This is a genomic window from bacterium (assembly GCA_026129405.1).
Taxonomy (GTDB): domain Bacteria; phylum Desulfobacterota; class Binatia; order DP-6; family DP-6; genus JAHCID01.
In genome coordinates this window covers 170,803-226,553 of record JAHCID010000008.1, presented here as the reverse complement: position 1 = coordinate 226,553, position 55,751 = coordinate 170,803, and the positions used below count along the sequence as shown (strand labels likewise).

Sequence of the window (55,751 nt, the reverse complement as noted above, 5' to 3'; positions counted from 1 at the left end):
GGCTCCAGGCCGGAAGCCGCCTCGACCTGGTCACGCCCACGGGCGTCATGCCGTTCGTCGTCCGCGGGCTGCTCGACGCGCAGGGGCTGGCGGCGACGCTCGGCGGACGTCTCGTCGTGATGGACATCCAGGCGGCCCAGGCGGCGTTCACCGAGCCGGGCCAGGTGACGCAGATCGACCTCCTCGTGCAGCCGGGCCATGAGGAGGCGGTGAAGGCCGCGGTGGCGGCGGCGCTGCCGCCCGGGCTCACGGTGGAGGAGCCGGCGATCCGCAAGGCGGTGATCCGCAAGACGGTCGCCGGCTTCCAGGCGATGCTGACGGCGTTCGCCCTGCTCGCCGTCGTGGCCGGCTTCGTCATCTGCTACAGCCGTCTCGGCGCGATCTTCGAGGCCCGCACCTGGGAGGTCGGGCTCCTGCGCGCCGTCGGGCTGCGGCGTTGGGTGGTCGCGAGTGAGCTCCTGAAGGAGAGCCTCATCCTGGGGCTCCTCGGCACGGCCGTGGGCGTGCCGCTCGGGCTCGCGATCGGCAAGTTCGGCTTTCCGTTGACGGCGAAGCTCGCCGCGCTCCAGTACCGCCTGCCCGTGCCGATCACGCCGCCGGCGATGTACCCGTCGGCCGTCCTGGTCGGCCTCGCCGTCGGCCTCGGTGCGGCGCTGCTGGCCGCACTCGGGCCGGCGCTGCGGCTCGCGAGCAAGCAGCCGGTCGCCGCGCTGACGCTGCGCGGGCGCGACGTCCCGACCGCGCTGCGCCCGCCGCGGCTCGTCCTCTGGCTCGGGATGATCGGGCTCGCCGCCGGCCTGATCCTCTTCCAGCGCCGAACCGAGCAGGCCGAGCTGGGCAACGTGACGACCGCGCTCCTCGCCATCCTCGGCTGCGCCGGCGCGTGGCCGCTCGTGCGCGGCAGCAGCGGCGTCGTGTCGAGCCTCTGGCAGCGGCTGTTCGGGCCGACGGGCCGCCTCGCGGCCGGCCACCTGCGCGAGCAGTCGCGCCGCGCCGCGCTGACGGTGGCGACGCTCGGCGTCGGCCTCGGCGCGATCCTCATGTTCGGCATCGTCGCGTGGAGCTTCGAGCGCACGCTCGAGGCGCAGCTGACGTCGATGTTCAAGGCGGACCTCTACGTCACGTCGGCGTTCGAGAGCGAAGGCTGGATGAGCGCGCCGCTCTCCGAGGGGCTCCTCGCCGACCTCACCGATCTGCCCGGCGTCGAGCTGGTCTCCGGCGAGCAGCGCCAGACGATCGGCTACCGCGGCGGCATGCCCGTGCTGGTCGCGCACGACCCGTCGAGCTTCGTGAACCCGAAGGTCTGCCATTGGCGCCTCGAGGACGGCGCCCTCGCCGGCGCGCTCGACCGCGTCGCCGAGGGCAAGGCGTTGCTCGTGTCGAGCACCTTCGCGCAGCAGTTCAAGACGGCGGTCGGCGACGCGCTGGAGCTGCCCTCCCCGCACGGCCTCCAGAGACTGCCGGTCCTCGGCATCACCGCCACCGAGCCGACGGTCGCCGTCATCATGAGCCGCGAGCTCTTCAAACGCGCCTGGAACGACCCGCAGGTGCGGTGGGCGCGCATCGTCGTCCAGCCCGGCGCCGACCGCGACGGCGTCGCCGCCGAGATCGCCCGCCGCATCGGGCCCGAGTACCGCCTCCAGGTGCGCACGCTGGCCCAGCTCGTCGGCCACTTCACCGGCCAGGTGCGCCAGGCCTTCAGCTTCCTCTACCTGATGGAGGCGGTGACCCTGCTGCTCGTCCTGATCGGCCTGGGCGACACGCTCGCCAGCGGCGTCCTCGAGCGCACGCGCGAGTTCGGGATGATGCGCGCGGTGGGCCTCAGGCGCTCGCGCCTGTTCGCGATGGTCGTGCTGGAGGGGCTGGCGATCGGCCTGCTCGGGCTGCTGCTCGCCGTCGCGGCGGGGATGGCGCTCGGCATCTTCTGGGTGGAGATCCAGTTCCCGGCCTTGCTCGGATGGGACCTTGACCTGCACTTCCCGACCGCGTTCGCGTCGATGGCAGCGGGGCTGACGGTGCTGCTCTGCCTCACCGGGGCGCTGCTGCCGGCCTGGCGCGCGGCGCGGCTGTCGGTACCGGCGGCCCTGCGCAACGAGTGACCGCGGCGTCATCGAACGCACCGCCGCCGTACGATCTCGAACGGCGCGCGGACGCCGGCGTCTCGCGGCCCGTCCGATCGCGCCACGCCGGCGCGTCCCGACGCCGCCGGCACGGGGGCCTGGCTGAGGACAGCCCGGATCATGCGCGGCGCGTGGGGCACGCTTGTTGCTGTCCGCGCTCCACGTGCTTCGCGATTCGCCATGGCGTCGCGCCGCGCAGGCGCTGGGCTGGACCGTCGCCGGCGCGATCTGGCTCGCCGCCGTCGCCTGGGGCACCACGTCCGTCTCTGGGAGCACGCGTTCGTCCCCGGTGCGCCGGCGACGGCGCCCGCCGCCTGGCCGGCCGCATCGCGCCTGACGCGCGATCCGGCCCGCGCCACGCTGGTCCTGCTCGCGCATCCGGGGTGCCCATGTACGCGCACCACGCTCGACGAGCTCGAGGATCTCCTGGCGCGTCTCCCGCGCCCGCCGCACGCGTTCGTAGTCGCGCTCGCGGCGGCGACGCCGCCCGACGGCTGGACGTCGGACGCGCTGCGCGCCCGCGCCGCCACGATCCCGGGCGTCACGGTCGTGCAGGACGTCGACGGCGCCGAGGCGCGGCGCTTCGGCGCGCAGACGTCCGGGCAGGTGCTCGTGTACGACGCAGCCGGCGCGCTGCGCTTCTGCGGCGGCCTCACCCCCGCGCGCGGCCATGCGAGCGACCGTCCCGCCCGCGCGACGCTGGCCGCGCGGCTCGCGTCGCCGACGGCGACGCCGCTGCACGCGCCCGTCTGATGAACGGCATCATCGGCACGACCGAGCTGCTGCTCGACATGGAGCTCGCCGACGGAGCAACGCGACTGCGCGCGCACGATCGCGAGCAGCGCCGACGCGCTGCTCACCGTCATCAACGACATCCTCGACTTCTCGAAGATCGAGGCCGGCAAGATCGCGCTCGAGACCGTCGACTTCGACCTCCGCACCGTCATGGAGGAGGTAGCCGGCCTGCTCGGCGCCGGCGCCGCGCGCAAGGGACTGGAGCTCGCCTGCGACCTTCCCGCGGGGACGTCCATCCACCTGCGCGGCGATCCGGGACGCCTGCGGCAGATTCTCACCAACCTCGGCGGCAACGCGGTCAAGTTCACGCACGAAGGCGAGGTCGTGCTGGCGGCCGAGGTGCTCGAGGAGACGCGGGAGGCGCTGCGCCTGCGGCTCTCGGTGCGCGACACCGGCATCGGCATCCCGCCCGACCGCCAGGCGATGATCTTCGAGAGCTTCACGCAAGCCGACGGCAGCATGACCCGCCGCTACGGCGGCACCGGCCTCGGCCTCATGATCAGCCGTCAGCTCGCCGAGCTGATGGGCGGCACGATGGACGTCACCAGCACGCCCGGCGCCGGCAGCACCTTCCACGTCGAGCTGACGCTCGCGAAAAAGCCGCAGCCGGCGATCGCGCCGCCGCCGCCGGCCGTGGCGCTCGCGGGCCTGCGCGTCCTCGTGGTCGACGACAACGAGACCAACCGCCGTGTGCTCCAGGGCCACTGCCGCGCCTGGGGCGCCCAGGTCGACGCCGTCGACTCGGGCAGCGCCGCGCTGCAGGCGCTGCGCGAGGCCGCCGAGCCCTATGGGCTCGTCCTCCTCGACATGCAGATGCCCGACATCGACGGCGAGCAGACCATGCGCGCGATCCGCTGCGACCCACGCTTCGCCGACCTGCCCGTCGTGCTGCTGGCGTCGATGGGCCAGTGTCTCTCCGCCGAGGCGCGCGCGATGGGCTTCGCCGCGGCGCTGACGAAGCCCGTCCGCCAGCCGCACCTCCTGAAGGCGCTGACGGCCGTCGTCGCGCGGCCCGAGCCGGCGCCGCGCCCGGCCGCCCCGAGCGCCGCCGCCGCGGACGCGGCGACGCCGCTCGGCCTCCGCGTCCTCCTCGCGGAGGACAATCCCGTGAACCAGCAGGTCGCGCTGGCGATGCTGCGGCGCTGGGGCTGCCGCGTCGACGCCGTCGGCAACGGCCGCGAGGCCGTCGAGGCCCTCGGCCGGGCGCCGTACGACGTCGTCCTGATGGACGTGCAGATGCCCGAGGTGGACGGCCTCTCGGCCACCGCCGCGATCCGCGTCCGCGAGCACGCCGGCGGCGGCCACGTCCCGATCGTCGCGCTCACCGCCCACGCGATGCCGGAGGACCGCGAGCGCTGCCTCGGCGCGGGCATGGACCACTACGTCGCCAAGCCGACCAAGTGGAGCGAGCTGCTGGCGATCCTCGTGCCGCTGGCGGCGGCGCGCCGGGACGACGGCTCCGGGCTCGCGGCCGCAGCGTCCTGATCCGCGCCCGGCGCGCGCACTATATGCCCCGCGCATAACAAAATATCCGCCGCCCCCGCCGCAACGTTGACGCAGATATGACTTCCGTGGGAATGCCGAGCATCCCGGCCGAATGCAGAGAGGGGGGCATGCATGGCGACCGATGCGGTGCAGTACGCGGTCCTTGGCCTGATCTCGGCGCGCAGCGACGGCATCCACGGGTATCAGCTGAAGTCCGAGTTCGACGCCCTCTACGGCGAGTTCTGGGAAGCGCCGCGCTTCCCCCTTTTGGGCGTCGGCGCGCCGCCCTGAACCACTCGCATCCCGGCGAGCTGCCGGCCGGGAATGCCGGTCAAGTCCTCGACGAGGAAGACCGCTTCGGGATCCGCGATCCGCCCAGCGCGCCGCCAGCGGTGCCAGGTGGCCTCGCTGATCCCCGTCTTCACGATCGCCTGCGTGATGCCGCCCATCGTCCGGATGGCGAGCGCCACCGCGTTCGGTGATCCAACCTCGTTCATGAATTCGAGGTAGCAGAGCCGACTTGCGATAGCAATTGCACGTCATCGACTGTCACTCTTGACACCCTGCCGTCGCGTGTGTAGTTGTGGCGACCGTGGCGAGCAGCAAGCAGCGTGGCGACGAGGATCCGGAGCGCACGGTGAGCGCGAACTACCGCGTGCCGAGCGGTTTCAACGGACGGCTCCGCAAGCTGCGCGGGCACCTGATGGCCGCCAGCGGCGAAGACGTGCCGGTCGGCACGTTGCTCGACGAACTCGTCCGGGCGCGGCTGGCGCTCTACGAGGTCATCGCCGACGGGAAGGCGGGCGGCCGGTGACGCTACTGCTGCAGCTCGGTCGCGTCTTCCTCGACCCCAACGACGCGGCCGTCGGCGGTCCGAACGCCGCCCGCGAAGACCACCCGGCCCTTCCCGCGGTAACGGTAGACCAGTCGCCACATGTCGGGCCCCGGGTAGAAGGCCGCGGCGGCGAGCTTCCAGTCCGTGTCGGTGTCGACCTGGTCGGGCTGGCCGAGCAGCGCCTGCACGCCGGCCTGGTTCATTCCCTGCTGAACGCGGAGAGCGGCGCCGGGTCGGTGCCCTGCATGTAGGCAGCCGGGATCGGCGTGACGGGCGGGACGCCGCAGCCGACCAGCACGAGCAGCAGAAAGACCGCGCGCATTCAGCCCCGCTCGTCCGGGTCGTCCTCGACGCCGATCACCTCGGGCAGCGTGAAGGGGGCCTGGCTCTTCACGGTGATCCGACCGCGGCCGCGGTAGCGCCACACGGCGCCGGTGTTGTTCATCGGCATCTGGACGGCGGACGGCGGGCCCATGATCCGCTCGACGTCGCGCGTGGTCATGCCGCGCTGCACCTGATCGATCGGGTTGTTGTTGGCATAGACCGCGCGCTCGCGGTCGGCGAGGGGCGGCCCGGGGACGTAGCGCGGGAAGCACCCCGCGAGGAGCAGTACCGCAAGAACGACGACGCCTGCAGCACGGTTCGCGCGTCGGAACGCCCAGATGAAGTATCCGGCGCCCAGAAGGACGCCGCCCACACGAAGCGTGGGAACGGCGAAGTATATCGAGTAGCCGATCCGCACGAGGACGGTGTTCGCGGACGCCGTGAGCCACCTCGCGCTCTCGCCGACCGCCATGAACACCGCGACGATCATCGCCGCGAGCAGCCAGTGGCCGAGCGCTGGGGCGCGCCAGTCGCCCGCCAGGAGGTGCCGCTCCCAGCGCGTGATGCGCTGATCGAGGCGGTTCAGTCCGGGGCTGCCGTCGCTTGGGGCGTGCTCACCCCCGCCGACCAGCCGCTCGACCGCGGTCGGTCCACCCCGCCACTGCGCGGCCTCGAGCGCTGCGATCAGGTGGACAACCCATCCGAGCGTGCCGAGGGTGCCTACCCACACGACCGCAGCCGCAAGGAATGCGACGAACCCGGCGAGGAATCGTCCCTGCGCCAGCTGCCCAAGTCCGGGCAGCAGAAAGCTCGCAATCGCGGCGAGGACGTTTCCGGCAGTGCCGCGCTTCGCGAAGCCGGGGCCCGCGACTCGGCGCATCGGTCGGCCGCACTTCACGCACGCGGCCGCGAGATCCGAGACCTCCGTCCTGCAGTCCGGGCAGGCCACCAGCGCCATGCGAAGGTGGCTACCATGCTCGCCACCCAGCCCGCCACCCCGCCCGTCAAGGAGTTCGCCTGATGGACACCCTCCTCGCCGCCGCCGTGGCGCTCGCCCTCGCGCAGCAGCCGCGGCCCCTCGCCGCGATCGTGGAACAGCCCACGGTCGGCCTGATCGTCACGACCCGACGCGAGACTCGGATCCGGGGCCTGCACATGGCCTTGGCGACGAGCCCCGCCGGCGAGATCGTCGGCGCCCTGGTCGACCGGAAGGGTCGGACGCGCTGCACGTTCGTCGGGTTCGACGACGGCGTGTGCGTCTACATCGACGGCTGCGGCCGCTCGGGACGGAGCTGCCGGTGATCCCGGGCGGGGGATGGTGGGCGGGCCTCGTGGCGCGGGACGGCGCTGCCGTCGTCGGCGTCGCAGTGCCGGTCGTCGCGTGGGTGCCGGGATCGACGCCGGGGACGCAGGACCAGCTCCGGGCGTTCGTCGCACGCGCCGGTACCGGGACTGCCGTTCCGCTCGACTCGATCCTCAAGGAGAGCAGCGCCGGACTCGTCGGCGTCTTCCCCGAGGGTGCGCTGCCGACGTGGGCGCAGATCGAGCAGGTGCGCCGATGAGCGACCTCGAGCTCACCGAGGCGCGCACGACCCTGCGGGACGGGACCCGGGGGGCCGCATGAACCCGCTCGGCCTCCTCGACGCCGTCCAGTACCGGGCCGCGCTGCCGCCGCCGGCGGTGCCCCTGCTCACCACCGCACCCGAGGACCACTCCTGCGTCTGCTGCCAGCGGGACTTCCCCTGCGCCGACCTCGAGTGCCTCGGGCTGACGTTCACCATCTGCCCGCCGTGCCGCAAAGCCCGTGGCCTCGCGGCCTGAAGGAGAATCGCCATGAGTCAGCCCCGGCGCCAGGACCCCGCTACGACGACGACCGAGGCCCGAGTCCCGCACCGACGTCGCCCTCGAGACCATGCCGCGGCCGGTGGTCGCGCGGAGGAAGCCGTGACGGCCGAAGGCGGGCGGCCCGCCGTGCCGGAGATGGTGCAGCCCCAGCTGCCGTCCGTCGATGACATACTCGACGCCGCGACGACGGCGCCGCTCGACCTCGACGGCGTGAGCGTTCGCCTGGAGCAGCTGAAGGAGTTCGTACGGAGGCACCTGCGGTACGGGCTCGGGAAGGACTACGGCCCCCCGTTTCCCGGCTCGAAGGCCATCCAGCTCTACACGGACGGCGCCGACAAGCTGTGCAACTTCTTCCGGGTCTACCCCCGACCGCGCAACATCACGCGCGTCGAGCAGTGGGGCCTCAACGGCGAGAAGGCGTTCCTGCACTTCGAGGACGAGATCGATCTCGTGTCGCTCGCCACCGGGCGCGTGGTCTCCATCGGAATCGGCAGCTGCAACAGCCTCGAAGAGCAGTTCCGCTACCGCAAGGACGAGCGCACCTGCCCCGAGTGCAACGAGCCCGCGATCATACGGAGCAAGTACCCCGACCGCGTGACCGGCGAGAAGGGCTGGTACTGCAACAGGAACAAGGGCGGCTGCGGCGCGCAGTTCGAGGCGACGGACAAGAGTGTCGCGGACCAGGACTGCGGGCGCGTCGAGAACCCGAACATCCCCGAGGAGCACCACAACATCCGGCGCAAATCGGTGAAGCGGGGGAAGGTCCACGCGGTCGTGCAGATGTCGAGCGCGCTCGGGCTCCTCATGGAGGTCGGCGAGGAGACACCGAGGCGCGCGGGCACCGATGGCACGAAGGGCGACGCCCCGCGCGGCGCGGAGGAGCAGCCCACCGGCGCCACGAAGACGTCGTCGCCGCTCGCCGACATCATCAACGCCGACCAGCGCAAGCAGTTCACCCAGGCGTTCACGGCGGCCGGGCACACCGCGACGCAGGTCCGCGCGTGGCTGCTCGAGGCCCATCAGGTCGACATGAGCCGCGGCATCCCGAAGGCGCTCTTCGACACGGTGCTGAAGCGCGCGCGCGACGCGGCACCGCTCAGCGGGGAGCCGTTCTGATGACCGGGCAGCTCCAGGTCCACGGCGTAATCGCCGTGCGCGCCGAAGCGCTCATCACGTCGCACACCACCTTCGGGCCGTACGTGCGCCGCCGTCTCGTCATCGAGACGGCGGACGGCAGCGAGATGACGATCGTGCTCTTCGCGGAGAAGCCGACCAACCCGCTGGCCATCGAAGAGGTCCCCGCGACCGAGTCGCACGACGAGGGGGCGCGCTGATGCCGGTCCGCATCGGCAAGACGGGGGACATCCACCTCACCGAAGGGCCGCGCTTCGAGGACACGAAGCGTTGCGCCTACTGGGTCGCCGACGACGGCCGCGCCCAGGGCGTGCAGCTGTGGTCCGTCGACGGCGACCTCGCGGGCACCACCGTGCCGCACCGGCAGACGACACTCGAGCGCAACGCGCTCGACGACTGGTTCCTCTACCTCGCCGAGACGGCGCCCGTCGTCGTGCTCTACGGGAACCACGACGCGGCCGGCGATCTCGATCGCATCGGGAAGCTGAAGGGGAAGCACCCGATCCACCTCTTCGACCGCCCAGGCAGCGTCGAGCTTGCCGGCGTCCGGGTGCTCGCCTTCCCCTACCCCCACAAGATGGACTGGCTCGCGCTCGCGGGCGCCGCGGGCACGATCGACGAGCAGCTCGCCGCGATCCAGCATGCCATCCGTACGCTCTTCGAGGGCTGGAAGGCGGAGGTCGAGATCGCGCACCGCCGCGGCATGCCGGTCGTGTTCTCCGGACACGCCGCGATCGAGGGCTCGGTGCTCGCTGGCGGCGAGGTCCTGGCACCCGGGGGCGAGATCGAGCTGCCCGTCGCGGTGCTGCAGGCCCTCGGCTGCGACTTCGCATCGACGAACCACATCCACATGGGGCAGGAGTACGCCCCCGGCATCTGGAGCGCCGGCTCGCCGAACCGGTCGAAGTTCGATGAGACCGACGAGAAGGGCTACCTGATCGTCGATGTCGAGGCGGGTATGCCGCCGCTCGTCCATCGCCGCCTCACGCCCGCGCGTCGCTTCGTCACCGTCGACGCGAAGTGGGCGCAGACGCCCGACGGCACCTGGGGTTGGGAGCGCGACGACGTCGATGCCGCCGCGCTCGACGGCGCCGAGGTCCGCGTGCGCGTCGCCATCCCCGAAGAGGCGTGGTCGACCTGCCCCGTCGCGGACCTGGAGGCCGAGTTCGGGGCGCTCGCCGTCGACGTCCAGGTCGATCGCAGCATCGTGCCGACGGTGCGGACGCGCTCCGAAGAGATCCGCACGGCGCGCACCACCGCCGACAAGGTGAACGCCTGGTGGGACAGCCTCGGCGAGACCGGCCCGGCGCCCGAGCAGCGCGAGCGTGCGCTGCGGTGGCTCCCGCGGATCGAGGCGAAGGCCGCGGCATGATGGTCCTCCCGCCCTTCATCCCGCCGCCCTGGCGCCTCACGCGCTCCGGGATCGCCGTCCAGGCCGGCAAGGTGCTCATCACCCAGGACATGGCCGCGCCGCGCGCGGTGCTGGCCGCGAACGCCCACCTGATTCTCGCCGCGCCCTTCATGTTCGGCGCGATCCTCGGCGCCGAAGAGATCATGGCCGCCGACGGGTGGCGTCCCGAGGACGGGCTCGGCGGGGAAGCCGTGATCGCCGTGCAGCAGGCGCTGGCGATCGCACGAGGTGACCGATGATCCTGCACTCGATCCGCTTCCGGGGCATCGCCGCGCCGTGGCGCCAGCTGGAAGCGAGCCTCGACTTCGACCGGCTCGGCGACGGGCTTCACTGCCTCGTCGGTCGCAACGGGAAGGGCAAGACGACCTTCCTCGAGCTGACCGGCCCGGCGTCGACCTTCCTCAAGTTCCCGTCCTACGACGAGGCGTTCATCGACCACATCGCGCCGGGCGTACGGGATGCGTTCTCCGAGCTCGTCTTCGAGGTCGACGGCGTCGTGTATCGGACGCGCGTCCAGGCCGACCCGCAGTTCGACGGCGGCAAGGGGAAGACCGAGGCGTATCTCTGGAGGCTCGACGACGAGACGTGGACGCCGATCGCCGGGCCGCTCGTGAACGACTTCCGCGCTGCCATCAAGGCGATCCTGCCCGACGAGCGCGTCTTCATGGCCAGCGTCTTCGCGTGCCAGGGCGGCGACGGCAGCCTGCTGCGGAAGAAAAAGGCCGACGCCAAGGACACGTTCATGGCGATGCTCGGCACCAGCACGCAGCCGCTGGCCGTGCTCACGGGCAAGACGTCGGACGCGATGCTCCCCGAGCTGGAGCGCGTCCGGACGAAGAAGGCCGACGCGGAACGCCGGCGGGACCGCGCGACGGCGCTCCTCGGCGAGGTCTCCACGATCGAGACGACGCTCGTCGCGCGCGACGCGGCGCTCGGCGAGGCGCGCCGGGAGCACGAGGGCGCCGTCGCGGCCCTGGGCCTCGCGCGCGACACGCTCGCGCGCGTCGATGCGAAGGCCCGGGCGCGGGTCGACGAGCGCCAGCGCTTCGCGCGCACGCGCGACGAAGCGACCGCGCGGGCCACCGCGCTGGACGGCCGCCTCACGACGCTCCGGGCCACGCTGGCCGAAGAGGAGGCGATTCTCTCGGCCGCAGCCGCGCTGCCCGACGTCGAGACGCGCCTCGCGGCGGAGCGCGCGGTCGACGACGTCGCCCCGGTCGCCGAAGAGATCGCGCGCCTCGACGCGCGCCGCACGCAGCTGCTCACCGATCACCAGCGGGTGAAGGGCGAGCTGGAGAAGGCGCGCGCGGCCGCGGCCGCTGCGGCAGGCGTCGACGCGGCGGAGCGGGATCTGGCCGCCAAGCAGGCGGAACTGGCCCGCCTGAAGACCGCGATCGACGAGCACGATGCGCGCACGGCGACGCTGGAAGCGGCCGCCGACGCCGAGCTCGACACGAAGACGAAGCGCCTCCGGCTGGCCGAGCGCCGCGCCGACTTCGCCCCGCGCCGGACGCTGCTCGATCGCATCCCCGGGGTGCCGGAGTGCGCCGCGTGCCCCCTCACCGCTGAGGCGCGCGCCGCCAGCGACACGCTGCAGGCGATCGAGGCCGAGCTCGCGACGCTGCCGCCGGCCGTCGACGGCACGCCGGCCGGAGACGCGCTGCGCGCGCACCGCACGACGCTCTCCGACCTCACGGGGCAGCGCTCGCGGCTGCAAGAGGCGATCGCCACGGCGAGCGCCGATCTCGCGCGACGCCAGGCGCAGCGCGACACCGCGGCGACGGTGGAGCCCCTCACTGCAGCGTTGGCGACGATCGTCGCCGACGGCGCGGCCGTGCGGGACAGCCTGACCGCGCAGCGCGCGAAGCGCGTCGCGCTCGAGGAGCAGGCCCGCACCGCGCGCGAGGCCCTGGAGGCCACGCAGGCGGAGCTCGCCCGCGTGGCCGCACGGCTCCCCGAGGCGACGAGCGCCCGCGCGGTGCTCGCCGAGACCGAGGCGGCGGCCACGGCGGCGCGCATCGACGCGGAGCGCGCGGCAACGGAGCTGGCCGAGCATCCCGTGATCGCCACGACCGCGGAGCAGGCCGCCGCCACCACGGCAGAGCAGCGCGAGCGGGAGGAGGCGGCGGCGCTGCGCCACGCGGAGACCGCGCGGCAGGAGACGACGCAGCAGCTGGCGCGCCTCAGCGGCGAGCGCGAGGGGCTCGGGGACATCGCCGGCGACCTCGCGGCGGCCGTCGAGCGCGAGGCCGCGCTGACGACGGACATCGCCGACCTGACGCTCCTCGAGCGCGCCCTCGGCCGCGACGGCGTGCAGGCCCTGGAGATCGCGAACGCCGGCCCCGCGGTACAGGCGCACGCGAACAATCTGCTGATGGTGGCCGGCTGGGGCCGGTTCCAGCTGTCCATCGAGACGACGGTCCCGACGAAGGACCGGAAGAAGATGAAGGAGGTCTTCGAGATTCGGATTCTCGACGCGGAGGCCGATCGCGCGGGCGGGCGCGGCTCGGGCGGCGAGATGGTCCTGATCGAGGAGGCCCTGCGGCTCGGGATCGCCATCTACAACGCCGAGCGGAGCGGCTACGCGATGCGCACGCTCTGGCGGGACGAGACCGCCGGCGCGCTCTCGCCCGAGAACGCCGACGCCTACATCGCGATGCTCCGGCACGCGATGCGGCTCGGGCAGTTCACCAGGTGCCTCTTCATCGCCCACCAGCCGGAGGTGTGGCGCCAGGCCGACAGTCGCATCTTCATCGAGGGCGGCCAGCTGTCGCTCGAGGACGGCACGGCCCCCGTGGCGCTGCCGGCCTCGCAGGAGGTCGCAGCCTGATGCGGGGCCGGCTCGCACTCTGGCTGGCCCTGCATGTGGGGCACGGCGCGTTCACGGTCACGCCCAGCGGCGCGACCTGCTTCGGCTGTGGGGCTCGCGCGACCGAGGCGGACCGCGATCGCAGCGGCGGCACCGTCGCGACGTCGGATTCCGCGGGGGGCGCGACCCTCGGCCTCGACGTGCCAGACGCCGCCGCGGACATCACCGCGGACGTGATCGCGGCCCAGGTCGTCTGCCGCGTCCACGGGGCCTTCCCCTGGTGGCAGGCGTACCGCAGTCAGCGCGGGAGCCGTCCACGCGAGCAATGCCACCTCTGCGTGCGCAGCAGCCGCAACGCCCGCTATGCCCGCGCCACCGGGCGCGACGCGAGTGCCGCGTGACCGCTCCTCGCACCGACCGCCGGTCCCTTCGCGCGGCGACGCCGCCAGACGCCACCACCTGGACGACGGAGCAGCGTCAGCGGTTCTGGGCCAAGGTCGTGATTCGGAATCGCACCGCCTGCTGGTGCTGGACCGGCGCGCGCGTCAACGGCGGCTACGGCCACGTCCAGGTGGGCGGGCGCAAAGGCCGCAAGCGCATGGCCGCCCACATCGCCTACGAGCTCGAGCGCGGACCGTGGCCGACGGGCATGCGCGCGGTGCTCCTCTGCCGGAATCACGCCTGCGCGAACCCGTGGCACGTCAACCCCTCGACGCACGCCGAGATGGTGCGGACGGGTCGGCGCCGCGTCTGCCGGCGCGGGCACAACCAGACGCCGAAGAACATCTACCAGAACGGGCGCGGGCATCGCCGCTGCCGTCTGTGCGAGCGCGAGCTCGCGCGCGAGCGGCGTCGCCTGGCCCGACGCCACACGCAGGAGGCCGCATGAACGGCTTGATCGAACCGTACGCGAAACTGAGCCCCCGACGCGTCCTGCGCATCGTGATCGACGAATGGCGTCGCGCGTGGGCCCCGCAGCTCTCCACCGACGCCACCGAGCGACTGCTCGATGCGGTCGCCGACGTCGTCGGCAACGACGACACGCTCGGCGACACGCCCCAGTCCTTGAAGCAGGCCATCGAAGCGGCGCGGGGCGAGATCGACGAGGCGCGCTCCGAGATCGAAGACGCCCGGTCGACGATCAGCGATGCGCAGGACACCCTTCATAGCGCCGAGCGCAAGCTGGGCGAGCTGTCGAAGCAGGTGCGAGCGTGAACCCGCTCGCCCCGCTGCCGGCACCCCCGCCCGCGATGCCGAGTGTCGCCGACGGCGACGCGTGGGCCGTCGCGTGGCTGCGGGACGTACTCCGCCGCGACCTCACCCCGCTCGAGACGCAGATCGCCAAATGGGCGCACGCGACCCACGCCGGCGTCTACCACGTCGACGGCGGCGGCCATGCGTGGCGGCGCTGGCTCGGCGACGGCAACGACTACACCCAGCGGATCACGGTGCTCGGGGCGCCGGGCAGTCCCGGCGCCGGTGGCGCGTGGGGCAACCTCGCGCGCTGGCTCGCCGAGGCGGAGCGCGTCGAGCTGAAGTTCTCCCTGGAGCACGCCGGCCCGTACCGGACCGGCGTGCGCTTCTGGCACCGAGACCGCCGCTCATCCCGGTGCATGGAGGTCGCGTGAGCGGAGTATCACCCAACGGTGCCCGGGTTGATGATACCCGGACCGCCCGCGATGCATCCCCACAACGGCCCGACGGTCACGCTGGAGAAGTTCGGACCGGCTGCCCCGGTGTTCTGCCATATCAGCAGACACCGGTTGGACGGGTAGCCAGCGTTCACCGACACCTGAAGCTGCTGCGCCATGGCCAGGGGATTCTGCACGGCCAGATTGAAGAAGCTCGTCGCGTTGGTGGCGAACTGGCCATCGGCACGCAGGAACACCACCGTCTGGTTCAGCCACGCGTGAAGGCAGGCACCCGCCGCCAACGCGTTGCCCGGGTTCTGCGTCGCGCAGTCATTCCAGACGTAGGCCAGCTGGTTCGTGATGGTCGCGTCCAGCGTCAGAACCGTGCTGCCACTGGTTACCTGAAAGAAATACCCGCTTGCTGGTATCCGGCAGCCGACCCCTACGAGAACCAGCCCGGCAAGCAGCGTCGCAAGCCCGATCGCACGGCACGTCCTTCTCATGGCTGTCCTTCCTTTCTTCAGGCTTTCTGACTCCTGGACAGCCTTAGACCGGTCGGCAACATGGGGTCAAGTCATTTTCGCATTCGCGGCCACAGCTCCATAGTAGGGTGGATGCACCACGCCAGCGTAGCTCAGTCGGGAGAGCGCCCGCCTTGTAAGCGCGAGGCCCCGGTTCGATCCCGGGCGCTTGGCTCTCAGGGGGCGTGCTGGCGGCGCCGTGACGGTCGGTTCTGGCGTGTGCCGAAGTTCCCCGACGACGCGACCGCCCCCACGGCGCAGACCCCGGAGGGCTGAAGGGATGGCGACGAGAGAGGAGTGCATCGCGTTCCTGCGCGAGCAGCTCGCCTGCGCCGAGCAGCGCGCGCGTACCCGCGAGGACATGGCGCGGCCGGTTCGGCTGTCTCCGGGCGAGTGGGAAGAGGCAATGAACCTGCACCCGTCGACGCGCGGCACGCCGATGCCGACGATCGCGGAGCAGGAGGCCGAGGAGGCGCTTCAGGCGCGCATCGCCGCGCGGTATCGCCGCGAGGCGGAGCTGTATCGCGCCGCGATCGACCGCCTCACTCAGCGGAGAGTCGAGCCGCCCGGCGCGACCTGCCGGGTTTGCCTCGACGGAACCGTCGTCACCGACACGTGCGACGACTGCGGCGAGCGCCACTGCCCGTCCTGCATGACCTGCGCGACCCCTGACGCGCCGGAGGCGGGCCGATGAGGCGGTTCGTGCCGCAGTGGTACCGCTGCGACGGCTGCCAGCATCGCTGGGTCCTCAGCACGGACGAAGTCTTCAAGCTCATGCGAATGGAGGAGACCGATGGATGACATCACCACCACCGACCGCTGGCGCACCACGATGCGCGCCATCGGCACCTGGACGCGGGTAGTGTCCTAATTTGGATCCGCGGCGTCCCGAAGAGCGTCGAGGTGCTCGCCCGCTGGATGGGGCTCCACCCGAACGGCGGACGTTTCCGAGGGGACCTCCGCGCCGTCACCGCGGCCGGCTACCTCGACGGCGTCGAGCTGACGGACGCTGGACGCCGGCAGGCTCGCACGCCGCCCACCGGACGTGACGCCGCGCTCAGCGTGCTCGACGAGGACGGACAGCGCACGATCATCGAGGCGGTCGAACAGCAGCCGGCGCGATCCGTCGAAGACCTCGCCGCCGCGCTCGGGGTGCACCCGAACGGCGGGCGCTTCCGCGGAAACCTGCGACGGGTCCGCCTGCTCGGGCTGGTCACGTCGACGGGACCGATCGCACCGACGGACGCGCTGTTCCGGTGATCGCGATGATGCACTTGACAGCATATGCGCTCGGATGTATTCTCTCCCCATGGTTGAGGTGGTCGTCACGCGGGAGTTCGAGGGCTGGTACGCCAGCCTCGACGAGACGACGAGCGACGCGGTCCATCGCGTCGTCGATCTGCTCGAAGCCCGCGGGACGAGCCTCGGCTTCCCCTACTCCTCGCAGCTGAAGGGCGCGCAGTACGGGATGCGCGAGCTGCGGGTGCAGGCCGCCGGGCGGCCGATCCGCATCGCCTACGCCTTCGACCCGAAGCGGCAGGCGGTCGTGCTGCTCGGCGCCGACAAGACCGGCGACGACCGCTTCTACCCCCAGTTCATCCGGGACGCCGAACGTCTCATGGAGGAATACCTGAAGACGATGTGACCCCGTGGCCAGGACGGGCCTTATTGAGAACGAGACCGAGACGCTGACACGCCCCGGTCTCGTGTTTGCTGACTGATTGGAGGCTGCTGTATGGCTACCTATAAGCGGTGGCGCGACATCCGCGGGAAGGGCAAGAGCCCCGAGCGGATGGCGCAGATTGCTCGCGACGTGGAGAAGGAGCTGGTGGAGATGGACCTCCGCGAGCTCCGCGAGGTCCTCGGCAAGACCCAGGCTGAGATGGCCGAGGCCCTCAAGATGTCGCAGTCCGAAGTGTCGCGACTCGAGCGACGAGAGGACACCCTGATGTCGACGCTACGCCGGGTCGTCGAGGCCCTCGGCGGGGAGCTGCAGGTCGTGGCGACGTTCGGCGATCGTGCCGTGCGGCTGCGAGCAGCGGGATGATCGCGACGGGGCCCGCGTCACGATAAGCCTGCTCCTCCTCTTCAACCGGCCACTGGTGCAGTCGGCGGACCAGCTTCCGGCGATTGATCGAGGGCGTCGTCCTCGCCCTGGCGCTCGTCGCCGGCGTCGCGTTCCTGTGGATCCGGCGCGACCTGCGCGTGACCGACTACCGGAGGTGACGCAGCGATGGAGTACCGCATCACCATGATGCTGGACGGCGTCGGTACGGCCGACGCCGAGGGCCTGCTCGCTGACCTGCAGCGGATCGCGCCGGAGAACGGCCCGGTGCTCTCCACGTTCACGGATCGACCCCACACGACCGACGTGACGGTGGCGCTCGACGCTGGCGACGCGGCCGTCGCCGTCGTGGAGGCCGCCCAGCTGCTCGCGCGCGCCTGGGGCAACCGGGCCGCCACCATCGTCGGGATCGAGGCTGAGCGCGTCGACGAGGCGTGGGAGGGATGAGCGTCTAGGACTGGCTCGCGCTGCTGGTCGTCTTCGGCGTCGCGTACTCGGCAAGTCGCCGCGTCGACGCACTCGAGCAACGGCTACAGCGGCTCGAAGAGCGCGGGCGCTGAAGAAGGCCTCGACCACGGCGCGGGAAAGCGTCAGTCGGGGGGCCCGAAGGGCCGGGGTACCTGCTGGAGAGGCATCGGCTCGACTTTGGGCAACTAGTTACGCGCGAGGGCTGCCGCACTCGAGGTAAACGGAAGAGCGCTCACGCTGCGACCGAGGTTCAAGAGAGCACCCGCCCGCCTTGACGGCGGCCGCGCATGTGCGTCAAGTAGACGATCGACGAGGCGCCGGGGACCATGACCGAAATCACGTTCCATCAACTCGCGTCCGCCATCGCGGGGCAACCAGAATTTCGTCCGCCGGCGGCTACTGGAGCTTCGACCCGCCAGCTGGTGATCGCTCAGGAGCCCAAACCGTACATCCCCCCTACTCTCTATCTGGAGGGTTCGGAGGGCGACCTGAACGCAGAGGTTCTATTTATTCAGGCTCCTGCGGCCGTCGGCAAGACAGCTCTAGCGAGGTACCTGTCCGCCACCCTTTCGCTCCCCCTGCTCAATCTGGCCAAGGTGCCGGTCTCCACGGGCTCCCTCCAGGCGCTGGTGGCGAATCTCAGTGGTGCCGGGTCTCCGATCGACGCATTCCACGAAGGCCGCCTCCCGGTGATTGTCGATGCGCTGGACGAGGGACGCCTGCTCTCAGGGGAAACCGGATTCGAGAGCTTCCTATCCACTGCAGGGGAATTTCTCCTCAGCGATCGGCGCGTCGTCAACCGCCCAAAGCTGATCTTCCTCGGGCGCTCGGAGTCTACAGATATCGCGCAGATCGGCCTCCTGCTGGAGGGTCACCTCTCGAGCTGCCTAGTCGATGTCGCGTTTTTCAAGGAAGCTGCCGCACGCGAGTTGATCGACCGGTACGCCCGGGCAGCCGCGACAGCCTCCGCGCCGTATCACGTTCATCCCGCGCCCGTGGCTGACGTCATCACGGCGTACTTCAGCGCGATCGAGGCTGCGCTAGGTCTGCGGCCGGGCGATTTGTGGAGCGTCGAGCGTGGACAGGCCTTCGCGGGCTATGCGCCGGTCCTCGCCGCCGTCGGGTCACTCATGGCGGCGATGGAGAACTTCAGCCAGGTAGCGACCCGACTTCGAGAGTCAGGTACGCAGGAGGCGTGGGGGGTCATCGAAAAAGTCCTAGACGAGATACTCGATCGTGAGCGGAAGAAGCTGACCGACCAACTGGCGCCGCAGGTGTCGGTCGCGCTTCCGGCCGAAGCCTACGACGATTTGGAGCAGCTGAGTTTCCTCACCCAGTACGTCCATGGCCAGCGACCTCGCCCCACTGGAAGAGTCACGCTGCCGTCCGCAGATTCCCTGAAGTACGACATGATGGTGAAGCAGTACATTCAGGAGCATCCATTCGTTCATCACGGAGAATTTAGAGATCCGGTTCTTGGAGCGGTGGTGTTGGCGTTCGCTGTCTCAGGCGACCTCATCCCCAGTGGCGAGCGCCGCAAGCTCGTCGAAGCGTCCCGCCAGCCGTTCCTGTGGAGATCGTTACATCGTCCATTGGCCACCGGGACTCAGCTGATCGACGGGAGCTACCTCGGCGCAATCCTGTCGTCTTTTTGGAGCGATCCTCTCACTAAGAAGCAGACGGTCACGATCCGGTCGCCCGACGAGGGCGCCGTCGAGGTCACGATACCCTCTTACTCCAACAGCGAGATCGTGTTCGCGGCAACGGCGCCAATCACGCTTGAGAACCAGGTCCGTGACTGTGACGTCGACATCCTGGGTGCGGTGCGATTGCAGGGGCACGCCCCGCAAGGTTCCGGGCCCACGTTCCACGTTCTCGGAAACACAACGATCCTTTGCGAGCACTTAGAGATCGCTGCCGACACGCTGACCCTCCACGGCAACGTTTGGTTCGAACCCGGCTCCGTGACCGCGACCGATCGACTCGAGGTCCGCCTGAAGAACGGCACCCGAGTTGGCTGGGGTGCGGCACTCGCGAAGCAGTATCCTTGGAATCAAATTCCGACCGCCCTGTCCCCGCCCTATGGCGTCCCAGACGGCGACCCGCTGTTTGCGCTCCTGAAGGAATGCCGGCAGAGGCTGCGCGGCGGCTTCACACTGATGAGTGACTACAGCACCTCTGAAGACGATCCACACACCCGATGGGCGGACCGCGCGTACCCGTCCGAGTTCCCGAAGTTGATGCGCGCTCTCGTGGACAATGGATTGGCCGCAGCTGACATGATGTCGGCATCGGGCGCATCTTCAAAAGTACACGTGCACCTCGCCATCGGATGGCAAGAGCTTGAGGCGCGCCTGCGCAACCCAACGGCCGAGGATCAAGCGCTCGCGAAAAGACTTCGCGAGGCTATCAGTTAGGCCTTCGAGTGCGCCCGCGGGACGTCGCGGGCGCGTCTAGCGATCTCCATCTTCGCCGCCCAGCCCCGCGCCCGCCACCCCACGTCGATCGCGACGCCGATCGTCTGATCGACCGCCGCGACGATCGTTGGACGGTGCTCCTCGAGGAACCCGACCACCGTTGCCGCGCCGTGCGCCGCCTGCAGGGCGGTCGTGATCGCGGTGTCGAGCGCCTTCCGCAGCTCGCCGACGACCTGGTCGTCGAGCTGACCCTTCGTCGCGCCGGCGAAGACGTCGAGCGCATCGAAGGGCGAGCCGCCGTGCTCCAGCGTGTCGAACGCCGCGACCCAGGCCGTGCGGTACTCGAGGGCGGTGCCGATGGCAGAGAAGAAGCGCATCAGCACACCTCGACGATGCCGCCGCGCACGAAGAAGTGCGCGCGGCACCCGCTCGTGAGCAAGACCGAGTCCGAGCCGACGCCGGCGAGCGTCAGGTCGGCGAAGGACGAGCCGCGCAAATGCCAGCGGCGGCCGGGGCCGGGTTGCATGGCTGCCGGAACCTGGGGCGTCCAGCAAAGAATCCCGTGCGTGCCGACCGGGCCGCTGTTCGTCGCGAAGCACACCGGGCAGAGGAAGAAGACGCCCTGTGCGCTGGCGGGGCCGGTCTCCGGTGGCAGCTCCCGCCACGACCGCTCGCCGACGTCGACCTCGCCGAGCCACCGCGGTTCGAGATCTTCGAAGCGCATCACCCGCCACTCGGCTTCGCGAGCCCGATCAGCCCGCCGGCCAGCAGCAGCGCCATCCCGTCGAGCGACGACGTCGCCTTGTTGATGAGGTTCCAGTCCTGCGGCGGCCACCACAGGCACCCGAGCGCCACGCCGACCTGGGACATGATGCAGATGCCGAGGCCGATCGCGATCAGGACCGCGAGCAGCTGCTTGTAGTGCCCGTTCCCATTCGGCGCCGGCGCCGCCTCCGCCAGGATCGCCCGCATGCGCTCCTCGGTGAGCGCGGGGGCTTCGCCCTCGGCCATCGCCTGCTCCTTCCGGGCCTGCTCCTGGGCCCGCGTGTAGAGCCCCGTCCGGGGCCGTCGTCGTTGTTCGATCATCGAAGGTTACCGGGCGGGCCGGCGCCCCACACGCGCGGAGCGCTCCAGCGCACCGCTGGAGCCACGATCCGAGCGGGACCGTAGCGCCGCCCTCGCGGAGGTATCCGGGGAGGCTCAGAACGCCTCCCGTGCGCGCGCGTAGTTGTCGCCCCAGCGGTCGCGGTGCGGCTTCCCCGGCCGACCTTCGGTGAGGGACCGACCGAGGTCCGGGTGCTGCGGGACCTGTCGCTGGTGATTCCGCAGGGACAGTTCTGCTCACTGATGGGCCCGAGCGGGTCGGGGAAGAGCACGCTGCTGCATCTCGTCGCCGGTCTCACGCGGCTGACCGCGGGCGAGATCGAGGTGGGCGAGTATCGCCTGTCGGGGATGGACGATCGCGCGCTCGCGCTGCTGCGTCGCCGCGAGCTCGGATTCGTCTTCCAGTTCTTCCACCTGCTCCCGTACCTCACGGCCGAGGAGAACGTCGCCCTCCCCCTTCTCCTCGACGGGCGCTCCGCCACCCACATCCAGGACCGCACCGATCGCATGCTGACGCTCGTCGGGCTCGACGACCGCCGGCACCACAAGCCCTCGCAGCTCTCGGGCGGCCAAATGCAGCGGGTCGCGATCGCGCGCGCGCTGGTCGCCGGGCCGCGGCTGCTGCTGGCCGACGAGCCCACCGGCAACCTCGACTCGATCGCGGCCGGCGACATCATGTCGCTGCTGCGCGAGTGCAACGCGACCTTCGGGATCACCATCCTGATGGTCACCCACGACCCGGTCTGCGCCTCGCACGGGCAGCGCATCGTGCGCATGCGGGACGGGCAGATCGTCGAAGACATCGACGTCGACGAGACGGAGCGCGGCCCGCTGCGCCCCGGGGCGGAGGCGTCGTGAGGCAGGAGATCGGCTCATGGTGGCACGCCGTCCGCCGCTCACGCTCGCGTTCGAACCCCGGTTCTGCGCGAACCACGTCGTCGACCTGACCGCCGGCTGCACCTTCGGCTGTCTGTACTGCCCGTTCGCCGACGTGCGGGCGCGGGCCACGGGCGTACCGGCGCCGCTCGCCGTCGACATGCAGCCGCTGCCCGGCCTGCCGGCGCCGGCGACGGTCATGCTGAGCCCGGCGAGCGATCCCTTCGCGCCGCAGGCGGCGGCCCGCACGCACGCGCTGCTGGCGCACCTGCTGCCGCGCGGCACCGTGGTCGGGCTGCTCACGAAGGGCACCATCCCGCGGCGCACGCTCGACCTCCTCGCCGCGTACGCGCCGCAGGTGGAGGGCGTGGGCATCGGCCTGACCAGCCTCGACGACGCGCGCAATCGCCGGCTCGAGCCCGGCTGCCCGCCGGCACGCGCCCGGCTCGAAACGCTCGCCCGCGTGGTCCGGCGCGGGCTGCCGTGCGCGCTGCGGCTCGACCCCATCTTCCCCGACCTCGACGACGCCGACGACGCCCTCGCCGCCCTGGTCGACGCCGCGGCCGCGCGCGGCGCCACGGGCGTGACGGCCACCTATCTCTTCGCCTTCGGCCGCGCGCGCCGGCGCCTGCGGCACGAGCCGCTCGCTGCCGCGAGCCTCGCCTGCCTCATCGAACGTGCGCCGATGGAGGGCGGCGTCGCGTTCAGCGTCCCCCTCGCGCGCAAGCTCGCGACCTACGCCCGCCTGGCCGCGCTGTGCGCGGCGCGCGGGATGCGCTTCAGCACCTGCGGGTGCAAGGATCTCCGGGTGCGGGACGCCGGCGATTTCGTCACGCGCTGCCGCAACACCGAGTACCTCGCAGCGGCTACTCGTAACGCAGGCTGTCCAGCACCGGCGCGCGTAACGCCCGTCGCGCCGACAGCTGTCCCGCGATGACGGCCACCGTCCCGGCCAGCGCCATGCACCAGACCGCCGTCAGCGTCGGGAAGTGGAACTCGAGGATGTAGCCGATCAGGATGCGGAAGTTGACGCGCACCCACAGGAGCGAGGTCACGATACCGAGCAGCGTCCCGAGCACCGCCCCGGACAGGCCGATGACGAGCGCCTCCAGGCGGATGGCGCGGGCGATGCGCGGCGCATCGGCGCCGATGGCGCGGAAGATGCCGATCTCCTGCCGCCGCTCGATGATCTGCGTCGTCAGCAGGTCGACGATGCCCGCCAGCGTCACCGCCACGACCAGCAGCTGGATCGCGTAGGTGAAGACGAAGGCGCGATCGACCATGCCCTGGTGGTAGGCCAGCGTCTGCCCCACGGTCAGGACCTTCACGCGAAAGCCGTCGCCGAGCGCGGCGAGGATGCCCGAGCGGACGGCGTCGAGCGACGCGCCGGGCGCGAGGTAGACGTTGAAGTGGCTCACCTGCCGATCGCCCCAGAGCGCCGCGAGACGGTCACGCGAGAGGATCACCGAGCCCTGATCTCCGCTGTAGTCCGCCGACACGATGCCCGTGACACGGAACGGCGTGCTGCCCGCCGGCGCCGGCACGACGATCTCGTCTCCCACCGCGAGGCCGAAGCGATCGGCGAGGTTGTCCGAGACGACGACGCCGTCCTCCCCGCGCACCGCCGCGATCGCAGCCTCGGCATCGCCGGCGACGAACTGGCGCCGAAACTGCGGCGTGTCGATGAACCCGGGCGAGACCGCCACCATCGCGATCCGCCCCTCCCGAAACGCCTGCCCCTGCAGGACGCGATAGCTCTCGACCCGCGCCACGCCGGGGACCGTCGCGATGCGCTCGCCCACGCGCGGACTGAGCGGTGATTCGAGCCACCCGCCTTCGGTCGCCACGGAGGAGACCACGAGGTCTCCCGTCAGGATGAACCAGTTGCGCTCCGACTCGCGAAAGCTGAGCGCGACCGACGACACGGCCAGCGCGACCGTGAGGCTGAGCCCGATGACGGCCGTGGTGACGCCGGTTCGCCCCGGCGAACGCGTGAGGCTCTCGACGGCCATGCGTCCCTCCAGCCCGAAGACCCGCGGCAGCGCGACCGCGAGGACGCGGCACACCCCGCTCATCAGCGGAATCGAGAGGATCACCGCCGCCAGGTACCAGAGCGACGCGCCGACGTTACCCCACACCACGGACCGCGTCGCATGCTCGGCCCAGATGCTGACCAGCGACAGCACCACGATCGCACCGCCGGCGACGAGGAGCAGCCGATTCGGCGCCGTGATCGCGAGCTTCTCGCGGAAGTCGGGCTTCATCAGCTCGAGCGGATCGAGCCGGCTCGCCTTGCGCGCCGGCACCATGGCCGCCGCGACCGCGCTGCCCGTCCCCAGCGCCAGGTACCATCCGAGCGCCGCCCAGGTCACGGTGAAGTCCTCGACCGAGAAGCGCGCCTGGTAGATCACGCCCATCGACTGCGCGACGAGGTGCAGCAGCACGCGGGCCAGCCCGAGCCCGACCCCGATGCCGACGACCGAAGCCACTGCGCCGATCAGCAGGGCCTCCAGCACCACCAGCCCGAAGATCGCCCGGCGCTCGGCGCCGATGGCGAGCAGCACCGCGAGATCGCGCGCCCGCTGCGTCACCGCCGTCGCGCTGGTGTTGTAGACGATGAAGACCCCCGCGAGGAGACAGAGCAGGCTGAGCCCGTCCAGCATGGCCTGGAACGCGCCGATGACGCGCTCGAAGCGCTCGCCGCGCGACGCCGGCCGCATCACCGTGAGCGAGTCCGGCAGCGCATCCGCGAGCCGGGCGCGGACGCCCTCGACCAGCCGATCCGAGCGTACGAGCACGTCGACCTGATCGACCCGCCCCTCCTTCGCGAGCACCCGCTGCGCCGCCGGCAGGTCCATCACCGCGAGGTTGCCGCCGAAGATGGTCGCGAGGCCTTCCGCGCGCAGGAGCCGTCGCACGCGCAACGCCTGCACGCCCGTCGGCCCGGCGAACGCGACGCGATCCCCGACGCGAATGCCGCGCCGGCTGGCGTACTCCTCGGTCAGGAACACGGACGTGGGGTCGTTCAGCAGCTCGAGCTCGTCGACGTCGTCGCCGACGACCGCCACGTCGTACGAGTCGATCGCCTCGGACACCAGGTCGACGCCGAAGAGCTGGAGCACTTCGCCCGTGCCGTCGTCGGCGACGAGCGTTCCCCGCACCAGGCCGAACGCGTGCGAGACGTCGCGATCCCCGGCGACGATCGGGACGAGCGCCTCGTCGAAGCCGATCTCGCCCGTCCCCAGCACGACCTGGAGCGCGGCTTTGCCCGCAGCCCGCTCGAGCGACGCACGGAAGTTCGAGAGGACGCTGGCGTTGATGATCCCGAGGGCGGCGATCAGGGCGACGCCGATCGCGATCCCGCCGATCATCAGCGCCAGCCGCCCGACGGCGGCGCGATAATCGCGCAGACTCACCTGACGGAGCAGGCCGACCATGGCCGCGCATACCCGGCCCGTCGCTCGCGCGGCAAGCGCCACCCTCGTCCGCACCGAACTAGCCCGGCCGCTCCCTGCTCGCACCGGCGCGATGCCCCGCGCAGATACTCCGCCGCGCACTAGCTCCGCTTGATTCTATCTGTCCGTCTAGCATTGACTTCGAATGCGCACTCGCGTATCCACGCGCCGCCGCGGTGCCGCGCGGCACAGAGGGAGGGAACAGGACATGGCATCGGATGGTCTCGGCAGCTTCTCGCAGCTCCACGTCCTCGTCGCCGACGCCGACCCCCGGTCGGCGTCGGCGATCCGCCAGGCGCTGGCGGCCCGGGACGGCGCCCCGCAGCTCGTGCTCGCCACCACGCTGCGCGGCGCGCTCGGCGCGCTTCGCGGCCCGCGCGTCGCCTGCATCGTCACCGACGTGCATCTCCCGGACGCCGCCGGTGAGCCGGTGGTGCGGCGGCTCCGGCAGGCGCGCCCCGACGTGCCCATCCTCGCCTGCGGCGACGACGCGACCGCCGGTCTGGCGGTGGAAGCGCTCAAGCAGGGGGCGGTCGACTTCGTGCGCAAGCCGCTCGACGCGGCCGACGTCGCCCTGCGGCTCGAGGAGACGTTGGGGCGCGCGGTTCTGGCGCAGGTCGACCAGGCCGGCGGCCTCGCGACGCCGGCGGCGTCCGCGAGCGTGAGCGCGCCCGCCGACTTCGTCGCCACCTCGCCCGCCATGCGCCAGGTCCTGCTGCTCGCGGAGCGGGCGGCACGCAGCAACGTCCCCGTGCTCCTCGAAGGTGAGACGGGCACCGGCAAGGAGGTGCTCGCGCGCGCCGTCCACGCGCAGAGCGCCCGCCGCGGGGCCCCGTTCGTCGCCCAGAACTGCGGCGCCCTCAGCGAGACGCTCCTCGAGAGCGAGCTCTTCGGCCACGTCCGCGGCGCCTTCACCGGCGCCGAGCGGGATCGCAACGGGCTGTTCGCCGAGGCCGGCGAGGGCACCGTGTTCCTCGACGAGATCGGCGAGGCGCCGCCCGCCGTCCAGGTGAAGCTGCTGCGCGTCCTCCAGGGCGGCGAGGTGAAGGCCGTCGGGGCGGACCGCGCCTACTCGGTGCGCGCCCGCATCGTGGCGGCGACGAACCGCGCGCTCGGCACCGAAGTCGAGGCCGGCCGCTTCCGCCGCGACCTCTACTACCGGCTCGCCGTCTTCCCGATCCGCGTCCCGCCGCTGCGCCATCGTGCCGCCGAGGTGCCGGAGCTCGCGGCGCGCTTCCTCGCGCGCTGCGAGCGCGAGGAGCGCCGCCAGACCGGCGGCTTCACGCCCGAGGCGCTCGACGCCCTCGTCGCCTACCCGTGGCCGGGCAACGTCCGCGAGCTCGAGCACGAGGTGCATCGGCTCGTCCTCACCGTGCCGAACGACCAGCGTATCCGCCCGCACCATCTGGCCTCCCGCATCCGCGACGCCCGCCACGCGCCGCAGACCGCGGAGCCGCTCGCCCGCCTGATGGCGCGCGTCGAGCTGGCGCTCATCCGCCAGCGCCTCCAGGAGCTGCCGACCAAGGCCGCCGCCGCGCGCAGCCTCGGCATCACGCGCGAGGCGCTCTACGGCAAGCTGCGGCGGCTCGGGCTGCCGACACGCGGGCGTGCATGAGGACGAAGCAGGCCCAGGGAAACATGCGATCCACGTCGCCGGCAGGTGGGATCGGCCTGACGCCACGGTGCGTCGGCAGGCCACGTATCCCCCTAGATTCTCTTCGTGATTCTCTTCGTGCTGGCACCCACCCATGCGTGCCTGAATCGGTCGCAAACCGAGAATCCACGCATAAGTGCGAGATTTAGTTGACTAAATCAGATGTGAACACGATGATGCATCCAGCGCGCATACGTCACTCAGGAGGGGAGACAATCCGGTGGTTGAAGAGGCGGTCGAGCGGCGGGTGGACTGGGGGCTGTGGATGCGCGGGTTGGGCGCGAATGCGCGGCGGCTCCGCGAGCAGGTCGGACTCACGCAGCAGCAGCTCGCCGACATTGCGGGCGTGAGCCAGGGCGCGATCAGCCGGCTCGAGCTCGGCGTCGGACTCGCCACCCCGTTTCTCGTGGTGTTCCGCGTGCACGTGGCGTTGCGCGACCTCTTCGCGCGGCTCGATCCGGCGATCCTCTCGGACGAGGCACGCAAGCTCCTCGACATCGATCTCCGGCTCGGCGACGACGCCGACGGCTCGCGCTTCACCAGCGTCGCGATGTTCGCCGATCCGAGCCTCACCGTGCTGCTCGACGTCTACCGGCGCATCGAGCCCGGCCGTCGCGAGCAGTTCCTGGCCGTCGTCGAGAGCGTCGCCGCCGCGTTCACCAGCGCGTCGAGCGCGGCGCCGGCGCCGTCGGCCGCGCTCGAAGCCCGCTGACGGCGCGGCCGGCGCTCAGTCGCGCCGGCGTGTCCCACCCGCCTTCGCGCCCGCGGCCTCACCGCCGAGCGGGCTACCCGGCTCGAGGCAGATGAGGCGCACGCGCCCGGTCGCCGCGAGGCGGCCGTCGGCGTCGTGGATCTCGGCCTGCCAGAGCTGCGTCTTGCGGCCGCGCGTCAGCGGCGTCGCGGTGACGCGGACCCGGCCCGCGCGCACGGCGCGCAGGAAGCTGGTGTGGTTCTCGACGCCGACCACGAGCAGCCCGCGCGCCATCGCGTCGAGGCCGGCGCCGGTGGAGCACACGCTCTCGACGACGCTGCAGTGCACGCCGCCGTGCACGATGCCGTACGGCTGGTGGTGCGCCGGCGTGACCTCGTACTCGGCGACGACGCGCTCGCGCGTGGCCTCCCGGTAGCGCAGGCCGACGGCGCGGTCCCAGCCGCACGGGTCGGCGTTCAGTGCCGCGGCGGCGTCGGGTGACGGGGTCGTGTCGGGCATGGGCGCGTCGTAGCCGCTGCGGCGCGCCGGCACCAGCACGGCGGGGCGTCACGGCGGATGTCTTGGGTCGCGGCGGGACCGGGTATAAGCGCAAGCCATGCGCGAACCCGCTGCCCCGCCCTCCCCGATGCTCGTCTTCGAGGCCATCACCGCCTATCAGCGCACCGCCGCGATCCGGGCCGCGATCCAGCTCGACGTGTTCACCGCCGTCGGCGAAGGTCCGGCGACGCCGCTCGCGATCGCCGAGCGCTGCGGCGCCGCCGAGCGCGGCATCCGCATCCTGTGCGACCGGCTCGTCGTCGACGGCTTCCTCACCAAGACGGACGGGAGCTACGGCCTCTCGCCCACGGCCGCAGCGTTCCTCGACACCCGCTCGCCGGCCTGCCTGGCGCCGATGGTGGAGTTCCTCACCGGCGAGATGGTGACGACGGCCTACGACCGCCTCACCGACGCCGTCCGCCGCGGCGGCACGGCCCTCGACGGCGCGGGCTCGCTCGACCCCGAGCATCCGACGTGGGTGCAGTTCGCGCGCGCGATGGCGCCGAGCGCCGGCTTCACCGCGAGCCTGCTGCCGGCGCTCCTCGGGCCGATCGAGGGCACCATCCTCGACGTCGCCGCCGGTCACGGGCTCTATGGCATCACGCTGGCGCGCGAGAACGCGAAGGCGCGCGTGGTCGCGCAGGACTGGCGCAGCGTCCTCGCCGTCGCCGAGGAGAACGCCCGCCAGGCCGGCGTCGCCGACCGCTTCACGACCCTGCCCGGCAGCGCGTTCGACGTCGACTTCGGCACCGGTCACGCCGTGGTGCTGCTGACGAACTTCCTCCACCACTTCGCCCCCGAGACCAACGCCGCGCTGCTGCGCAAGGTGCTTGCGGCGCTCGCACCCGGCGGACGCGCGGTCGCGGTCGAGTTCGTGCCCGACGCCGACCGCGTCACGCCGCCCGAAGCGGGCGCGTTCGCGCTCACGATGCTCGCCACGACCCCCACGGGCGACGCGTGGACGCACGCCGAGTACGACGCCATGTTCCGCGCCGCCGGGTTCGCGCAGGGCGCCACCCTGCACGAGCTGGCGCCGACGCCGCAGCGGTGCCTGGTCGCGGTGCGTTGAGGCCTGCGACCAGAGGGAGTCCGACGAAAGGGGGATTCACGCAGTCGCGTCGCGGTGCTATCGCCGGAACGTCCGCCGGCGGACGGGTGACTGCATGGTGGTGGAACCGCTTCGTGTGCGCGTCGTGCGGGCGATGGCCTGCGCTCTCGGTCTCGACGTCGACGATCTCGGCGACGACCTGCGGCTCGCCGACGACCTCGGGCTCGACGAGCTCGCAGTCCTCGAGCTGGTGCAGGCCGTCGAGCAGGCGACCGGCCTCTGCTTCTCCGAAGCCGCGATCGACGCGCTCCACACGTGCGGCGACGTCGTGGCCACCTGCGTGACGCTGACGGCCCCGATCGCCGTGCGGCCGGAGCCCGTCGCCTCGGTGCGCATCACGCACCGGCGCGGCGACGGCGCCATCGTCGGGCGGATGGCGCTCACCCCGTATGCGCTCGAAGACCTGGCGCAGGCGGCGCACGCGGCGCACGTCGAGATATGGGTCGCACCCGAGGACCGCGACACGATCGCGTCCCTGCTGGCGCGGCTCCACGCGCCGATCGTGCTGCGGATCGACACGCGGCCGCCGCCGCTGGCGGAGGCCGACGACGCCGAGGCGCCGGCGCTCGCGGTCGTCGCCGAGCTGGCGACGCGCATCGGCACGCTCCTCCATGAGCTCCAGCAGGAGCGCGGCCTCACCTGCCTCGAGCTCGCCGCGCCCGCGCCCGCGCTGCACCGCGAGCTGACGGTGCAGCGCGAAGCCACCGCCAACGCCGTCGACGCGCTGGGTGACTTCTTCGCCCGCACGGAGACGCAGCTGCCGGACGCGGTGCGCGCGCCGGCCGCGCGTGCGCTCGGCGCGCTCGCGCAGCTCGACGTGGTACGGCGTCTCGCCGACGCCGGCGCCCCGCTCGGCCGCGTGATCCACGCCGCGACCTGGCTCGACGAGCAGCTGGTCGCGGTCGCAGCGTCGCTCGCGTCGGTGACGCCCGACGCCGAATGGGGCCGGATCGCGAAGGGATACCTCGCGCTGCTGCGCGCCCGCGAGAGCACCGCGCTGGAGCGCGCCGAGCTGGCCGGCGCCGCCGCGACGGGCACCCTCGCCCCGGGACAAGATGCGGTGCTGGCAGCGCTGCTCGCCGCGCAGCGCGCTTTCCTCACGCTCTTCGCCGAAAGCGCGGCGGCGAGCGTGGATCTCCCGCTCGATGAGGCGGAGCGCGTGGAGTCGCTCGTGCTCGAGCATCCCGCGCCGCGCACGTTCCCGGTCGATCGCGACACGTGGAACCGTGCCATGGCCGGCAAGCTGGCGTGCCTGCGCGCGCTGGAGGACGTCCAGCTCGCAGCCCTACGCCAGCGCGCCGCGCTCACCGCGGGCCACGCCTGAACCCGACGAAGCTCCGACCGCTCAGCGCTGCGAGCCGGGCACGCTCTGCGAGCCGTGTCCGCCGCCGATGCCCTGCGAGAACGAGTTGGCGGCGGCATCGAGCACCGACAGGAAGCCCTGTCGCTCGCGCTCCGGGAGACTCTGGTAGACGCGGATGATGCGCTCCACTCCCGGATCACGCAGCAGCGGGAACAGGCGTGAGCCCATCTCCTCGACGGGTGGCGACACGAGCGTCGCCGCATCGAGGATGGCGCGCACGTCGTCGGTGAGCAGCTCGGGATCGATCTGTCGCAGCGCTCGCGTGATCACCAGCTGGAGCTTCAGGAAGGTGAGCACCGGCGTGGCCATGCCGCGTCCTGCCTCGACGCGGCTCACCGCACCCTGGCTCACGCCGGCCAGCCGAGCGATCTGCTCCTGCGACAACCCGAGGAACTCACGTGCGCGCCGGACCTGCGTCCCTGCCTGCCGGATCCAGCCTGCCCAATCGGGTCGCTTCGCGTTCGGGTCCATCAATGGAAGCCTGGGGACCTGCACTGTCGATACGTAGTATGCAACTGCTGTGCCCCGCGACGCGGACGCGAATGTCCGCGCTCCGTCTGGATCCGAGCGGTGCATGGAAGGAACCGCGGTTCCCGTTCCTCCAACCGCGCGGCCTTCGGGTTCTCACGGCACCTCACGGAGTAACGCCGCCATGGCGGCGTCGAACGCGGCCGGGTTGGCGAGGTTCACGACGTGGCCAGCGTCGGGAACCACGACGAGTCGCGCGCGCGGTATCCGCGAGGCGAGTGCATGCGAAGGTGCCAGGGAGGCAGCGTCGCCTTTCCCGGCTACGACCAAAGTCGGAGCCGACACCGACGAAAGGGCGGCGATCGTCTCGACCGACGGCTGCCGCGCGATCACGCCGCGCAGCGTGTGTACGAGACCGTGCGGCGGGTGTTCGAGAAAGCCCAGCCGCACGAGGCGCGCGCCGCGCTCGTCGAGCCCCGAGTCGGGCCCCCAGACGAAATGCGCACCCGCCGCCTCGAGGCCGTCGCGCTCGATCGCATCGGCGAAGCGCTCGGCGATCGCCGTGAAGCCCGTCGGCCACGTGGGGCCCGACGGATACGACGCCAGGACGAGCGCCCGCACCCGCGCCGGATACGCGAGCGCGAAGCGCAGGGCCGTCGCCGCGCCCATCGAGAGCCCGCCGACGACGGCGCGATCGACGCCGGCGCCGTCGACCACGGCGCGCAGATCGTCGACGAAGGTCTCGGGCGTGTACGCCGCCGCGTCGTCGGGGGCTTCGCTGCGCGCATGACCGCGTGCGTCGTAGCGGGCCACGTATGCGACGGCGCGGAAGGCGCGTACCTGCGGGTTCCAGTTGCGCGCGCTGCCGCCGAACCCGTGCGCGAGAACGATCGGCGTCCCCGCGCCGTCCGCATCGACGTGGAGCCGCACGCCCATCGGCGTCCGACCTAGCACGCACACCGGGACGCTTCGACGGCGCGCCGGTTGAGCCGCGGGCCGGTCCAGCGATACAGCGGAGGCATGCGTCGCGCCGCCGCCCTCGCCGCCGTCCTCGCCGCCTCCGTTGCGCGAGCGGCGGGACCGGCGATCACGCACGGCGTCACCGTCGGCGAGGTAGGCGCGACCGGCGCGCGGGTCTGGGCGCGGTGCGCGACGCCGGGACGGCTCGTCGTCGCGCGCGACGGCGCGCCCCCGGTGACGGCGGCGGTCGACGCGAGCGGCGATCAGGCCGCGACCGTCACGCTCACGGGCCTGACGGCGGCGACGCCCCACCTGCTGCGCGTCCACTGCGAAGATGCCCGGGGGCGTTCCGGCCGCGTCGTCGTGCGCCCGTTCACGACCGCGCCGGAGGCCACCGCGTCGCAGCGGGTCCGCCTCGCCTGGCTCGGCGACCTCGGCGGGCAGAACGTCTGCGCCGACCGCGCGCGCGGCTATCCGGCGCTGGAGGCGGTGGCGGCCGAGCGTCCCGACGTCGTCGTCGGCCTCGGCGACATGATCTACGCCGACGACGCCTGCCTGGCGCGCGGCCGCTACGGCAACGCGCAGCGCCCGGGTCCGCCGCCGGCGACCGACCTGGACGGCTTCCGCGCGCACTGGCGCTACAACCTGGACGACCCCCACCTCCAGCGCCTGCGCGGCGCCGCCGCCTGGATCGCCGTGCAGGACGACCACGACATCGCCGACGACGCGGACGCCGGGCACCCGCTCCTCGCCGACGCCACGCGCGCCGCCGCGGACTGGAACCCGCAGCCCGCGGACACGCCGTGGCGCAGCGCACGCTGGGGCCGCCACCTCGAGCTGTTCGTCCTCGACCTGCGCTCGCAGCGCGCCCCCAACACGACGCCGCCGCCCGCTTCCATGCTCGGCGCCGCGCAGCGGGCCTGGCTCGCGCGCGCCGTCGCCGCCAGCGACGCCACCTGGAAGGTGGTCGTCTCGAGCGTCCCCATCGCCGTCCCGACCGGGCGCGACGGCGCACGCGACGGCTGGGCCGGCGGCGCGTTCCAGCCCGAGCTGCTGAGCCTGCTCGGCGGCTGGAAGGACGCCCGCGTGCGCAACCTCGTCTGGATCACCACCGACATCCACTTCGCGACGGTCCTGCGCCACCGCCCGTTCGCCGACGACGTCTCCTTCACGGTCCTCGAGCTGGCGAGCGGACCGATCACCGCCGGCATCTTCCCGCGCGACGCGCTCGACGAGACGACCCGTCCCGAGCGCCTCTTCTTCCTCGGCCCGGCGTCGCCCGACGCCGTGCGCTCGTTCGACGAGGCGATGCGCTGGTTCAACTTCGGCATCCTCGACGTCGACGCGGGCGGCCGCCTCGCGGCCGAGATCATCGACGGCACCGGCGCCACGCGCTGGGCCCTCGCGCTCGAGCCGGTGTGCTCGCGCTGCAGCCGCTAGCGCGCTATCGGGAGCCTCGCATGGGCACGACGCTGTTCGAGAACGCGACGCTGCTCGACGTCGAGGCCGGCGTCCTGCGGCCCGGCACGGCCGTCCTCGTCGAGGGCGAGCGCATCCGCGAGGTCTCCGACGTGCCGATCACGGCGTCCGGCGCGCGGCGCATCGACGTGCGCGGCCGCACGCTCATGCCCGGCCTGATCGACGCGCACGTCCACGTCACCCTCACGACGATGGACATCGGCGCCATGGCGCGCCGGCCGCTCATGCTCGTCGCACAGGAAGCGCGCGTCATCCTGGAGAGCATGCTCCGGCGCGGCTTCACGACCGTGCGCGACACCGGCGGCGCCGACCACGGCCTCGTGCGCGCGATCGAGAACGGGCTGATCCGCGGGCCGCGCGTCTTCCACTCCGGCCGCGTCCTCAGCCAGACCGGCGGCCACGGCGACTTCCGCCCGCTCGACGACCATCCGCACCTCTGCGCCTGCGCGATCCATTCGAGCGCCTTCGCGCACGTCGTCGACGGCGCCGACGCCGTCCGCCGCGCGGCGCGCGAGGAGCTGCGCCGCGGCGCACGGCAGCTGAAGCTCATGGCCTCGGGCGGCGTCGCGTCGCCCCACGACCCGATCTGGGTGCTCCAGTTCTCGCCCGAGGAGATGGCCGCGGCGGTGGCCGAGGCGCGGAGCTGGCGAACGTACGTCTGCGCCCATGCCTACACGCCCGAGGCGATCGCGCGCGCCGTGCGCGCCGGCGTGCGCTCGATCGAGCACGGCAACCTGCTCGACGCGGCGACCGCGCGCCTCATGGCCGAGCACGAGGCGTTCCTCGTGCCGACCCTCGTCACCTATCGGAAGATCGTCGAGCTGGGCGCGGCGCTCGGCTTCCCGGCCACCGGGCTCGCGAAGGTGCGCGACGTCGCCGAGCACGGGCTCGGCTCGCTCGAGATCGCGGCGCGCGCCGGCGTGCCGATCGGCTTCGGCACCGATCTCCTCGGCGAGACGCACGCCTTCCAATCGGACGAGCTCGCCATCCGCGCCCAGGTGATGGCGCCGATCGACGTCCTCCGCTCGGCGACCGTGGTGAACGCCGCGCTCCTGCAGCGGCCCGGCACGCTCGGCGTCGTGAAGCCGGGAGCGCTCGCCGACCTCCTCGTCGTCGACGGCGACCCGCTGCGCGACCTCGGCGTCCTCGGCGGCCAGGGCGAGCGCATCGCGCTCGTCATGCGCGGCGGCGACGTCCTCGTGCGGCAGGACGGGTGACGGCGCCGCGCATGCCGCGTCGCACGCCGCTCGGTGCCGCGGCCGCCGCGACCCTCGTCGTCGTGGCCGCGCTCGCGGCCTGCCGGCCCGTGTCGAGCGGCCGTACCGCGGACGGCTGCGCCATCGGCGAGAACGTCGTCGGCGGCATCGCCGAGCCGGCGGCCACGGTCGTCGTCGTGCCGGAGCGCAAGAAGGCCTGGGAGGCGTCGGTCGGCGGCGAGCTGGCGGCGCGGCCACTGGTGCGCGCGCGCCTGCGGGCTGGCCAGCGCGCGGCCGCTGTATGCCGCCGCACGCTGCCCGCGGACGACGCCGGCCTTCGCGCGCCGCGTCGCCGAGGACACCTGGCGCGGCCTCGCGGCGCTCGTCGATCGCGCGCACGGCCTGCCGATCGACCACGTCCATCTCGCGCCGGCGGACGCCGGCGTGCCGCCGGTCGGCGACTACACCAACGTCACCACGGTGGGGCTGTGGATGGTCGCCCTCGTCGGCGCGACCGATCTCGGGCTCGTGACGCCGGACGGCGCGCGGGCGCGGCTGCGCACGCTGCTCTCGACGCTCGAGCGGCTCGAGACCCATGCCGGGCTCTTCTACAACTACTACGACACCACGACGCTCGAGCGCACGAGCAACCTCCTGTCGTTCGTCGACACCGCCTGGCTCACGACCGGCCTGATCCTCGTGCGCCAGGCCTTTCCCGATCTCGCCGCGCGCGCCTCGGCGCTGATCGCGCAGGGAGACTGGCGACGCTTCTACGATCCCGCCACCGGCCTCATGTACCACGGCTGGTGGGTGAGCCCGCCGGGCCCGTCGCGCTACCATTACGGCGTGCTGTACGCCGAGTCGCGGCTCGGCAGCGTGCTCGCGATCGGCAAGGGCGACGCCCCCGAGTCGCACTGGTTCCGCATGACGCGCACCTACCCCGCGGCCTGCACGTGGCAGACGCAGGCGCCGCACGACCGGCGCGAGAAGACGGTACGCGGCACCACGTTCTTCGGCGGCCACTACGAGGACGGCGGCGGCGCCTACGTGCCGTCGTGGGGCGGCAGCATGTTCGAGGCGCTCATGCCGACGCTGGTCCTGGACGAGCCCGCGCTGGCGCCGAAGAGCCTCGGCGCCAACGCGCGCGCGCACGTCGCCGTGCAGCGCCGCAGCCTCCTCGGGCCGCCCGACGCCCGCGTGTGGGGCGCCTCGCCGAGCCTGCGCCCCGACGGCGCGGGCTATGGCGAGTACGGCGTGCGCGCGCTGGGCATGATCGGCTACCAGGGAGGCGTCGTGACGCCGCACGCGCTCGCCCTCGCCACGGCCGTCGAGCCCGCCGCCGCCCTCGCCGCGCTGCGCACGATCGCCACCACCTGGGACGCCTACGGCGACTTCGGCTTCTACGACGCCGTCGATCCCGCGACGGGCGCGGTCGCGAGGAGCTGGCTCGTGCTCGACCAGGCGATGACGTTCATCGCCCTCGCGAACCACCTCTGCGGCGGCTGCGTGCGCGCGCGCTTCGCCGCCGACCCCGTCGTACAGGCCGCGCTCCCCGTCCTCGCCGCCGAGGACTTCTTCGACTGATGGCCCGCGTCGCGCTCGAGCACGTCGACAAGACGTTCCCCGGCGGCACGCGCGCGATCGCCGACGTCTCGCTCGACGTCGGCGACGCCGAGCTGCTGGTGCTGGTCGGTCCGTCGGGCTGCGGCAAGTCGACGATCCTGCGCCTCGTCGCCGGCCTCGAGACGGCGACCGCCGGCACGATCCGCCTCGGCGACCGGGTGGTCGACGACGTACCGCCGCAGGAGCGCAACGTCGCCATGGTGTTCCAGGACTACGCGCTCTATCCGCACATGACGGCGCGCAAGAACCTGGGCTTCCCGCTGCGCATGCGGCGGCTGCCGCACGCCGAGGTGGCGGCGAAGGTCGAGCGCGTCGCGGCGCTGCTCGACATCGGCCCGCTCCTCGACCGCCTGCCGAAGCAGCTCTCGGGCGGCCAGCGCCAGCGCGTCGCCATGGGCCGCGCGCTCGTGCGCGAGCCGGCCGCGTCGCTGTTCGACGAGCCGCTCTCGAACCTCGATCCGCGGCTGCGCAGCGCCGTGCGGGCCGAGATCCAGGAGCTCCAGGCGCGCACGCGCACGACGATGCTCTACGTCACGCACGACCAGGTCGAGGCGATGACGCTCGGCCACCGCGTGGCGGTGATGGACAAGGGCCGCGTCCAGCAGGTGGCGCGGCCGCGCGAGCTCTACACCGCGCCGGCGAACGTCATGGTCGCGGGCTTCATCGGCAACCCGCCCATGAACCTCTTCCCCGCCCGCCTGATGGAGGGCGGCCTGCGCGTCGGCAGCGGACGCCTGCCGCTGGCCGCGGCGCCCCCCGCCGCGGGCGAGGGCTGGACCGCCGGCGTGCGACCGGAGGGGCTGGCGCTCGCGGCGGCGGACGCCCGTGACGCGGTCGCGGGCGAGGTCGCCTACGTCGAGAGCCTCGGTCACGAGACGCTGGTGCACGTGCGCGTCCCCGAGCTCGGGACGCCGCTCGTGGCCCGCCTCGCCGGCATGCCGGCGCTCGCGCCCGGGCAGCGCGTCGGGCTCGCGGCCGCGCCGGAGGCGATCCACCTGTTCGACGCCGACGGTCGCCTCGCGCGCTGATCCGCCGACGCGCGCGCCGTGGCGCCCGACCCTCCCCGAGCGGGCCACCCTCGCACAGGGCACAGACCCGTCGACCTCCTTCCGTGGACGGGCCTGCTCCTGGTATGCGCGCCAGCCATGCAACGAGGCTCCCTCACCATCGCGGTCCCTCGCGAGACCGCCGCGGGCGAACGCCGCGTCGCGTTGACGCCGGACGCCGTCGCCGCTCTCGTGAAGCTCGGGCTCGCCGTCGTGGTGGAGCGCGGCGCCGGCGACGGCGCCGCCCATGCCGACGCGGCGTACGAGAAGGCCGGCGCCACCATCGCCCCCGACGCCGCCGCGACGCTGGCCGGCGCCACGGTGGTGGTGAAGGTCCAGAAGCCGACCGCGGCCGAAGCGGAGCAGCTGCCCGAGGGCTGCGTGCTGATCGCCTTCCTCCAGGCGCTGACCAGCCCCGAGCTGATCCGCACGCTCGCCGCCCGCCGCATCACGAGCTTCGGCATGGAGGCGATCCCGCGCATCAGCCGCGCGCAGAAGATGGACGCGCTGTCGTCGCAGGCGAACCTCGCCGGCTACAAGGCCGTGCTGATCGCCGCCGCCTCGCTGCCGAAGTTCTTCCCCATGCTGATGACGGCGGCGGGCACCGTCTTCGCGGCGCGCGTGCTGGTGCTCGGCGCCGGCGTCGCGGGGCTGCAGGCGATCGCGACGGCGCGCCGGCTCGGCGCCCAGGTCTGGGGCTACGACGTGCGCGCGGCGGCGGCCGAGCAGGTCGAGAGCCTCGGGGCGAAGTTCCTGGCCTTCGACATCGGCGTCGCCGACGCCGAGGACAAGGGCGGCTACGCGACGGCGCTGTCGGCCGACGCCGCGCAGCGCCAGCAGCAGCAGCTGGCCGCGAAGATCGCCGACTTCGACGTCGTGGTGACGACCGCGCTGGTGCCCGGCCGCGCCGCCCCGCGGCTCGTGCCCGCCGCGAGCGTCGCCGCGATGCGCCCCGGCTCGGTCATCGTCGACCTCGCCGCCGAGGCCGGCGGCAACTGCGAGCTCACCGAGGCCGACGAGACGGTCGTCGTCCACGGCGTCACCATCCACGGGCCGACGAATCTGCCCGCGACGATGCCCGTCCATGCGAGCCAGCTCTATGCCCGCAACGTCACCGAGCTGCTGCGCGAGCTGGTGAAGGACGGGGCGCTCGCGCTCGACTTCGAGGACGAGGTCCTCCGGGGCGCCTGCATCACGCACGCCGGCGCGATCACGAACCAGGCGGCAGCCGCCGCGGCGGGGGCGTCGGCATGACGACCGATCTCGAAGTCGGCCTCTACATCTTCATGCTGGCCGGGTTCCTCGGCTACCACATCATCACGCGGGTCCCCCCGCTGCTGCACACGCCGCTCATGTCGGCGACCAACGCGATCGCCGCCATCTCGCTGGTCGGCTCGCTGGTCGTCGCCGGCGGCGACTACAGCGACGTCGAGAACGGCTGGATCTGCACGCTGCTCGGCTTCATCGCCGTCGCCTGCTCGTCGACCAACGCGGTCGGCGGCTTCCTCATCACCGACCGCATGCTGCGCATGTTCAAGACGGCCGAGGAGCGCGCCCGCGGCGTCAAACGGCCGGTCGAGCTGCAGGCGTTCGCGTTCGTGGTCGCGCTCTTCGGCAGCATCGCCGCCATCCTCTACTGGACGCGGCCCACCGACATGACGATGGGAGACTACCTCCATCATCACGTCGCCCCCGAGGCGCTGCGCTACGCCTACATCGCCTCGGCCGCGATGTTCGTGCTCGGCCTGAAGGGCCTCAGCTCGCCGAAGTGGGCGCGCTCCGGCATCGCGCTGGCCGCGCTCGGCATGCTGCTCGCCGTCGTCGGTACGCTCTTCCACGAGCACATCGTCACCTACACCTGGATCGTCATCGGGCTCGCGATCGGCACGGTGATCGGCGCCTGGATGGGCCTCAGCATCCCGATGACCGCCGTGCCGCAACGCACGGCGATCTCGCACTCGCTGGGCGCGCTCGCCGCGTGTCTCGTCGGCGTGTCGGAGTACTTCCGCTTCCAGGGCGCGCTCGATCGCGTGACGCTGACGGCGCTGTCGTTCGAGGTCGTGGTCGGCGGCCTCACCTTCACGGGCAGCCTCATCGCCGCGGCCAAGCTCCAGGAGATCATGCAGGGCCGGCCGATCACCTACAAAGGCCAGAACCTCATCAGCATGACCCTGCTGGCGATCATCGTCGGCTCGGCCGGCTGGCTCGTCTACACGCAGGCGGCGACGCCGTTCTTCTACGTGATGGTGGCGCTGGCGTTCGTCTTCGGCATCCTGCTCGTGGTGCCGATCGGCGCGGCCGACATGCCCGTCGTCATCGCGCTCCTCAACTCCTACGGCGGCCTCGCCGATGCCGCCATGGGCTTCATGCTGTCGAACAAGATCCAGATCATCACGGGATCGCTCGACGGCACGTCCGGCTTCCTCCTGGCGCTGCTCATGTGCCGCGCGATGAACCGCTCGGCCGCGAACGTGCTCTTCGGCGCGTTCGGCTCGGTGTCGGAGGACGACGTCGCCGCCGCGGCCGAGTCGAAGGGCACCGTGCGCAGCATCACCGCCGACGAGACGGCCGTGCTCTTCGAAACGGCGCAGAACGTCGTCGTGGTGCCCGGCTACGGCATGGCCGTCGCCCAGGCGCAGCACGCGGTCGCCGAGCTCGGCAACATCCTGCGCGAGCGCGGCGCCACGGTGCGCTACGCGATCCACCCGGTCGCCGGGCGCATGCCCGGCCACATGAACGTGCTCCTCGCCGAGGCGAACGTCCCCTACGACCAGCTGGTCGAGATGGAGGCGATCAACCCGTCGTTCCCCGAGGCCGACATCGTCCTCGTCGTCGGCGCGAACGACGTGACCAACCCCGCCGCGCGCACCAACAAGGCGAGCCCGCTCTACGGCATGCCGATCCTCGAGGTCGACCGCGCCAAGTCGATCATCGTGCTGAAGCGCTCCATGCGCCCCGGCTTCGCCGGCGTCGACAACGAGCTCTACTACGACGAGAAGTGCCTCATGCTGTTCGGCGACGCGAAGGACAGCATCACCAAGCTGATCAGCGAGATGAAGTCGCTGCTCTGACGCGGGCGGGACGCACCGGCGCCACGGCCTGAGGGCGGACCCCGGCCGAGAGGCGCCGCCCCCATTGTCTCAACCCCGCCGCCCGCTACGGGTGGCGCATGCCCGACGTCGCCGTCGTCTCGTACTGTCGCACCGGCATCGCGCGTGCCCGCCGCGGCGCCCTGAACGCCACCCACGGCATCCCGCTGACGGCGCACGTGCTGCGCCACGCGGCCGCGCGCGCCGGCATCGAGGCCGGCGAGGTCGAGGACGTGGTCGTCGGCTGCGGCCTGCCCGAGGGCGCCACCGGACACAACGTCGCGCGCAATGCCGCGCTCGACGCGGGCTTCGGCGTCGCGGTGCCGGGCATGACGATCAACCGCTACTGCGGCTCGGGGATCAGCGCGGTGTCGATCGCGGCCGCGCGGATCGCGGCCGGCGAGCTGTCGGTCGCCATCGCGGCCGGGGTCGAGAGCATCAGCATGGTGCAGTTCGACCTCGACATGCACGGCTTCTTCTACGAGCCGCTCCAGCTGCGCATGCCGGCCGTCTGGTGGACCATGAACCAGACCGCCGACTTCGTGGCGCAGAAGTACGGCATCAGCCGCGCGGCGCAGGACGCCTACGTGGTGCGCAGCCAGCAGCGCGTCGCCGACGCGGCGGCCGCGGGATACTTCGCCGAGGAGATCGTCCCCTTCACCACGACGATGGAGGTGACCGACGAGGCCACCGGCGGCACCATGCGCCGCGAGGTGACGCTCGACCGCGACGAGGGCCCGCGCCCCGACACCACGCTCGAGAAGCTGGCGGCGCTGAGGCCGGTATACGAGGGCGGCACCACCACCGCCGGCAACGCCTCACAGCTCTCCGACGGCGCCGCGGCGCTCGTCCTCATGGACGCCGGCCAGGCCGCGCGGCGGCGGCGGCCGATCCTGGGGCTCTTCCGCGGCATGCAGCTCGCGGGCGTCGCACCCGAGGAGATGAGCATCGCGATCACGCCCGCCGTCCGCCGGCTGCTCGCCCACCACCGCCTGGCGACGGCCGACGTCGACCTGTGGGAGCTGCACGAGGCCTACGCGGTGACGACGCTCTACAACCAGGCCCGGCTCGACACGCCCTGGGAGCGCACCAACGTGAACGGCGGCGCCATACCGCTCGGTCACCCCTACGGGATGTCCGGCATCCGCTACGTCGGCTCGACGCTGCTCGAGCTGGCCCGCCGCGGCGGGCGGCGCGCGGTGGTCGGCGTCTGCACGGCCGGCGGCATGGCGACCGCCGCCTACCTGGAGCGCGCCTGACGACGACCCCGATCGTGCTCCCCTCCACGCCGGAGACGGCGCGCCGGAAGGTGCGCGCCGCCGAGGGCGCGAGGAGCACCTGCGACCCCGCGCCGGCGCGCGGCTACGCCGGGTAGCGCAGCAGCGTCAGGCGCTCGAGAGCCCACGCGGTCTCGTCGGCGGCGCAGGCGGCGTCGAAGTCGATGGCGGTCGCCGCCGGATCGTCGACCCAGGTGCGCAGCCCGGGCCCGCCGTCGATGACGTCGATCGGCAGCCGCGGATCGTACTCGTAGGCGAAGTCGCGCCAGAGCGCGTAGTCGGGCCGCCAGGTGCGGATCGCCTTCAGGAAGAGCGCCACCAGCCGATACGGGCGGAAGACCGCGTGGTCGTAGCCGGGATCGTCGACGTGCACCTGGAGGCCGGCGCACACCTGCCCCGCGTGCTTGTGGAAGGTCGGCATGAAGAAGCACGGGCGCAGGCGGCAGCCGCGCAGCCACACCGGCGCGAGACGCTCCATGGTCGCGAGCAGCGCCGCCACGTCGAGGTCGGGGGCGCCGAAGAGCTCGAGCGGCCGCGTCGTGCCGCGACCCTCGGACAGCTCCGTCCCTTCGAGCAGCACGGTCCCGGGGAAGACGCGCGGCATGCTCGGCGAGGCGGCGTTCGGGCTCGGGTTGACCCAGGCCAGCTCGCCGAGGGGCCAGCCGAAGCCCGGGCCGGCGGTCGGGTCCCAGCCCTCCATCGCCACCACGGTGAGGTCGACGTCGAGGTTGCGGGTGCGCCGGAACCACTCCGCGGCCTCGCCCAGCGTCAGCCCGTGTCGCATCGGCAGCGGCCCCGCGCCGACGAAGCTCTCCCAGCCGGGACGCAGCCGCGTGCCCTCGACCGGCCGGCCCGCCGGGTTCGGGCGGTCGAGCACCCACACCGCCTTCCCCGCCTGCGCCGCCGCCTCGAGGACGTAGAGCAGCGTGGTGAGGAAGGTGTAGATGCGGGTGCCGACGTCCTGCACGTCGACCAGCAGCACGTCGAACGCGTCCAGCATCGCCGGCGTCGGCCGGCGCACGCTGCCGTAGAGGCTGAAGACGGGGATGCCGTGGCGCGGGTCCACGTAGTCGTCCGTCTCCTGCATGTTGTCCTGCTTCTCGCCGCGCATGCCGTGCTGCGGGCCGAAGGCGGCGGCGAGGGGCGTGTCGGGGCACGCCATCAGCGCGTCGACGGCGTGCTGGAAGCCGCGCGTCATCGACGCGGGATGCGCGAGCAGCGCCAGACGACGCCCGGCGAGCGGGCGGCGGAGCGCGGGATCGGCGAGCAGGCGGTCGATGCCGAGCCGCATCACGCCGCCGCCCCGAGGCGCAGCATGAACGCCGCGCGGTCGTGGAAGTCCGCACGCGCCGCCGGATGCGCCAGGGCGCGGAAGGAGCGGCCGGCACCGGCGAGCACGACGCTCAGCCCCACCTCGAGCGGCGCCGCCGCCAGCTCGGGCAACGCCTGCAGGTCGATGCCGGCCTCGAGGCGCCAGCCGTCGGCCGTCGTCGTCGTGGCGACATCGACGAGCCCCGCCACCCGCTCCTCCCACCGCATGTCCTCCCGATAGCCGGAGAAGCGGTAGAGGTTCCAGTCGCCCGACGGCGCCAGGTTGAGCTCCCAGTAGGCGGCGCCGGCAGCGGGCGCGACGAAGGCCTCGCAGCAGGTCTCCTCCCACAGGCGGTCGGCGCGCCGCGGGACGGCCGACGGCGGCGGCAGGTGCAGCCCGGCGCGCGCGCCGTCGAGCTTCCAGACGCAGCGCAGGACGCCGCCGGCGCGGCGGGCGCCGGCGCGTACGCGCAGGGCGGCGAATGCGACGTCGCCGGGGAAGGGGACGAGATCGCGCATCAGCCGAGCCGGCGGCGGATCGTCGCCGCCGGCTCGGCGCCGGCGTCCTCCTGGAGGCAGCGGCTCGCGCCGGCGATGCGGTCGAGCGTCGCACCGGGCGCGAGGCCCGCCCACGCCTCGCCCCAGGCCCGGTCCCGACGCCGGAGCGCGGCGAAGTCCGCCGGCGCCGCGAAGCGCGCGTCCGGGGTGCGCAGCACGTCCATCGCTCACCTCCACCCGCGAGGAGTTTGCGCATGCCTCGCGCGTCGACGCTCGGGTTGCAAGTCCATGGCAATTCGTCGCGACCGCGTTTTTCGTCTTGCCTCGGCGCCGGCGCGTGCGCGATCTTCCGGCGCCACAGGGGGAGACTTCATGAAGCGACGCGACTTCCTGCGCACCGCCGCCGTCCTCGGTGCGGCGAGCATGATCGGTACCCGTCCCGACGACGCCGATGCGAAGCGGCTGCCCGGCGGCAGCATCCTCGACCGGCCCGCCGCAGCGGCCCCGATCGACACCATCGTGGTCTGCATGATGGAGAACCGATCGTTCGACCACTACATGGGCTGGCTCGCCACCGACGAGACCTACCTCGAGACCGGCCGCAGCCTATGGGGCAAACGCTTCCGGGTCGACGGCAGCACGACCCAGACCTACGCCCGTGCGAACGGGACGCGGGTCGCGACCTACCCCATGCTGAGCGAGCTCGCGCAGCCCTGGCGCGGATGCGGATTCCGCGATCCCGGCCACGGCTGGAACGCCGGGCGCGCGCAGCGCGACGGCGGCTTCCTCGCCACCGGCAGCGGCAACGACGAGTTCGCGCTCGGCTGGTACCGCGAGAGCGACCTGCCCTTCTACGGTGCGCTCACGCGGCGCTTCACCACCTTCGACCGCTACCACTGCTCGGTCCTCGGCCCCACCTATCCGAACCGCGAGTACCTGCACTCGGCGCAGTCCGGCGGGCTCAAGAACAACGCCTTCCCGTTCGAGGTCGGCTATCCCAACGGCTTCCCGTGGGCGACGATCTGGGATCGGCTCGCGGCCGCCGGGGTGCCGGCGCGCTACTACTACGTCGACCTGCCCTTCGTGGCGCTCTTCGGCCCGCGCCTGGCGCCGATCGCGAGCCCGATCGCCAACTACTTCGAGGACGCGGCCGCGGGACGCCTGCCGCGCGTGGTCTTCCTCGATCCGGGCTTCCTCGGCGAGTTCCAGAGCGACGAGCATCCGCACGGCGACGTGCGCGACGGCCAGCGTCTCGTGCAGCAGTTCGTGAAGGCGTTCGTGGAGTCGCCGCACTGGCGCTCGGGCGCGTTCATCCTCACCTACGACGAGTGGGGCGGCTTCTTCGATCACGTCGCGCCGCCGCGGCTGCGCGACGACCGCGCCAATCGCCGCGACGATCAGAACGACTTCTCGCAGGCCGGCTTCCGCGTGCCGACCCGGCTCATCTCGCCGTTCGCGCGGCGCAACTTCGTCGACCATCGGGTCTACGACCACACCTCGATCCTGCGCTTCATCGAGTGGCGCTTCCTCGGCACCCGGGCGGACGGCGTCGGTAGCCGCCGCGACCCGGTCTATCTCACCGAGCGCGACCGGCACGCGAAGAACATCGCCCAGACCTTGAGCCCGACGGCGCCGGACTTCGACTTCGACACCGGCCCCGTCGACCCGGGCAGCTCGCCGGGCTGCGGCTCGGAGGCGGCGGCGACGCTCGCGGCGCGGGCGGCGCTCCCACCCAGCGATTTCGAGCGCGGCGTCGACTGGGTCGCGAGCCAGGGCTACCGGATCGGCAACTGGCTCCCGGGCCGCTGAGCCCGGCTCAGGCGTCGTCCGCGAACGCCGCCCGGCGCAGGGCCGCGAAGGCCTGCGCCAGGGCGGGCGCCTGCCACGAGGCGTTGAGCCCGCTCGGGTTTGGCAGCAGCCACACCCGCGCCGGGCCCAGCGTCTCGGGCTGCTCGCCGACGCGCGCCGTCCTGCGGCCGAAGGCGACGCGGTAGGCGTCGAGTCCGAGGAACGCGACCCACCGCGGCCGCATGCGCGTCACCAGCCGCGCGAGGCGCTTCCCGCCCGCGCGCAGCTCCTCCGGCGTCAGCTCCGCGGCGGTCGCGGTCGTGCGCATGACGAGGTTCGTGACCCCGAGCCCGAGCGCCGGCAGCGTCGCCGCCTCGCACGGCGCATAGAGCCGCGGCGTGAAGCCGGCGCGGTGCAGCGTCGGCCAGAAGCGATTGCCGGGTCGCGCGAAGTGATGACCCGTGGCGCCGGTGTAGAGGCCGGGATTGATGCCGACGAAGAGCACGCGCAGACCCGGCCCGACGACGTCGCGCACCGTCCAGTCGCGCGCGGCCTCGAGCATCGCCCGATCGGGACGCGGATGCCGTCCCGGCCCCGGGCAGCGGGGGCGACGCACGGCGGCCCGGCCGGCCCGCGTGCTCACGGTGCCGGCTCCGCCGGGGCGGAGGCATCGTTCGGGCCGGACTCGGATGGCTCCCCGTCCGTGCCGATCGGCGCCAGCGCCGCCGGCGCCGCGGATGCGTCACGCGCGGACGGCGGCGGCGCGGCCGCGCGCGGCGCTGCGCCGTACCAGATCTCGACGTCGGCCGGCGACGCGTCGAGGCGCACGGTGGCCGCATCCGGGTTCTCCACCGGGATGCCGTTGACGGTGACGGCGACGATCGGCCGCGGCAGCGGTGACGGCACCACGATCTTCCCGGGCGGGACGACGAGATCGCCCGAGACCCGCAGGCGCACGACGTCCGGCCCGTCGGCGCGGATGGCGTAGTTGAGGATGCCCCAGTGGGTCGGCAGCCGGCGCACGGCGACGCCGCCCTCGGCCGCGAGCCACTCGGGCTTCACGCCCGCCGCGAGCACGAGCGCCTGGTCGGCTTCGCGCTCGTACGCGAGCAGATTGCGCACCGCCTGCACGAAGCCGGCGCCGACCCACGTGTGCGGCATGTCGCCGATGAAGCGCGGCAGGTCGCGGTCGAGCCAGACGACCTCCGCCCATTGATTCCACGCCGCCGGGCGCCGATCGGCCATGAGGTAGTCGAGCAGCGCGTGCGCGCGCTCGCGCTGGCCGAGGCGCACGAACGCGGCGACGTTGCGCAGCTCGTAGGGCGAGTACGCCTGCCCGCTCCAGGTGCCGTCGAGCCGCGTCTCGATCTCGCCCCAGTAGCGGTCGTAGGTGGCGCGCACGGCGTCGGGCGGCAGCCGCTCGAGCTCGCCGCCGGGCACGATCGCGATGCTCGTCGAGGTCGGGTCGAAGTCGCCGAGCTCGACCGAGCCCGGGAGGTACGTGATCTGGTGCATCGCCATCGTCGCCGCGAGCGACGCGAGCAGCGTCTCACGGAAGTCGTCGCGCAGCCGCGCGTACGCGGTGGCCGCCTCGTCGTCGCCGACCACGACTGCGAGCGCCGCCGCGTCCTTCAGGCCGCGCAGCGCGAAGAAGTCGTCCCAGTAGGCGTGCACCGGGTGCCCCGAGTAGCCCTCGTGGCTGATCGACTCCGGCAGCAGGCCGAAGTACGCGCGCCGGTCGGGCTCGCGCCAGGCCGCCCCCATGCGCTCGGCGCGCAGCGCCGCGATGCGCGCGACGGCCCGCTGCACGTGCGGCCAGAGGTCGTGCACGAAGCCGGCGTCGCGGGTGTAGCGGTAGTACTCGGCGAGGGCGTAGATGAACGCGCCCTCGCTGTCGTTCTCGGGCGTCCAGTCCGGGCCGCGGGCGTCGACGCAGCAGGGCACCGCGCCGCTCGGCGCCTGGAACGTCGCATACCAGCGCAGGAAGTCGCGCACCTCCTGCGTGAAGCCCATCTGCAGCAGCGCCTCGGACTCCATCGCGCCGTCGCGGATCCACGAGCGCGCGTAGGTGCGCGAGCCCGGCTGGAGCGCCGCCCGGTCGCGGTTGACGAGCGTGTACGCGATGGTCGAGCGCAGCGTGCGCGTCAGCGCCTCCGCCGCCGCCGGCAGCGACACCTCCGTGCGGCCGAGGAGCCGCGTCCACTGGCGCGTGACCGCCTCCTGCTCGGCCGCGACCTGCTTCGCGTCGACCGCGGGCGGCACCCCGTCGCCGCCCGCGTGCAGCGGCACCGCGATCGCGACCTCGCCGGGCTTCCCCGGCTCGAGCCGCAGCGTGAACTCGAGCGCGCCCGACGCGAAGCCGAACGGATCGGTGACCTCCTGGTCGGCCGGCGGCACGCCGAGGACGAGGTACTCGGGGACGGCGCCGTCCTCGAAGGTCGCGGCCCCGAAGCTGCTCGGGCGCGTCAGGGGCACGATCGAGCGCGCCTGGTCGACGCGGACCACCTGGCCGTCGAAGCCGAGCTCGCGGATCTGCGCCACGCCGCCCTGCATGTTGAGCGCCTGCCACGGCGGCAGCACCTGGAACGGGCGGATCGCGAGGAAGAGCTTCACCTGCTCGCGGGCCCCGCCGCGGCTGTCGATCCGGTAGCGCACGTAGAGCGTCGGCCACTCCGGCGGCCCCGACGCGAACGCCGTGAGCCGCAGGCGCAGGCCCTCGTGGCGCCACACGACGACCGGAAGCGCCCCACCCTCCTGCTCCTGCCAGATATCGGCGTCGTGCCAGGTGACGAGCCGGCCGCGCGTGTAGAGGAAGGGCTCGATCGAGAAGGCGCGGTCGATCTCGACCATGCCCTCCTCGTTGACCAGCGCCTCCTGCACGCCGCCGTCGACACCCACCACCGTCCAGTAGGTCTGCTTGCCGAGGAGGTACTTCGGATACAGCCCGGGCGGCGAATCGTAGGCGATCGCCGAGAAGAAGGCGTTCGGCGAGTCGGAGAACTCCACCGGCTTCACCGCGACGTTGGCGATGCCGAAGCCGCGGCCGCGGCTGCTGCGCTCGAGGTCGAGCCGGATCCAGCGCGCCTCGGTGTCGGGCATGTAGATCCAGGCGCGGTTGCCCTTGCCGGTGTCGGTGCGGAACGCCGGCGTCCAGGTCGCGCCGTCGTGCGACGTCTCGACCGTGTAGGCGACGGCGTAGTCGGTCGCGTCCCAGTCGATCACGAGGCCGCCCAGCTCGCGGTTGCGGCCGAAGTCGAGCGTCAGCGACGCGGTGGCGTCGTCGGGCGCGCTCTTCCAGGCGCTCGCCGGCATGCCGTCGACGACGTGCGCCGCGTCGAAGCCCGGTCGCGCGCTCGACGCGGTCACCTGCGGCGGCGCGGCGTCGGCGGCGATCGGCTCGCGCGCTTCGAGCACGACGTCGTCGAGCCAGAGCGTCCCCGGTCCCGGCTCGCCGCCGCTGACGGCGATCTCGATCGCCGCCACCTCGCGCGGCCCGCCGTCGGCGTCCGGGCCCCAGGCATGCGTCAGCCGCGAACGGCGGATGACCATGGCCTGCCAGGTGCGCGGGAAGGCGAAGCCCGGCATGCGCCGCCACCAGACGTTGCCGCGCCGATCGACGAGCTTGAACTCGAACGTGCCGCGCGGCGCCTGGCCGCGCAGGCGGAAGCGGAAGGCGAAGTTCTCGGGCAGCTCGCGGCCGACCTCGTGGCGCAGGATGACGAAGCCCGAGGCGTTCGCCAGATCGTAGTCGAGGCGCAGCGCCGTGCCCTCGTCGTCGCGCTCCCAGGTGAGCGCCGTCTTCGTGCCGGGCGACGCGGCGGCCGTCCAGCCGGCCGCGACGTCGAAGGTGTCGAGGACGACCGGCTCGGCGGCATGCGCCACGGGAGCCGGCCCGACCGCCAGGCCGAGCACCAGGGCCGAGATCCCGGCGATCAGTCCTCCAGCCCACCGTCCCACCCCTCTAGGCTCCAGCGCTCCCACGGACCAGGGCGCATGGTTCCATGCGCCCGCGAGCTGCACCAGAGCCGGGCCTGCGTCAGCCCGGCACCGGCAGCTGCGCACACGCCGGGGGCGCCGGCGTCTTCGGGGCCGCGGTGAAGCGGTCGACGGTGTCGTACTTCGCCGTGCTCGGCGGCTGGCCCTTCGTCCGGGCCGGGGCCTCGGCGCACAGCACGGTCGTCCCGCCGACCGCCAGGCGGACGGCGACGCGCCCCTGGCGCGGCTCGTCGAGCGAGTAGCCGAACGCGGCGCCGCCGCCCTTCACCGTCAGGCTGTCCGCCCGCAGGCTGACGCGCGTGACGGGATCGCCCTTGGCGCCGCGATAGCTGTAGGTCGGGTTCGCCGCCGAGCCGGCAACGCTCCAGCGGCCGGCGGCGAGCGGCATCGTCGCCACCTCGGCGCTGCCCGCCGCGCCGTAGACGACGAGGGTCGCGCCGTGGAGCGTCGGATCGCCGGCGCCGCCCCGCGCCGGCATGACGATGCGCTGCCCCGGCACGTCGCGCGCGGTCTTGGCGACGAAGGTCAGCTTGCGCTTGCCCGGAGACGGCGGCGTCGTGCGGTCCCGCAGCTCCAGCTTCGTCGTCTGGATGCGCGCGAAGGTGGGGCCACCCGGAAAGCTCGTCGCGTCCGTCGGCAGGGTGCCCGCGTCGAGCTCGTCGCGGTCGAGGACGCCGTCCTGGTCGCGGTCGATGCCGGCGCGGATGCCGCTGCCCGGCGGCACCGCGGTGAACGTCTGCGCCTGCCCGGCGACGGCGGCGAGCGCGACCAGCGCCGCCGTCGTGCGGGGCGCGTCGGCCGCGCGGTCGAAGACGAAGGAGCCGCCGCCGGCGTAGAGGCCGCCGCGCACCTCGCCGTCGACGACGCCCTTCACGACGACGTCGCAGGCGCCGGCGTCGGCACGGGCGAGGAGCAACGCCAGGCGGCCGGTCGTCCCGGCGTCGGGACCGGCGCCGACCGTCACCTGCTGCCCAACGACCGCGGCGAGGCCGGTGTCGAGGCTCAGGATGAACTGCTCGACGTTGCGGCGGTTGGTGTTGGGATCGGCGCCGAAGCTGAAGCGCGGCGCATTGAGGAACTGGAAGACGGTCGCCACGCCGCCGTTGTGCAGGAAGCCGACGCCGCGCACCTGGTCCCCGAAGACGACGCCCGGATTTCCCGGGCTCGGCGGCAGGCCGAACATGCCCACCTTCGCGTACGCGTTGCGCAGGTGCGGGATCTTGAAGTCCTGCGGCTCGCCGTCGTTCGCCGAGATGCGGCTCGTGCCGAGCGGCAGCGCGTGACAGAAGTTGCACGTCCGCGGCCCGTCCGAGAAGGCCGTCGTGTAGAAGTCGTGGCCGGCCTGCTGCGCCGGCGTGAGCGAGCCGTCGAGCGCGCGGATCGGGCTCGGCGGGTACTCGATCGACAGCACGAAGTCGGCGAAGGCCTGGAATTGCTGGTCGCTCAGCGCCGCGGCGCGGCCGAGCAACGTCTCGAAGGCCGGGTTGAACTGACGCAGCGCCTCCGCCACGTCGAAGGTATCGCTGCCGGGCACGCCCGCCCCGGTGCGATCGCCGCGCCAGTGCATCGCGCCGGCGACCGCGAGGCCGCGCAGGCTCTGCGTCGCCATCGGTCCCTTCATCGGATGGACGGGACGCGCCGTGATGCCGGGGACCATCGGGTTCTTGTTCGCCACGACCGGGCCGAAGGGGTCGCCGAGGTCCCAGGCCAGCGAGTCGAAGTCGCCGAAGACGTGGCAGCTCGCGCAGGCGTTGTCGCCGTGGGCGGACGTGGCGGCGGCGTCGTAGAGCAGGCGGCGGCCGCGCTTCGTCGACGCCGGCGACGGGTCGTACGGCAGCGCGAGGCGCGCCGTCTCCGCCCGCCGGCGCGGATCGCTCAGGTTGGTGACCACCGAGATGCCGTGGCCGATGCGGTTCATGACGAAGAGCCGGTCGCGGGCCGCGTCGAGCGCGAGCCCGCTCGGGCCGTCGCCGACCGGGATCAGCGTGCGCACGAGGGTACCGGCCTCGAGCGCCGCCGCGTCGACGGCGGCGACGGCGGCCGAGCCCAGCGCCGCGACGTAGAGGGTCGCGCCGTCGGGCGAGAAGGCCATGTCGGTCGGGAAGGCGAGGCTCTGCGCGATCTCGGCCGCCGGCCCCGGCGCGACGCCGTAGCTCACGTGCGGGTTCAGGTGCACCGGCGTCACGCTCTGCCCGGAGACGACGCTGATGCGGCTCTCGGTGAGATGGCCGCGCAGGATCGGCTCGAAGCGGACGGCGTTGCGCGCCTCGGTGTTCGAGACGAACAGCGTGCCCGTGGTCGGGCGCACGGCCATGTTGAAGAGGATCGTGCCGACGCCGCTGGTCGCCGTCTCGTTGCCGAGGGCCGCCGGCGGGTTCGCGCCGGCGGCGATGCGGAAGACGTCGTAGTCGGGCAGCGAGAACGCCAGCAGCGCGGCCCAGTCGCGGTCGAGCTCGTCGACCCAGCGCGCACCCTGGCGCTGCACGATGAGCCCGACCTCGGGCCAGCCGGGCGTCGCGCCCGGCGGCGGCGGCGGCAGGCCGCCGTTCGGCGAGACGACGCGCTGGAGCAGCGTCGTGGTGCGGTTGCCGGACTGGAACACGGCCGCATAGACCGTGCCGCCGTCGGGGCTGACCGCGAGCGCGCGCGGCGTGTCGCCGAAGAGCTGGATGATCGAGAGGGGGGTGCCGCCGAGGCCGGGGCCGGGATCGTCGGCGTCGAACGTCCACACGTCGGCGCGGCCGACGCCTTCGGTGGTGAGCTCCGGGTCGCCGGGCCGGTTCTGGCCGCGGTGCGCGGCGGTGATGAACGCGCGACCGCGGCCGGGGCCGGCGAAGACGACGTCGCGCGGCTCGTCGCCGACGAGCAGCGTGCGCCTCACGTGGGACCGGCCGACGTCGGCGGGATCGAGCTCGACGATGCTCACGCTGTCCGACAGCTGGTTCACCACCCACGCCTCGGTGCGCCCTGCCCCGTTCACGCGCGACGCCACCGCCACCGGCTCGAGGCCGACGGGCACCTCGGCCACCAGCGTCGCGCCGCCCGCCGTGAGGGCGTAGACGGCGAGGCGCGCGTCCGGCGTGTTGACGGCGAACAGCCACTCGCCGCCCGGGCTGATGGCGAGCGGGCGTACGTGGCCGGTCTCGAAGTTCGTGAAGCTGGCGGCGTGCCCGGCGCCGGCGCCCAGCACCAACGCGGCGCACGCTGCGACGACCCTGCGCATCATCCCGATGTCCCTCCGCGACGCGGTCGCCCCCGACGCGGGGGCTTCGCGGGCGGTGGAACCAGATCCGACGCGTCCCTGTCCACGACTTTGCGGTATCCCGCCGCCAATGGCCGGGAGGCGGCCCCGATCCGCCCCCCCGGACGCCGCCACCGGCGGGCCCCGACCGGGGCCTCGGCCGGTGCCGCACGACCGCCTCCTTCGAGGCTCAGCCCTTGACGCCCCCGCTCGTGATGCCCGCCACGTACCACCGCTGGAGCACCAGGAAGAGCGCCACCACCGGCACGACGGTGACGACCGCGCCGGCCATCACCAGCTCGGTGTCCTGCACGTGCTCGCCCACGAGGTTCGCGAGCGCTACCGGCAGCGTGTAGCGCGCCTCGTCGGCGAGCACGATGAGCGGCCACAGGAAGTCGTTCCACGAGCCCATGAAGGTGACGAGGCCGAGCGTCACGAGGATCGGCGCGCAGAGCGGCAGCGCCACGCGCGTGAAGACGCGCAGCTCGCCGGCGCCGTCGACGCGCGCGGCGTCGAGGACACCGTCCGGCAGCCCGGCCGCGTACTGGCGCACGAGAAAGATGCCGAAGACGCTGGCGAGGCTCGGGATCATCACGCCGATCCAGGTGTCGATCCAGCCGAGCGCGCGGAGCTGGAGGAAGAGCGGCAGCATCGCCACCTGCCCCGGCACGACGAGCGCGCCGAGGAGCAGCGCGAAGAGGCGGTCGCGGCCGCGGAACGGCAGCTTCGCGAAGGCGTAGCCGGCGAGCGTGTTGCACGCGAGGGCGACGACCGTCGTCGCGGCCGCGAGCCCGGCGCTGATCGCGAGATGCCGGCCCAGGTCGAGGCGCGCGAACAGCGCGCGGTAGTGCTCGAGCGTCGGCGCGCTCGGCCACAGGCGCAGCGGCACGGCCGTCGCCTCCCCCGCCGGCATGAACGACGCCGACACCATCCACAGGAGCGGCAGCATCGTCAGCGCCGCCGCCACTACGAGCACGGCATGCACGACGAGGGTCTCCATCCCGCGTCTCACGGGCGCCCTCCCCAGAGCCGCTGGAGCAGCAGCTGCGCCGCCGACAGGACGAGAATGATGGCGAACAGCACGAACGCCACCGCCGCGCCGTAGCCGAGGTTCCACCAGCGGAAGCCCTCTTCGTACATGAGGAGGACGACGCTCAGCGTGGCGTTCGCCGGCCCGCCCTGCGTCATCACGTAGGGCTCCGCGAAGAGCTGGAGGTAGCCGATCGTGGTGATGACGGCGACGAAGACGAAGGTCGGCGCGAGGAGCGGCAGTGTGACCGACCACAGCTCGCGCGCGCGGCCGGCGCCGTCGAGCCGCGCCGCCTCGGAGAGGCGCTCCGGAATGGCCTGGAGGCCGGCCAGGAAGACCAGCATGTTGAAGCCGAAGTTCTTCCACACCGCCAGCAGCGCGAGCGACGGCAGCGCCCAGCGCGGGTCGCCGAGCCAGTCGATCGGCTCGACGCCGGCGAGCGCGAGCAGCTGGTTCAGGAGGCCGGAGCGCGGGTGGTAGAGGTAGCGCCACACCACGGCGACGGCGACGAGCGTCGTCACCACCGGCAGGAAGAGCAGCGTGCGGAAGACCGCTCGCCCGCGCACGACGTGCGCATCGACGAGCAGGGCGGCCCCGAGCGAGACCAGGATCGACGCCGGCCCCGCCACCACGACGAAGAAGAGCGTGTTGCCGAGCGCGGTCGCGAAGCGTGGATCGTCCAGCAGGCGGCGGTAGTTGTCCCATCCGATCCAGCGCAGCCGGCGCGGGTCGGCGACGGTGTAGACGTCGAAGTCGGTGCCGGAGAGCAGCAGCGCGGCCAGCGTCGGCAGGAGGAAGAACACCAGCAGGAGGCCGAGCGCCGGCGCGACGAACCACCAGCCCGCGGCGACGCGCGCGGGCCGGCTCATCCGGGGACCGCTCCGCCGCCGGCCGCGGCGGCGGGCGCCGTGCCCGCGGTGCAGCGGTCGCCCAGCAGCCAGCGGCGCTTGGCGAGGATGGCGTCGACCTCGGCGTCGAGCCGCGCGGTCGCGGCGTCGACGTCGAGCGTGCCGCGGACCGCGGTGTCGGCCCACTGCATGATCTTGCCGGCGATGCGCTCCCACTCCGGGATCTTCGGCGTCGCGCGCACCGCTTCGAGCTGGGTGCGGAACGCGGCCACGCGCGGGTCGCCGGCGAGCGCGGCGTCGTCCCAGACCTCGCGCCGCGCCGGCAGGTCGCCCGTCAGCTCCCAGAGACGCCGCTGCTGCGCCGGCTCGGCGAGGAACGCGACCAGCTTCCACGCGGCCTCCGCGCGCGGCGTCCCGCGCACGACGGCGAGGCTCGCGCCGCCGGCGAGCGACGGCCCCGGCGGCGCGCCGGTGACCGCCGGCATCGGCATCGTGGTCCAGGCGTCGGCGAGCGCGGGCGGGAGACGCCGCGCCAGCTCGCCGAGGTTCCACGGCCCGGTCACGACGAAGGCGACGTCGCCGCGGGCGAAGTCCTCGTAGAGGTTCGCCGCCAGCGCCGCGCCGCCGAGCGGCGCGAGGCCGTCGCGGAAGAGGCGGACCCACGCCGTCAGCGCGGCGCGGAACGCCGGGCTGCGGAAGTCGCCGCGACAGTCGCCGTCGCGCAGCAGCGTGGCGCCGTGCCCGAAGGCGAGGATGACGAGCGGCTGCCACTCGGTGAGCGGCAGCAGGATCGCGTGCTGGCCGGGCCGCGCCCGCGCCTGCACCGCCTGCATGCCGGCCCGCCAGGCGTCCCACGTCCGCGGCGCCTCCGCCTCGCCGGCAGCCGCGAGGAGGTCGCGACGATAGAAGACGAGGCGCGTGTCGACGTACCACGGCACGCCCCAGGTGCGGCCGTCGACGACGTTCGGATCGAGGACGCCGGGAAAGAACGCGGCGCGCGCGGCGGCGTCGAGCCGATCGTCGAGCGGCTCCAGGGCGCCGAGCACGACCAGCTCCGGGATCCAGGTGTTGCCGACCTGCACGACGTCGGGCATCGCGCCGCCCACCCAGGCGGTGAGCAGCTTCTCGTGCGCCGCGCTCCACGGGATGCGCTGCACCGTCACACGCAGCCCGGGATGGCGCGCCGTGAACTCGGGCAGCAGGCGCTCGACCACCTCGCCCTCGCCGCCGAG

The 55,751-nt window shown here is 72.8% G+C and carries 54 protein-coding genes, 1 tRNA gene and 2 pseudogenes (2 of these 57 only partly in view); 37 read left to right on the top strand and 20 right to left on the bottom strand.

Features of this window, described 5'->3' with window-relative positions:
• The 3 genes from KIT14_22695 to KIT14_22685 all read left to right on the top strand — a co-directional run.
• Positions 1-2,099, top strand: partial view of an ABC transporter permease gene (locus tag KIT14_22695; GenBank protein MCW5893332.1) — the 3' portion only. Its footprint begins 466 nt before the window's first position; only the last 2,099 of its 2,565 coding nucleotides appear in the window; its start codon lies beyond the left edge, outside the window; it ends in the stop codon at positions 2,097-2,099.
• Between the two features lie 201 nt (positions 2,100-2,300).
• Positions 2,301-2,873 carry a RedB protein gene (locus KIT14_22690; protein MCW5893331.1) on the top strand — a complete coding sequence of 191 codons (573 nt, stop codon included), beginning with the start codon at positions 2,301-2,303 and terminating at the stop codon, positions 2,871-2,873.
• Positions 2,874-3,065: 192 nt separating this feature from the next.
• On the top strand, positions 3,066-4,400 hold the full coding sequence (locus tag KIT14_22685; GenBank protein ID MCW5893330.1) for a response regulator: 1,335 nt from the start codon (positions 3,066-3,068) through the stop codon (positions 4,398-4,400).
• A gap of 230 nt (positions 4,401-4,630) precedes the next feature.
• On the opposite strand, the gene KIT14_22680 is transcribed toward KIT14_22685, so the two are convergent.
• Positions 4,631-4,870, bottom strand: coding sequence for a hypothetical protein (locus KIT14_22680; GenBank protein MCW5893329.1), 240 nt, complete (start codon positions 4,868-4,870; stop codon positions 4,631-4,633).
• A gap of 122 nt (positions 4,871-4,992) precedes the next feature.
• Here KIT14_22680 and KIT14_22675 point away from each other — a divergent pair, with 122 nt between their 5' ends.
• Positions 4,993-5,214 carry a hypothetical protein gene (locus tag KIT14_22675; GenBank protein ID MCW5893328.1) on the top strand — a complete coding sequence of 74 codons (222 nt, stop codon included), beginning with the start codon at positions 4,993-4,995 and terminating at the stop codon, positions 5,212-5,214.
• 2 nt (positions 5,215-5,216) lie between these two features.
• Here KIT14_22675 and KIT14_22670 read toward each other — a convergent pair whose 3' ends face one another.
• Both KIT14_22670 and KIT14_22665 read right to left on the bottom strand, forming a co-directional pair.
• Complete coding sequence (locus KIT14_22670) at positions 5,217-5,438, bottom strand: hypothetical protein (protein MCW5893327.1); 222 nt, start codon at positions 5,436-5,438, stop codon at positions 5,217-5,219.
• 776 nt (positions 5,439-6,214) lie between these two features.
• A pseudogene (locus tag KIT14_22665) lies at positions 6,215-6,439 on the bottom strand (hypothetical protein).
• Between the two features lie 140 nt (positions 6,440-6,579).
• Here KIT14_22665 and KIT14_22660 point away from each other — a divergent pair.
• From KIT14_22660 to KIT14_22605, 12 genes are all read left to right on the top strand, one after another.
• On the top strand, positions 6,580-6,861 hold the full coding sequence (locus KIT14_22660) for a hypothetical protein (protein ID MCW5893326.1): 282 nt from the start codon (positions 6,580-6,582) through the stop codon (positions 6,859-6,861).
• Positions 6,858-7,121, top strand: a complete 264-nt coding sequence (locus tag KIT14_22655) for a hypothetical protein (GenBank protein ID MCW5893325.1) — start codon at positions 6,858-6,860, stop codon at positions 7,119-7,121. The genes KIT14_22660 and KIT14_22655 overlap by 4 nt, the downstream gene beginning before the upstream one ends.
• Positions 7,122-7,179: 58 nt before the next feature.
• Entirely contained in the window at positions 7,180-7,380 is a 201-nt protein-coding gene (locus KIT14_22650; protein ID MCW5893324.1) for a hypothetical protein, read from the top strand.
• 123 nt (positions 7,381-7,503) lie between these two features.
• Complete coding sequence (locus KIT14_22645) at positions 7,504-8,520, top strand: hypothetical protein (GenBank protein MCW5893323.1); 1,017 nt, start codon at positions 7,504-7,506, stop codon at positions 8,518-8,520.
• Entirely contained in the window at positions 8,520-8,738 is a 219-nt protein-coding gene (locus tag KIT14_22640) for a hypothetical protein (GenBank protein ID MCW5893322.1), read from the top strand. Before KIT14_22645 ends, KIT14_22640 begins: the two co-directional genes overlap by 1 nt.
• On the top strand, positions 8,738-9,910 hold the full coding sequence (locus KIT14_22635) for a hypothetical protein (protein MCW5893321.1): 1,173 nt from the start codon (positions 8,738-8,740) through the stop codon (positions 9,908-9,910). Before KIT14_22640 ends, KIT14_22635 begins: the two co-directional genes overlap by 1 nt.
• Positions 9,907-10,188: a hypothetical protein gene (locus tag KIT14_22630; protein ID MCW5893320.1), complete on the top strand. Its 282-nt coding sequence runs from the start codon at positions 9,907-9,909 to the stop codon at positions 10,186-10,188. Before KIT14_22635 ends, KIT14_22630 begins: the two co-directional genes overlap by 4 nt.
• Positions 10,185-12,779 (top strand): hypothetical protein, encoded by a 2,595-nt coding sequence (locus KIT14_22625; GenBank protein MCW5893319.1) that lies wholly within the window; start codon positions 10,185-10,187, stop codon positions 12,777-12,779. Before KIT14_22630 ends, KIT14_22625 begins: the two co-directional genes overlap by 4 nt.
• On the top strand, positions 12,779-13,159 hold the full coding sequence (locus KIT14_22620; protein MCW5893318.1) for a hypothetical protein: 381 nt from the start codon (positions 12,779-12,781) through the stop codon (positions 13,157-13,159). The genes KIT14_22625 and KIT14_22620 overlap by 1 nt, the downstream gene beginning before the upstream one ends.
• 98 nt (positions 13,160-13,257) lie before the next feature.
• Entirely contained in the window at positions 13,258-13,647 is a 390-nt protein-coding gene (locus KIT14_22615) for a hypothetical protein (GenBank protein MCW5893317.1), read from the top strand.
• Positions 13,644-13,973, top strand: a complete 330-nt coding sequence (locus tag KIT14_22610; protein MCW5893316.1) for a hypothetical protein — start codon at positions 13,644-13,646, stop codon at positions 13,971-13,973. Before KIT14_22615 ends, KIT14_22610 begins: the two co-directional genes overlap by 4 nt.
• Positions 13,970-14,386, top strand: a complete 417-nt coding sequence (locus KIT14_22605; GenBank protein ID MCW5893315.1) for a hypothetical protein — start codon at positions 13,970-13,972, stop codon at positions 14,384-14,386. The genes KIT14_22610 and KIT14_22605 overlap by 4 nt, the downstream gene beginning before the upstream one ends.
• Positions 14,387-14,394: 8 nt before the next feature.
• Here KIT14_22605 and KIT14_22600 read toward each other — a convergent pair whose 3' ends face one another.
• Positions 14,395-14,892, bottom strand: coding sequence for a hypothetical protein (locus KIT14_22600; GenBank protein ID MCW5893314.1), 498 nt, complete (start codon positions 14,890-14,892; stop codon positions 14,395-14,397).
• A gap of 120 nt (positions 14,893-15,012) precedes the next feature.
• Between KIT14_22600 and KIT14_22595 the strand changes: the two genes are divergently transcribed.
• From KIT14_22595 to KIT14_22565, 7 genes are all read left to right on the top strand, one after another.
• Positions 15,013-15,085: transfer RNA gene (locus KIT14_22595), tRNA-Thr, on the top strand.
• A 105-nt stretch (positions 15,086-15,190) separates the two neighbouring features.
• Positions 15,191-15,604, top strand: coding sequence for a hypothetical protein (locus tag KIT14_22590; GenBank protein MCW5893313.1), 414 nt, complete (start codon positions 15,191-15,193; stop codon positions 15,602-15,604).
• Between the two features lie 209 nt (positions 15,605-15,813).
• Positions 15,814-16,170, top strand: a complete 357-nt coding sequence (locus KIT14_22585) for a hypothetical protein (protein MCW5893312.1) — start codon at positions 15,814-15,816, stop codon at positions 16,168-16,170.
• Between the two features lie 49 nt (positions 16,171-16,219).
• The gene (locus tag KIT14_22580) at positions 16,220-16,555 is read left to right on the top strand and encodes a type II toxin-antitoxin system RelE/ParE family toxin (protein ID MCW5893311.1); all 336 of its coding nucleotides are present in this window, start codon (positions 16,220-16,222) and stop codon (positions 16,553-16,555) included.
• Between the two features lie 90 nt (positions 16,556-16,645).
• Positions 16,646-16,957, top strand: a complete 312-nt coding sequence (locus KIT14_22575; GenBank protein ID MCW5893310.1) for a helix-turn-helix transcriptional regulator — start codon at positions 16,646-16,648, stop codon at positions 16,955-16,957.
• A gap of 186 nt (positions 16,958-17,143) precedes the next feature.
• On the top strand, positions 17,144-17,422 hold the full coding sequence (locus KIT14_22570) for a hypothetical protein (protein MCW5893309.1): 279 nt from the start codon (positions 17,144-17,146) through the stop codon (positions 17,420-17,422).
• 347 nt (positions 17,423-17,769) lie between these two features.
• On the top strand, positions 17,770-19,860 hold the full coding sequence (locus KIT14_22565) for a hypothetical protein (GenBank protein MCW5893308.1): 2,091 nt from the start codon (positions 17,770-17,772) through the stop codon (positions 19,858-19,860).
• Here the strand turns inward: KIT14_22565 and KIT14_22560 are convergent.
• From KIT14_22560 to KIT14_22550, 3 genes are read right to left on the bottom strand one after another with little or no spacing between them, the layout of a single operon-like run.
• Positions 19,857-20,237 carry a hypothetical protein gene (locus KIT14_22560; GenBank protein MCW5893307.1) on the bottom strand — a complete coding sequence of 127 codons (381 nt, stop codon included), beginning with the start codon at positions 20,235-20,237 and terminating at the stop codon, positions 19,857-19,859. The genes KIT14_22565 and KIT14_22560 overlap by 4 nt on opposite strands.
• Complete coding sequence (locus KIT14_22555) at positions 20,237-20,587, bottom strand: hypothetical protein (GenBank protein MCW5893306.1); 351 nt, start codon at positions 20,585-20,587, stop codon at positions 20,237-20,239. Before KIT14_22555 ends, KIT14_22560 begins: the two co-directional genes overlap by 1 nt.
• The gene (locus KIT14_22550; GenBank protein MCW5893305.1) at positions 20,584-20,871 is read right to left on the bottom strand and encodes a hypothetical protein; all 288 of its coding nucleotides are present in this window, start codon (positions 20,869-20,871) and stop codon (positions 20,584-20,586) included. The genes KIT14_22555 and KIT14_22550 overlap by 4 nt, the downstream gene beginning before the upstream one ends.
• Positions 20,872-21,108: 237 nt before the next feature.
• On the opposite strand from KIT14_22550, the gene KIT14_22545 reads away from it, so the two are divergent.
• A complete protein-coding gene (locus KIT14_22545; protein MCW5893304.1) occupies positions 21,109-21,822 on the top strand; it encodes an ABC transporter ATP-binding protein in 714 nt (237 codons plus the stop codon).
• A gap of 16 nt (positions 21,823-21,838) precedes the next feature.
• Positions 21,839-22,777 (top strand): radical SAM protein, encoded by a 939-nt coding sequence (locus KIT14_22540; protein MCW5893303.1) that lies wholly within the window; start codon positions 21,839-21,841, stop codon positions 22,775-22,777.
• On the opposite strand, the gene KIT14_22535 is transcribed toward KIT14_22540, so the two are convergent.
• Positions 22,707-25,277: an ABC transporter permease gene (locus tag KIT14_22535; protein ID MCW5893302.1), complete on the bottom strand. Its 2,571-nt coding sequence runs from the start codon at positions 25,275-25,277 to the stop codon at positions 22,707-22,709. The two genes, KIT14_22540 and KIT14_22535, sit on opposite strands and share 71 nt — an antisense overlap.
• Positions 25,278-25,503: 226 nt before the next feature.
• Between KIT14_22535 and KIT14_22530 the strand changes: the two genes are divergently transcribed.
• Both KIT14_22530 and KIT14_22525 read left to right on the top strand, forming a co-directional pair.
• Complete coding sequence (locus tag KIT14_22530; GenBank protein MCW5893301.1) at positions 25,504-26,910, top strand: sigma-54-dependent Fis family transcriptional regulator; 1,407 nt, start codon at positions 25,504-25,506, stop codon at positions 26,908-26,910.
• 298 nt (positions 26,911-27,208) lie between these two features.
• Positions 27,209-27,661 (top strand): helix-turn-helix transcriptional regulator, encoded by a 453-nt coding sequence (locus KIT14_22525; GenBank protein MCW5893300.1) that lies wholly within the window; start codon positions 27,209-27,211, stop codon positions 27,659-27,661.
• Between the two features lie 15 nt (positions 27,662-27,676).
• Here KIT14_22525 and KIT14_22520 read toward each other — a convergent pair whose 3' ends face one another.
• A complete protein-coding gene (locus tag KIT14_22520; GenBank protein MCW5893299.1) occupies positions 27,677-28,159 on the bottom strand; it encodes a PaaI family thioesterase in 483 nt (160 codons plus the stop codon).
• A 97-nt stretch (positions 28,160-28,256) separates the two neighbouring features.
• Here KIT14_22520 and KIT14_22515 point away from each other — a divergent pair, with 97 nt between their 5' ends.
• On the top strand, positions 28,257-29,267 hold the full coding sequence (locus tag KIT14_22515; protein ID MCW5893298.1) for a class I SAM-dependent methyltransferase: 1,011 nt from the start codon (positions 28,257-28,259) through the stop codon (positions 29,265-29,267).
• Positions 29,268-29,361: 94 nt separating this feature from the next.
• Positions 29,362-30,630: a nitrate- and nitrite sensing domain-containing protein gene (locus tag KIT14_22510; protein MCW5893297.1), complete on the top strand. Its 1,269-nt coding sequence runs from the start codon at positions 29,362-29,364 to the stop codon at positions 30,628-30,630.
• A gap of 21 nt (positions 30,631-30,651) precedes the next feature.
• Here the strand turns inward: KIT14_22510 and KIT14_22505 are convergent, their stop codons facing one another.
• Both KIT14_22505 and KIT14_22500 read right to left on the bottom strand, forming a co-directional pair.
• A complete protein-coding gene (locus KIT14_22505; GenBank protein MCW5893296.1) occupies positions 30,652-31,140 on the bottom strand; it encodes a helix-turn-helix domain-containing protein in 489 nt (162 codons plus the stop codon).
• A gap of 153 nt (positions 31,141-31,293) precedes the next feature.
• Complete coding sequence (locus tag KIT14_22500; protein ID MCW5893295.1) at positions 31,294-32,073, bottom strand: alpha/beta fold hydrolase; 780 nt, start codon at positions 32,071-32,073, stop codon at positions 31,294-31,296.
• An 84-nt stretch (positions 32,074-32,157) separates the two neighbouring features.
• Here KIT14_22500 and KIT14_22495 point away from each other — a divergent pair, with 84 nt between their 5' ends.
• The 7 genes from KIT14_22495 (at position 32,158) to KIT14_22465 (ending at position 41,789) form a co-directional block, all read left to right on the top strand.
• Positions 32,158-33,537: an alkaline phosphatase D family protein gene (locus KIT14_22495; GenBank protein ID MCW5893294.1), complete on the top strand. Its 1,380-nt coding sequence runs from the start codon at positions 32,158-32,160 to the stop codon at positions 33,535-33,537.
• 20 nt (positions 33,538-33,557) lie between these two features.
• Positions 33,558-34,793 (top strand): amidohydrolase family protein, encoded by a 1,236-nt coding sequence (locus KIT14_22490; GenBank protein ID MCW5893293.1) that lies wholly within the window; start codon positions 33,558-33,560, stop codon positions 34,791-34,793.
• A 423-nt stretch (positions 34,794-35,216) separates the two neighbouring features.
• A complete protein-coding gene (locus KIT14_22485) occupies positions 35,217-36,356 on the top strand; it encodes a DUF3131 domain-containing protein (GenBank protein ID MCW5893292.1) in 1,140 nt (379 codons plus the stop codon).
• The gene (locus KIT14_22480; protein MCW5893291.1) at positions 36,356-37,423 is read left to right on the top strand and encodes an ABC transporter ATP-binding protein; all 1,068 of its coding nucleotides are present in this window, start codon (positions 36,356-36,358) and stop codon (positions 37,421-37,423) included. Before KIT14_22485 ends, KIT14_22480 begins: the two co-directional genes overlap by 1 nt.
• A 117-nt stretch (positions 37,424-37,540) precedes the next feature.
• Complete coding sequence (locus KIT14_22475) at positions 37,541-38,695, top strand: Re/Si-specific NAD(P)(+) transhydrogenase subunit alpha (protein MCW5893290.1); 1,155 nt, start codon at positions 37,541-37,543, stop codon at positions 38,693-38,695.
• Positions 38,692-40,512 (top strand): NAD(P)(+) transhydrogenase (Re/Si-specific) subunit beta, encoded by a 1,821-nt coding sequence (locus KIT14_22470; protein ID MCW5893289.1) that lies wholly within the window; start codon positions 38,692-38,694, stop codon positions 40,510-40,512. Before KIT14_22475 ends, KIT14_22470 begins: the two co-directional genes overlap by 4 nt.
• A 98-nt stretch (positions 40,513-40,610) precedes the next feature.
• A complete protein-coding gene (locus KIT14_22465) occupies positions 40,611-41,789 on the top strand; it encodes an acetyl-CoA C-acyltransferase (protein MCW5893288.1) in 1,179 nt (392 codons plus the stop codon).
• A 103-nt stretch (positions 41,790-41,892) separates the two neighbouring features.
• Here the strand turns inward: KIT14_22465 and KIT14_22460 are convergent, their stop codons facing one another.
• From KIT14_22460 to KIT14_22450, 3 genes are read right to left on the bottom strand one after another with little or no spacing between them, the layout of a single operon-like run.
• Positions 41,893-43,098, bottom strand: coding sequence for a DUF1343 domain-containing protein (locus tag KIT14_22460; GenBank protein MCW5893287.1), 1,206 nt, complete (start codon positions 43,096-43,098; stop codon positions 41,893-41,895).
• Positions 43,098-43,637 carry a hypothetical protein gene (locus tag KIT14_22455; GenBank protein MCW5893286.1) on the bottom strand — a complete coding sequence of 180 codons (540 nt, stop codon included), beginning with the start codon at positions 43,635-43,637 and terminating at the stop codon, positions 43,098-43,100. Before KIT14_22455 ends, KIT14_22460 begins: the two co-directional genes overlap by 1 nt.
• Positions 43,637-43,840: a hypothetical protein gene (locus KIT14_22450; protein MCW5893285.1), complete on the bottom strand. Its 204-nt coding sequence runs from the start codon at positions 43,838-43,840 to the stop codon at positions 43,637-43,639. The genes KIT14_22455 and KIT14_22450 overlap by 1 nt, the downstream gene beginning before the upstream one ends.
• Before the next feature lie 148 nt (positions 43,841-43,988).
• Here KIT14_22450 and KIT14_22445 point away from each other — a divergent pair, with 148 nt between their 5' ends.
• Positions 43,989-45,425 (top strand): twin-arginine translocation signal domain-containing protein, encoded by a 1,437-nt coding sequence (locus tag KIT14_22445; protein MCW5893284.1) that lies wholly within the window; start codon positions 43,989-43,991, stop codon positions 45,423-45,425.
• A gap of 7 nt (positions 45,426-45,432) precedes the next feature.
• Here the strand turns inward: KIT14_22445 and mug are convergent, their stop codons facing one another.
• The 6 genes and pseudogenes from mug to KIT14_22415 all read right to left on the bottom strand — a co-directional run.
• Entirely contained in the window at positions 45,433-45,966 is a 534-nt protein-coding gene (gene mug, locus KIT14_22440) for a G/U mismatch-specific DNA glycosylase (GenBank protein MCW5893283.1), read from the bottom strand.
• Positions 45,967-46,043: 77 nt separating this feature from the next.
• Positions 46,044-49,361 (bottom strand): discoidin domain-containing protein, encoded by a 3,318-nt coding sequence (locus KIT14_22435; protein ID MCW5893282.1) that lies wholly within the window; start codon positions 49,359-49,361, stop codon positions 46,044-46,046.
• 667 nt (positions 49,362-50,028) lie between these two features.
• A pseudogene (locus KIT14_22430) lies at positions 50,029-52,626 on the bottom strand (hypothetical protein).
• A gap of 205 nt (positions 52,627-52,831) precedes the next feature.
• Positions 52,832-53,641 carry a carbohydrate ABC transporter permease gene (locus KIT14_22425; GenBank protein MCW5893281.1) on the bottom strand — a complete coding sequence of 270 codons (810 nt, stop codon included), beginning with the start codon at positions 53,639-53,641 and terminating at the stop codon, positions 52,832-52,834.
• An 8-nt stretch (positions 53,642-53,649) separates the two neighbouring features.
• Positions 53,650-54,540, bottom strand: a complete 891-nt coding sequence (locus tag KIT14_22420; protein MCW5893280.1) for a sugar ABC transporter permease — start codon at positions 54,538-54,540, stop codon at positions 53,650-53,652.
• Positions 54,537-55,751, bottom strand: partial view of an extracellular solute-binding protein gene (locus KIT14_22415; GenBank protein MCW5893279.1) — the 3' portion only. It continues 126 nt past the right edge of the window; only the last 1,215 of its 1,341 coding nucleotides appear in the window; the start codon falls outside the window, past its right edge — the gene reads right to left on this strand; its stop codon occupies positions 54,537-54,539. Before KIT14_22415 ends, KIT14_22420 begins: the two co-directional genes overlap by 4 nt.

What these genes read in the sequence shown, in the direction of transcription:
- KIT14_22690 (MCW5893331.1), top strand. Translation starts at nt 2,301, where the DNA reads ATGGCGTCGCGCCGCGCAGGCGCTGGGCTGGACCGTCGCCGGCGCGAT.
- KIT14_22685 (MCW5893330.1), top strand. Translation starts at nt 3,066, where the DNA reads ATGGAGGAGGTAGCCGGCCTGCTCGGCGCCGGCGCCGCGCGCAAGGGA.
- KIT14_22670 (MCW5893327.1), bottom strand. Translation starts at nt 5,438, where the DNA reads ATGAACCAGGCCGGCGTGCAGGCGCTGCTCGGCCAGCCCGACCAGGTC.
- KIT14_22660 (MCW5893326.1), top strand. Translation starts at nt 6,580, where the DNA reads ATGGACACCCTCCTCGCCGCCGCCGTGGCGCTCGCCCTCGCGCAGCAG.
- KIT14_22650 (MCW5893324.1), top strand. Translation starts at nt 7,180, where the DNA reads ATGAACCCGCTCGGCCTCCTCGACGCCGTCCAGTACCGGGCCGCGCTG.
- KIT14_22640 (MCW5893322.1), top strand. Translation starts at nt 8,520, where the DNA reads ATGACCGGGCAGCTCCAGGTCCACGGCGTAATCGCCGTGCGCGCCGAA.
- KIT14_22635 (MCW5893321.1), top strand. Translation starts at nt 8,738, where the DNA reads ATGCCGGTCCGCATCGGCAAGACGGGGGACATCCACCTCACCGAAGGG.
- KIT14_22630 (MCW5893320.1), top strand. Translation starts at nt 9,907, where the DNA reads ATGATGGTCCTCCCGCCCTTCATCCCGCCGCCCTGGCGCCTCACGCGC.
- KIT14_22625 (MCW5893319.1), top strand. Translation starts at nt 10,185, where the DNA reads ATGATCCTGCACTCGATCCGCTTCCGGGGCATCGCCGCGCCGTGGCGC.
- KIT14_22620 (MCW5893318.1), top strand. Translation starts at nt 12,779, where the DNA reads ATGCGGGGCCGGCTCGCACTCTGGCTGGCCCTGCATGTGGGGCACGGC.
- KIT14_22610 (MCW5893316.1), top strand. Translation starts at nt 13,644, where the DNA reads ATGAACGGCTTGATCGAACCGTACGCGAAACTGAGCCCCCGACGCGTC.
- KIT14_22600 (MCW5893314.1), bottom strand. Translation starts at nt 14,892, where the DNA reads ATGAGAAGGACGTGCCGTGCGATCGGGCTTGCGACGCTGCTTGCCGGG.
- KIT14_22590 (MCW5893313.1), top strand. Translation starts at nt 15,191, where the DNA reads ATGGCGACGAGAGAGGAGTGCATCGCGTTCCTGCGCGAGCAGCTCGCC.
- KIT14_22580 (MCW5893311.1), top strand. Translation starts at nt 16,220, where the DNA reads ATGGTTGAGGTGGTCGTCACGCGGGAGTTCGAGGGCTGGTACGCCAGC.
- KIT14_22575 (MCW5893310.1), top strand. Translation starts at nt 16,646, where the DNA reads ATGGCTACCTATAAGCGGTGGCGCGACATCCGCGGGAAGGGCAAGAGC.
- KIT14_22570 (MCW5893309.1), top strand. Translation starts at nt 17,144, where the DNA reads ATGGAGTACCGCATCACCATGATGCTGGACGGCGTCGGTACGGCCGAC.
- KIT14_22565 (MCW5893308.1), top strand. Translation starts at nt 17,770, where the DNA reads ATGACCGAAATCACGTTCCATCAACTCGCGTCCGCCATCGCGGGGCAA.
- KIT14_22560 (MCW5893307.1), bottom strand. Translation starts at nt 20,237, where the DNA reads ATGCGCTTCTTCTCTGCCATCGGCACCGCCCTCGAGTACCGCACGGCC.
- KIT14_22550 (MCW5893305.1), bottom strand. Translation starts at nt 20,871, where the DNA reads ATGGCCGAGGGCGAAGCCCCCGCGCTCACCGAGGAGCGCATGCGGGCG.
- KIT14_22540 (MCW5893303.1), top strand. Translation starts at nt 21,839, where the DNA reads ATGGTGGCACGCCGTCCGCCGCTCACGCTCGCGTTCGAACCCCGGTTC.
- KIT14_22535 (MCW5893302.1), bottom strand. Translation starts at nt 25,277, where the DNA reads ATGGTCGGCCTGCTCCGTCAGGTGAGTCTGCGCGATTATCGCGCCGCC.
- KIT14_22530 (MCW5893301.1), top strand. Translation starts at nt 25,504, where the DNA reads ATGGCATCGGATGGTCTCGGCAGCTTCTCGCAGCTCCACGTCCTCGTC.
- KIT14_22520 (MCW5893299.1), bottom strand. Translation starts at nt 28,159, where the DNA reads ATGCCCGACACGACCCCGTCACCCGACGCCGCCGCGGCACTGAACGCC.
- KIT14_22515 (MCW5893298.1), top strand. Translation starts at nt 28,257, where the DNA reads ATGCGCGAACCCGCTGCCCCGCCCTCCCCGATGCTCGTCTTCGAGGCC.
- KIT14_22510 (MCW5893297.1), top strand. Translation starts at nt 29,362, where the DNA reads ATGGTGGTGGAACCGCTTCGTGTGCGCGTCGTGCGGGCGATGGCCTGC.
- KIT14_22505 (MCW5893296.1), bottom strand. Translation starts at nt 31,140, where the DNA reads ATGGACCCGAACGCGAAGCGACCCGATTGGGCAGGCTGGATCCGGCAG.
- KIT14_22500 (MCW5893295.1), bottom strand. Translation starts at nt 32,073, where the DNA reads ATGGGCGTGCGGCTCCACGTCGATGCGGACGGCGCGGGGACGCCGATC.
- KIT14_22495 (MCW5893294.1), top strand. Translation starts at nt 32,158, where the DNA reads ATGCGTCGCGCCGCCGCCCTCGCCGCCGTCCTCGCCGCCTCCGTTGCG.
- KIT14_22490 (MCW5893293.1), top strand. Translation starts at nt 33,558, where the DNA reads ATGGGCACGACGCTGTTCGAGAACGCGACGCTGCTCGACGTCGAGGCC.
- KIT14_22480 (MCW5893291.1), top strand. Translation starts at nt 36,356, where the DNA reads ATGGCCCGCGTCGCGCTCGAGCACGTCGACAAGACGTTCCCCGGCGGC.
- KIT14_22475 (MCW5893290.1), top strand. Translation starts at nt 37,541, where the DNA reads ATGCAACGAGGCTCCCTCACCATCGCGGTCCCTCGCGAGACCGCCGCG.
- KIT14_22470 (MCW5893289.1), top strand. Translation starts at nt 38,692, where the DNA reads ATGACGACCGATCTCGAAGTCGGCCTCTACATCTTCATGCTGGCCGGG.
- KIT14_22465 (MCW5893288.1), top strand. Translation starts at nt 40,611, where the DNA reads ATGCCCGACGTCGCCGTCGTCTCGTACTGTCGCACCGGCATCGCGCGT.
- KIT14_22460 (MCW5893287.1), bottom strand. Translation starts at nt 43,098, where the DNA reads ATGCGGCTCGGCATCGACCGCCTGCTCGCCGATCCCGCGCTCCGCCGC.
- KIT14_22455 (MCW5893286.1), bottom strand. Translation starts at nt 43,637, where the DNA reads ATGCGCGATCTCGTCCCCTTCCCCGGCGACGTCGCATTCGCCGCCCTG.
- KIT14_22450 (MCW5893285.1), bottom strand. Translation starts at nt 43,840, where the DNA reads ATGGACGTGCTGCGCACCCCGGACGCGCGCTTCGCGGCGCCGGCGGAC.
- KIT14_22445 (MCW5893284.1), top strand. Translation starts at nt 43,989, where the DNA reads ATGAAGCGACGCGACTTCCTGCGCACCGCCGCCGTCCTCGGTGCGGCG.
- mug (MCW5893283.1), bottom strand. Translation starts at nt 45,966, where the DNA reads ATGCTCGAGGCCGCGCGCGACTGGACGGTGCGCGACGTCGTCGGGCCG.
- KIT14_22425 (MCW5893281.1), bottom strand. Translation starts at nt 53,641, where the DNA reads ATGGAGACCCTCGTCGTGCATGCCGTGCTCGTAGTGGCGGCGGCGCTG.
- KIT14_22420 (MCW5893280.1), bottom strand. Translation starts at nt 54,540, where the DNA reads ATGAGCCGGCCCGCGCGCGTCGCCGCGGGCTGGTGGTTCGTCGCGCCG.